Here is a 56,466-nt window from a genome sequence, read left to right as displayed (position 1 = left end):
TCGTCGTCGGCGAGTTCGTCCAGGACCGAGGCCACGTACTCCGGGTGGATCGGGACGTGCTTCTCGACCTTGCGGGTGTACGCCTTGACCACTCCTTCGAGCGCGTCGGCGTGCTTCTTCAGCATCTTGTCGAGGAACCGGCGGTCCGACTTCGCCCGCACGCGCGGGACGATGCAGCGCAGCGTCTCCCGTACGTCGCCCCAGACCGCCAGGTCGAGCGTGGAGCGCCGCCCCAGACGCTCGGGCCTGACGTCCACCTGGACGATCTTGACGTCGTCCGGCAGGAAGGCGTTGTACGGGAAGTCCGTGCCGAGCAGGATCAGCAGATCGCACTCATGGGTGGCCTCGTAGGCCGCGCCGTAGCCGAGCAGTCCGCTCATCCCGACGTCGAACGGGTTGTCGTACTGGATCCACTCCTTGCCGCGCAGCGCGTGGCCCACCGGCGCCTTGACGCGCTCGGCGAACTGCATGACCTCCGCGTGCGCCCCGGCCGTGCCGCTGCCGCAGAACAGCGTCACCCGATCGGCCTCGTCGATCATCCGCACCAGGGCGTCGATCTCCTCGTCACCCGGACGGACGGTGGGCCGGGAGGTCACGAGGGCCGTCTGCAAGGCCTTGTCGGGGGCGGGCTCCGAGGCGATGTCGCCCGGGAGCGACACGACACTGACCCCGCTCTGGCCGACGGCGTGCTGAATGGCCGTCTGGAGGAGCCGGGGCATCTGGCGCGGGTTGGAGATCAGCTCGCTGTAGTGGCTGCACTCGGCGAAGAGCCGGTCCGGGTGGGTCTCCTGGAAGTAGCCGAGGCCGATCTCGCTGGAGGGGATGTGCGAGGCGAGCGCGAGGACCGGGGCCATCGAGCGGTGCGCGTCGTACAGGCCGTTGATCAGGTGCAGGTTGCCCGGGCCGCAGGAGCCGGCGCACGCCGTGAGACGGCCGGTGATCTGCGCCTCGGCCCCGGCGGCGAAGGCCGCGACCTCCTCGTGCCGGACCTGGATCCAGTCGATGTCGGGCGTACGGCGGATGGCGTCGACGACGGGGTTCAGGCTGTCGCCCACGACTCCGTACAGGCGCCGGACGCCCGCCCGGACGAGGATGTCGACGAACTGTTCTGCGACGTTCTGCTTGGCCATGGATCCATCAACCCATGGGGCGGACCGTTACGCCTCCCAGACTGCTACCCCTGTGCGGTCGTCGGCGTACCCCTTCACCCGGAGCTGGGTGTCGGCGAGATAGGCGGCGAGCCCGGGCGGCTCGGCGGACGCCCAGCGCTCGGCCAGCTCCTTGGCGAGGGCCGGTTCGCCGCGGATCGGCTCGGCGAGACCGTTCGACGCGAGCAGGAGCGTGTCGCCGGGTCGGGCGACGGAGGCACGGAAGCGGAACGGTTCGGCGGGCGGCGGCAGAGGGTCCTCGACGAAGGGGGCGCCGGGCGGCCCGGGTACGCCGAGCCTCATGGTCAGGCGGTCGCCCTCGGCGGTCTCCGACGGCGGGGAGCCGAAGCCGACGACCGGGGCTCCGCTGAGCGCGGCGGGCTCCGGGAGCAGCGGCTCGATGTCCTGCCAGGCGCCGTCGCGGAGCCGGAAGAGGCCGCCCGCGCCGATGCCGAAGAAGACCCGGGTGCGGCAGTCGGGGTCGGCGGAGAGCAGCAGGCAGCGCAGGGTCGCGGTGTACTCCTCGGGCTCCACGCCCAGTTCGGCGGCGCGGGCGCGCAGCTTGCCGAACGTACGGTCCGTGAGCCGGTGCAGCCCGGACTTCAGGTCGCCCCGGCGGCCGGATCGGATGTCCTCGGAGAGCCGGGCGTGGCTGCGGCCGACAGCCTCGGCGATCCAGCGGCAGGCGTCGGCGGCGGCGAGGTGGCCGCCCTCGGCGGACCGGGCGCCGCTGGCCACGGCGACGAGGACGAGCGCGGCCTCCTCCTGCCCGAACCGGGCGGTGAGCAGGGCGTCTCTGCGGGGTTCGCCGCGGTAGCGGGCGGAGTCGCCGCGCTGGGAGGCGGCGCGCAGGGTGTACGAGCCGTAGCGGGCGCCGTCGAGGACGGTGTCGGCGACCAGCTCGCCGAGCTCGCCGGGCCGGGCCACGGGCAGCGCGGTCGGCTCGGCCTCGTACGTGGGCGGTCTGTTGCCGATGTGTGCGGTACGGGGGCGCGGCAGCGGCGGGAGGGGCGACTCGGGCACTTCGGGCTCGGGGAGGTCCACGACGAGCGTGGCGTCGGCGTCGGCGTCGGTGGGCGCGTCCGGGTCGGGGGGCTCCCAGGGAGCCCGGGGCGGGCGCGCCACCGGGGGCGCCTGGCGCGTCACCGGCGGCGCCGGGTCACCCGCCGTCGTACTCGGCGTCGGGGGCGTCCTCGTGCCCGTCGTCGCACGTGACGCGGAGTCGAAGCGGTCGTCGAGCGTGTCGCCCGTGGCTGTCGGTGCCGTCTCCGGCACCGACTCGTCGTAGAGCTTGTCCCACCAGTTGTCCCCCTGCTGAGTCATGCCCTTATTGTCCACCGCGCGGGCCGCCAGAAAACGGGACATGCCGAAAAAGAGGTCCGCCGGGCGACCCCACCCCCCACGGGAAGGACGCCCGGCGGACCGGCGTGATCAGCGCACGTCGTAAGCGCGGACCACGGTCTGGGTGACGGAGTTGCCGTTGGCGTCCGTCAGTTCGGTCTTGAGCGTGACCGGCTTGCCCGCCGCGCCCGCGTGGTTCACGGTCGCGGTCCAGGTGCCGGCGCGCTGCGAGACCCGCGCCTCCGTCCAGGTCGTTCCTCCGTCGTAGGAGTACGAGAGCCTGGCCGAGGTGAGCGCGGCGGGCGTGTAGCCCGCGTGACCCGTCGCGGTGAGGCCGATCTGCTGGCCGTCGGTCGCGGCGAGGGTCTTCAGTCCGTCCTCCGGCAGGTTGTACCGGGGGAAGAGAATCGGGATGCCTTGAGAGTAGACGTTCTCGTCACGCTCGGAGGTGAATTTCCATACCGAGTTGACAGATGTGGAGCGGTTCCACACCTTGCTGCCGATCTTCATGGTGTTCTGTTCGAGCGTGTACGTACCGCGCTCGGACGGGATGTCGAAGACACCGAACGGCCATCCGGTCTCGCCGAGCACCTCACCGTCCTTGCTGAGCCGGAGGTTGCCGATGTCCCCGAAGGATCCGGGCTGGGCGTAGTGGGTGTTGTCCCCCCACATGGAGTCGGCGAACCCTATGAGGTTCCCCTGACGCTCGGCGACGAGGACGGGCTTGCCGGCGGCGTCCAGCGGGGCGGTCGGGGCGATGACGCCGTCGTACCAGCGTTCGGTGCGCTTCTCCCCCGCCTTGTAGGCGTGCTTGGCCCCGATCATGAACTCGCCGAACGGGAAGCTGGAGGAGAGGACCGTCTCCCACTGGGTGTCCCCGGTCGTGTAGTACTCCGTCCTGGTGCCGGGCGCCGGGACGGCCTCGATCGCGCCGAAGTAGACGGCGGTGCCGTTCGGCCGGTAGGCCGCCGGGCTGTCGATGAAGTCGGTGGCGACGCCCATGGAGCCGTAGGTGGACTCGGTGCGGCCCAGCTGTCCGTCGCGGACCCGGTAGGTCTTGTCGTCCCGTACCTGACCGGACTCGGGGAAGGCGAGGTTGTAGAGGTACGGGCTCTTCGCGGTGGCCTTCCAGGAGAGGGTGACCTCGCCGGCGGAGAGCTTGGCCAGGAGCGCCGCGCTCTCGGCGGAGCCGACGGCGAGGACCGGGAACCCGGCGCCGGTGAAGCCGGCCGTCGGGTACCAGCGGGCGGTCGACGTGCGGTACGCGAGGACCGCGACGGCTCCGGCGGCCTTGGCGTTCCGGGCGACGGTGGCCGCGTTGGTGGAGGTGTCCGGGAAGCGGACCAGGGCGATACGGCCCTTGACGCCCGCGGCCGTCAGTTCCTCGGGGGTGCCGGTGCCCGCGTCGACGAGACCGGCGGTGCCGGTGCCGTCGAGGTTGTCGGAGCCGAGGGAGGCGGTGACCGGGTGCAGGACGGTGCCGTCGGCGGTCTTCAGCTCCGCGATCTGCGGGGCGGCGGTGCGCCAGTAGCTGCCGAACTCGAAGTCGCCCTCGTCGGCGCGGCCTTCGACCGAGGCGTAGTAGCCGCGGATCGAGCGGGTGCCCGCGGCCGTTCCGGCGTGCATCCAGGTGTCGTCCCAGGAGCGGGCGAACGCCAGGGTGGTGCCGCGCTGTTCACCGGGCTTGTCGGTGCTGACCGACAGCTTGTGGGCCTTGCGGGCGTCGAGGACGACGGTGGTGTCCTTCTTCACCTCGATCTGCGGGCGGGCCAGGTAGCTGAGCGAGTCGTTCAGTGTGGCGCCCTCGCCCGTGTCGGGGGTGGTGACGAAGGAGGAGAGGAAGTAGCTGCCGGGCCGGACCTGGAAGACCTGGTCGGTGGCGCCCTCGTTGAAGCGGCGCTCGCCGCTCGCGTCGTCGGTGCCGATGAGGTCGACGGAGGACGCGCCGTCGGCGGGCCTGCCCTGACGGTCGATCAACTTGACGCGCAGGGTGACGGTTTCGGGCTGGACGTAGAGGGAGAACGGCGTCGAGACGTGCAGCCCGTCACGGCCGGTGGCCACGACGCGTCCGGTGACGTCGCCGTACTGCGCGCGCTCCAGGTGTGCGGTCGGGTCCACGTGGAGCGGGACCTCGACGGTCGCGCCGGCCGGGACGGTGACCGTGCGCTTGCCGAGCTTGGCCACGGACGAGCGGATGCGGGAGCCGTCGTTGCCGGTGACCTTCTCGACGTCGAGCGTCAGGGTGACGGCCTTGCCGGAAGTGTTGGTGTACGGGACGGAGACCGTGGTGCGGTCGCTGCTGTCCTGGGGCCAGTTGAAGGTGCCGCCCTGGACGGCGTCGGCGCCGAGGACCGTCTGGTCGATGGCGGCCTTGACGTCGAGCCGGCCGCCGCCGACCTCGCGCACGTCGCCGGGGACGTCGCTCTCGGCGGAGGAGACGAGCACGGCCTTGATCTGCTGCCCCGTCCAGTCGGGGTGCCGCTGCTTGACGATGGCGGCGGCGCCCGCGACGTGCGGGGTGGCCATCGACGTACCGGACATGGACTGGTACGCGTACACGCCCCGGCCGCCGACGGCGGCGGCGGAGATACCGACGCCGGGCGCGGCGATCTCCGGCTTGAGGGTGTGGTTGACGATCGTCGGGCCGCGGCTGGAGAACGACGCGGTGGAGTCGTCGCGGTCGGTGGCGCCGACGGTCAGCACGTCGGGGGCGCAGCCGGGCGAGGAGACGGTGTTGAGAGTCGGGCCCGAGTTGCCGGCGGCTATGACGAACAACGTGCCCTTGTTCTGGGCGAGTTCCTGCGCCGCGACGCTCATCGGGTCGGTGCAGTCGGTGGGTACGGAGCTGCCGAGGCTCATGGAGACGACGTCGGCGCCCTGGCCGACGGCCCACTCCATGCCGGCGATGATCCAGGAGGCGGCGCCGGAACCGGAGTCGTTGAGCACCTTGCCGTTGAGGAGGGCCGCGCCGGGCGCGACGCCCTTCTTCTTGCCGCCGCTCGCCGCGCCGGAGCCGCCGACGGTGGAGATGGTGTGGGTGCCGTGGCCCGCGCGGTCCTCGGCGGTGTCGGAGTCGGTGAAGTTCTCCGAGGCGACGATCCGGCCCTTGAGGTCGGGGTGCTCGGTGTCGGCGCCGGTGTCGAGGACGGCGACCTTGGTGCCGGTGCCGTCGAAGCCGGCGGCCCAGGCCTCGGGGGCGTGCACCTGCTTGGTCGAACGCTCCAGGGTGGCCTCGACCTTGCGGTCCAGCCAGAGCTTCTTCAGGCCGGTCGCGGAGCGGGCGGCGGGGGCGTACACGTCGGCCCAGAAGGTGGCGGCCTGCTTCTTGTCGGCCTTGAGGGCGACGCCGTCGACGGCCTTGAGGACCTGGCCGCGCCGGGCTCCGCGTGGGGCGGCGGGGACGGAGCGGGCGAGGTCGGAGCCGTAGACCGCGATGAGCGGCAGCGTCTGGGTGCCCGCGTCGTCGTAGCCCTGCCGGACGAGGCCGGTGACGTTGAAGAGCTCCTCGTCGACGCGGCCCGCGGCGAGGGCGGCGGTGACGCCCTCGGGGTAGACGTACAGGTCCTGGCCCGAGCGGCGGGTCTGGACGAACGGAACGGTCCCGTCCTCGCGGGGCAGCGCGGTGGCGGCCGGGTTCCCGGCGGCGTCACGGGTGACCAGGACCCGGTCGCCGGTGACCAGCGTGACCGTGGCGGTCCGGTCGCCGGCGCGGGCGCCGTGCGCCTCGCTGCCGACCAGCGGTCGATTGCCGGTCGGGTCGTCCTGCGGCACGGCGGCCGTGGACGGCGCGACCGCGGTGACGGCCAGGACGGCGGCGGTCGCCGCTCCCAGGGCCGTACGCGAAATCGGGCGCATCGCTCTCCCCATCTGATTCCGGCGCAAGGGCGGGCAAAGGCCCCGTGCCCGGAGGCTGTTGGTGCTGCGGTGGCGCCACATTGGCAGAGGTGAGGGTGGTGCAGGGATGATGGGCGCGGCGGGAATGCGCCGTGGCCGATTCCCGCCAGGGCACCAACGGAACGAATGCGTCCGGTGAACGTCAGGGGAATGTCCGGGACGTCCCAGGACGTCCGGTGAGGGGTGGGGCAGCGATGCTGGGAGCGATAGGGCTCGACGAACGGCAGGAGTCCGCGTACCGGGCGCTCGTCGCGCTGGGCGCGGCCGAGGTGACGGATCTGGCGCACCGGCTCGCCCTGCCGGAGACGGACACCGAACGGGCGCTGCGGCGCCTGGAGTCGCAGGGGCTCGCCGCGCAGTCCTCGGCGCGGACGGGACGGTGGGTCGCGGCGCCCCCGGGGGTGGCCCTCGGCGCGCTGCTGACCCAGCAGCGGCACGAGCTGGAGCAGGCGGAGCTGGCGGCGGCGCTGCTCGCGGAGGAGTACCGCGCCGAGGCGGCCGAGCCGGCCGTGCACGACCTGGTGGAGGTGGTGACGGGCGCGAGCGCGGTCACGCACCGCTTCCTCCAGCTCCAGCTCGGCGCGACGGAGGAGGTCTGCGCGCTGGTCACGGGGAAGCCGATCGCGGTGACCGGTATGGAGAACGACGCGGAGGAGCTGGCGGCCGTGCGGGGCGTGCGCTACCGCGTGGTGGTCGAGCGGGAGGTCCTGACGCTGCCGTCGGGGATCGTCGAGCTGTCGGCGGCGCTCGGCCGGGACGAGGAGATCCGGGTGGTGGACCGGGTGCCCACGAAGCTGGTGGTCGCGGACCGGACCCTCGCGATGGTCCCGCTGACCGGCCGGGGCGCGGAGCCGGCGGCGCTCGTGGTGCACGCGAGCGGGCTCCTGGAGTCCCTGATGGGCCTCTTCGAGGCGGTCTGGCGCGACGCGCTGCCGCTGCGGCTCGGCGCGGGCGCGCAGGTCACGGAGACGGAGGCGCCGGGCCCCGACGCGACGGACCTGGAGGTCCTCTCCCTGCTCCTGGCCGGCATGACGGACGCGAGCGTGGCGAAACAGCTGGACCTGGGCCTGCGCACGGTGCAGCGCCGGGTGAAGGGCCTGATGGAGCTCTCGGGCGTGACGACCCGCCTCCAGCTGGGCTGGCACGCGTACGAGAAGGGATGGGTGGCGCGGGGGTAGGCGCGGGGCGAGGCGCGCCGGGCGGGTTGGCCCGAGGCGCGCAGGGCTCGGTCGGGTGCCCCGTCCGTACGCCGCGACCTGCGAGGAGATCATGGGTCCTGCACGCTGGGCAGATGGGTGTGTGGCAGCTGTTGCTCGTCGCGATGGTGATGCTGCTCGGCCTGTTCGGGGTACTGGCTCCCGGCGTGCCGGGGCCGTGGCTGGTGTGGGCGGCCATGCTCTGGTGGTCGCTGCACGAACAGAGCGGGCTCGCCTGGATCCTGCTCGTCGCCTCGACCGCGCTGCTCCTGCTCACCCAGGTGGTCGTATGGCTGCTGCCGCAGCGCCGGATCCGGGGCGTGGGGATCACCCGGCGCATGGTGACGTACGCCGGCGTCGGCGCCTTCCTCGGCTTCTTCCTGGTCCCCGTGCTCGGCGCGATCCCCGGTTTCATCGGCGGGATCTACCTCTCGGAGCGGCTCCGCCTGGGCGGCCACGGCCAGGCCATGGCCTCCACGCGCACGGTGATGCGGGCGGCGGGGACGAGCATCCTGGTCGAGCTCTTCGCCTGCCTGCTGATCGTCGGCGCGTGGGTGGGCGCGCTGATCTGGGGCTGAGGACCTAGGTCGTGTCCGCCGGAGCGCCGATGCGCTCGTCGCGCCCGGCGGGCGATGCTGGCCGTATGAGGGATTTCGAGGGCTTCGACGCAGCCGAACTCGCCTACCTCCGGACGCAGCGGCTCGCCCGGATGGCCACGGTCGACCCCGCGGGCCAGCCCCAGGTCAACCCGGTCGGCTTCTTCCCGCAGCCGGACGGCACCGTCCTGGTCGGCGGGCTCGCCATGGGCAGGACGAAGAAGTGGCGCAACCTCGTGGCCCACCCCAAGGTGGCCCTGGTCGTCGACGACCTGGCGAGCGTACGGCCCTGGCGGGTGCGCGGGGTGGAGATCCGGGGCGTGGCCGAGCTCCTGGTCGGGCCCCACGAGCTCGGCCCGCACTTCAGCGAGGAGGTCATCCGGATCCACGCCCGCCGGATCCACAGCTGGGGTCTCCCGCCCGAGGGGGCTACTTCGGAAGATCGATCTGGTACTTGATGAAGCCGGTGTCGCGGGCGACCTTGTCGTACAGGTGGCGCGCGGTGGTGTTGGAGGCCTGCGTGTTCCAGTAGACCCGGTCGCAGCCCTGCTCCCGCGCCCACTCCGCGACGGCGGCGATCAGCGCACGCGCGACGCCCCGGCCGCGCGCCTCGGGGTCCGTGAAGAGGTCCTGGAGGTAGCAGACGTCCGGCCCGGAGGTGCTGGGGTGGACGAGGAAGTGGGTGAAGCCGACGACCCGGCCGTCGTGCCGCGCCACGCGCGCGTGGACACGGGTGCCGTCCTGGAATGCCTTCCAGGCCCGCTCGTACAGGGCGTCGGGCTCGCTGCGCCCGTAGAAGTCGATGTACGCGCGGAAGAGGCGCTCCCAGGCGTCGCGGTCCTCGGGTCGGAGCAGGTCTGTGCTGATCATGGGCTCATCATGCCGGTACGGGTGCGAGCTCCAGGTACCGGTACGCGTACGAGCGCCAGGGCCGCCACGCCTCGGAGCCGCCCCCCGGGTCCACATCCGGGTCGCCGAGGGCCCGCATCCGGATGAGGGCGGCATGGCCGGCGGTGACGCCGGGGACGGCGCGCAGGGCCTGCTCGGCCTCGTCGCGGTCGGCGCCCGGGTCGAGGCGTACGGCCCCGGTGGTGAGCGCGGCGGCGAGCGGGCCCGCCTCCGGGTGGTCGAGGAGCGCGGCGGGCTCGGGGAAGAGGTGGGTGAGGGTGCCGCAGGCGGTCTCCAGGGGCGTGCCGTGGGCCGGGACGAGGCGGGCCGCCTCCTCGGGCCCTGTCACGGTCCGGAGCGCGAACTCCTCCGGGTCGGCCGCGCCCGGCGACCGGAGGCCGGGGCGGGCGGCGACCGCCTCGGCGAGGACGGAGTCCGGGGCGGCGCCGAGGTGCTCGGCGACGGCGTAAGGGTCGGCGTCCAGGTCGAGGAGGCGGCGCAGCCGCTGCACGGCGGTGGTCAGGTCGCGCAGGTCGGTGAGGTGGATCCGGGCCTCCAGCCAGGGCCCGGCGGAGCGCTCGTCGACGGAGACGAGGCCGGTGCCGTACGGGAGGCGGAGCGTACGGCGGTAGGTGCGGGCCCCGGGGGCGCCGAGCACCTCCTCGACGCCCGGCAGGGCCTCGGCGGCGAGCAGGTCGAAGACCTCGCGGGCGGCGTACGGTCCCCGGTGCGCGAGCCGCAGCGGCACCCCGGCGGCGAGCGCGGTACGGGGCCCGGCGCCGGTGCCGGCCTCGGAGCGCAGCTCGGTGGGGGTACGGGCGTAGATGCGGCGGATCGTGTCGTTGAACTGGCGCACGCTGGCACTGCCGGACGCGAAGGCGATCTCGGTGACCGAGAGCCCGGTGGTCTGCAGGAGCAGCCGGGCGGTGTGGGCCCGCTGGGCGCGGGCGAGGGCGACGGGGCCTGCGCCCAGCTCGGCGGTGAGCAGGCGCTGCACCTGGCGGGCGCTGTAGCCGAGCCGCCCGGCGAGGCCGGGCACGCCCTCGCGGTCGACGACCCCGTCCCCGATGAGGCGCACGGCGCGGCCGACGACGTCGGCGCGGACGTTCCACTCGGCGGAGCCGGGCACGGCGTCCGGGCGGCAGCGCCGGCAGGCGCGGAAGCCGTGGCCCTGGGCGGCGGCGGCCGTCGGGAAGAACGTGACGTTCTTCCGCTTGGGCGTGACGGCGGGGCAGCTGGGCCGGCAGTAGATGCCGGTCGTCTCGACGGCGAAGAAGAACGCGCCGTCGAAGCGGGCGTCCCGGCTGCTGACGGCCTCGTACCGCCGGTCGGATTCCTGTTCGCTCACGCTGTCCACGTGTTCCAGTGTGCGGGAGCCCAGGAGGCGCGGCTGGCGGTTTTCGGACACCGCGCTGCACCGCGCTCCCCGGGACTCCCCAGGTCCCGCTACCAGCCCGAGTGCCGGCCGCGGCCACCCGAGCCGCCCCGCTTGGCCTCCATCGCCGCACGGCCTTCCGCGCCCTTGCGCTTCCAGTCCTTGAGGATCTCGGAGCGCAGGCGGGCGTCGGTCTTGGCGACGATCCGCTGGTTCTCGCGGAGGAGCTTGCGGTAGCTCTCCAGCCGGCGGACCGACAGGGAACCGTCCTCGACCGCCGCCGTCACGGCGCAGCCGGGCTCCGCCTCGTGGGCGCAGTCGTGGAAGCGGCAGTCCTGGGCCAGGCTCTCGATCTCCGAGAAGACCTGGCCGACGCCGGTCTCGGCGTCCCAGAGCCCGACCCCGCGCAGACCGGGCGTGTCGATGAGGACACCGCCTCCGGGCAGCACGAGCAGGTTGCGCGTGGTCGTGGTGTGGCGGCCCTTGCCGTCCACGTCGCGGGCGGCCTGGACGTCCATCACGTCGTCGCCGAGGAGCGTGTTGGCGAGCGTGGACTTCCCGGCGCCGGAGACGCCGAGCAGCACGCTCGTACCGCCCGCCACGAGCGCGCGGAGGACGTCGAGCCCCTCGCCGGTCGCGGAGCTGACGGGCAGCACCTGGACGCCCGGCGCGACGGTCCGCACGTCCTCGACGAGGTACGAGAGTCCGACCGGGTCGGGCACCAGGTCGGCCTTGCTGAGCACGACCACCGGCTGGGCACCGGACTCCCACGCGAGGGCGAGGAAGCGCTCGATGCGGCCGAGGTCCAGCTCGACGGCGAGCGAGACGGTGATGATCGCGTGGTCGACGTTGGCGGCGAGGATCTGCCCCTCGGACCGCTTGGAGGACGTGGACCGCGCGAAGGCGGTACGGCGCGGGAGGAGGTGCCGTACGTACCGGGGATCGCCGTCGCGGTCGACGGTGGCCCAGTCGCCCGTGCAGACGACCTTCAGCGGGTCCCGGGGCACGACGAACTCGGTGTCGGCCCGGATGATGCCGAGCGGGGTGACCAGGTCGCACTGGCCCCGGTCGACCCGCAGGACGCGGCCGGGCATGAGGTCCCACACTTCGTACGGGGCGAAAGCGGCCTCCCAGCCCTCGTCCCAGCCGTACGGGGTGAGGTCGTGCGAGGTCGAATCCTGAAGATCCTGAAGAGAGGAGGAAGACAAGGGGTGGCCCTTCACAAGGGTGGCCCCGGCACGCGCCCCATGGGCACGCAGAAAGCAGAGGGAAGGTCAGCCGGAGACCACGGGGGTGGGAACGATGAACTCCTGAATGCGGGCACAGCCCGTCACCATGACAGTCATCAATGTCCTCACCTCCTGTTTCTTCTCAACGAACCGACTCAGCCCGCCCCCTCGGGAGCGGATGAGCGAAACCCTAGCCCCGCCCCAGGACACGGCACCACCGATTAAATTCCTCCGGATAAGGTGCAACCGGCTCCGGAGACCGGAGCCGGTACATCAGACGAGGTGGGGGAAATGCCGAAGCACCGGCTGTCCAGAAAAGGCCGTTACGTAGCGCTGGCGACGACGGCCGTCGCGGTCGTGGCGGGTGCCGGGGTCGCGGCGCAGTCCTCGATGGCGGCCACGCCGTGGCCGGCGCAGAAGACGTACACGGGCCGTGCGTTCGACGCCTGCACGGCGCCTTCGCTCACTGCGATGAAGGCGTGGAAGAAGGACGCCTACTACGGCGGCGTCGCCGTCTACATCGGTGGGAAGAACCGCGGCTGCGCCCAGCCCAACCTGACCAAGACCTGGGTGAAGTCGGTCGACACGCTCGGCTGGCGGGTCGTCCCGCTCTACGTCGGCGCCCAGCCGCCCTGTCAGAAGAGCGGGAACAAGGAGCGGTTCACCGCGGCCACCGCGACCTCGGTCGGCGCGAGCAACGCCGCCGACGCGGTCGCCAAGGCCTCGGCGCTCGGCATGAAGCCCGGCAGCCCGATCTACCTCAACATGGAGCCGTACAACACCGCCGACAAAGCGTGCAACGACGCGACCCTCGCCTACGTGCGGTCCTTCACCAAGACCCTGCGCGCCAAGACCTACCGCTCCGGCCTCTACGGCTTCAGCAGCTCCAGCGCCAAGGCGATCGCCACGGCGAAGGACCGTACGGACCTGCCGGGCAACCTCTGGTACGCCCTGTGGAACGGCCAGGAGACCACCACCAAGGACTGGCCCTGGGACCCGAAGCTGTACACCGGCCACAGCCGGGGCCACCAGTACAAGGCCAACAGCAAGGAGACCCGCGGCGGCCACACCATCACCGTCGACCGCAACGCGTGGGACGCCCCGGTCGCCATCATCGGCTGACGAGCGGCTTCCGGATCGGCGGTGTCTCGTCCCTTCGTCCAGCCACCCAGGAGGCTCGGGCTCGTGAGGGGATCGTCCATCTGCCGGAGCGCGGCGGACGGCGAGGCCATCCGGCACTCGTGCCTCGATCAGCCGGCAGCCCGGCACGACGCTCCTGGCGTCAACGTGCCTGGTTTGACGCGCTCTTGACGCTGCGTTCGCATCCGCTCGCTCCACCATGACCGTCCTGAAGAGTGTCGAACCGCGCCCACGAGGGAGTGTGCTGCCATGGATGGCGTCGCTGTCGGAGCCGTCATCACCGTCGTCTGTGTCCTGCTGGTGTTGCGCAGCGGACTGCGGGTGATCAATCAGATCGAGCGAGGCGTGGTGTTCCGCTTCGGTAAGGCGCTGCCGGGGCATCGGCAGCCCGGCATCACGCTGCTCATCCCCTTCGCCGACCGGATGCGGAAGGTGAACGTACAGGTCGCGACCCTGCCGATCCCGACGCAGGAGGGGATCACCCGGGACAACGTCTCGGTGAAGGTCGACGCCGTCGTCTACTACCGGGTCGTCGATCCCGCGCGGGCCGCGATCGAGGTGCAGGACTACGCGTTCGCGGTCGGGCAGGTCGCCCAGTCCTCCCTGCGGTCGATCATCGGCAAGAGCGATCTGGACGACCTGCTGTCCGACCGGGAACGGCTCCACGAGGGGCTCGCGCTGATGATCGACAGTCCGGCCGCCGGGTGGGGCGTCCACATCGACCGGGTCGAGATCAAGGACGTACAGCTGCCGGAGTCCCTGAAGCGGTCGATGTCGCGGCAGGCCGAGGCCGAGCGTGAGCGGCGTGCCAGGGTCATCACCGCCGACGGCGAGTTCCAGGCGGCGCAGCAGCTCGCCAACGCGTCGCGGATCATGGCGGACACGCCCGAGGCGATGCAGCTGCGGCTGCTGCAGACGGTCGTGGAGGTCGCCGCCGAGAAGAACTCCACGCTCGTCATGCCCTTCCCGGTGGAGCTGCTCCGCTACTTCGACCGGGCCGCCCGGCAGTTCGACCAGCCCCAGGAGCCTGCGGGCGGCACGCTCCCCGAGCAGCGCGCTCCCGGGGAGTAGGCGGACCGAGCGTCAGACGACCACCACCTCCACCGACGCCACCGTGTTGCAGCCGTAGCCCTGCGCGTTCCACGGGGCGCGGTCCGGCTGGGTGGCGCCGTGGGAGTCGGTCGCGCGGGCCAGCAGGCGGTAGCGGCCCGGGCGGCGCGGGGTCCACGGGTACGACCAGCCGGTCCAGGCGTACGGCCCTGTGGGCGGCTCCAGTTCGGCGTCGTGCCACCCCGTGTCCGGGTCGTCCTGCCCCGGTCCTGTGCCGTCCTCGTCCTCGGCCCGCACCTCGACGCGGCCGACGGTCCGCCCGCCGCCGGACCAGGCCCTGCCGCGTACGACGGTCTCCGTCCCGCGCCGCAGGTCCTCGTCCGGTTCCGGCGTGGTGATGAGCGACTTGACGAGGATCGCCCCGACGGGCCCGTCGGGGGTGCCGTCCGAGGCGATGTACACGTACTCCTCGGTCTGGAAGACGCCGGTGAAGGGCGTCGTGACGGCCCTCGCCCCGACCAGCCACTTCACGTCGGCGACCGCGTACCGGCCCGGCACCACGAGCCGGACCGGGGCGCCGTGCCGGGGCGGGAGCGGTTCGCCGTTCAGGTGGGTCGCGAGGAGCGTGTCGGGGTGCAGGGCCTCGGCCAGCGGCAGGGCGCGCTCGAAGGCGGTCCGCCGCCCGTGGAAGGGGCCCTCGTCCGCTCCGGTGAAGACGAACTCGACGGCCTCCGGGGCGAGCCCGGCCCGTTCGGCGACCAGGTGGAAGGGGACGCCCGCGAACCGGGCGCAGCCGACCGCCCCGCGCTCCCAGGGCAGGCCGGGCGGGCGCGGGTTCATCAGGGCGCGCCCGTTGCCCGCGCATTCCAGGACGACGTCGAGCTCACGCCGCCCGGCGCGGCCGCCGAGGGCGATGAGCTGCTCGTAGTCGATGTCGAGCGGGGCCGTCACGGCGCCGTCGACGCGCAGCCGCCAGTGGGCGATCTCCGGGCGCGGGACGCCGAAGTGGTCCCGTACGAAGAGGGCGTCGGCGGGCGTCACCGGATCGGCGAGCGCGGCCAGGGGGGTCTGGGCGTTGTACGGCTCCGTGGTCACCGTCTCGGGCGCCCAGGCGGTGGCCCCCATCCCCTGGGGAACGGCTGCTGTGCTCATGCCGACACCTCCGTCGGGCGCGGTCCTTCTCAGCGTACGTCCGGCCCCGCGCCCCCACTCGTCAGGCTCTGCGCCCCCACTCGCCGCCTTCGGCCGACCCCACGCGCCGCGTCCGATTCGTACAAGACCCGGGCCCCGACCCCTGCCTACCGTTGTCCCATGAACACACCACGACTCGACGTCATCGGCCTCGTCGTCGCCGACATGGCCGCCTCGCTCGCCTTCTACCGGCGGCTCGGTCTCGACGTGCCCGCCGAGGCCGACACGCAGCCGCACGTGGAGGCCGCCCTGCCCGGAGGGATGCGGATCGCGTGGGACACCGAAGAGGTCATCCGGTCCTTCGATGCCGACTGGTCCCGGCCCCAGGGCGGTGACCGGATCGGGCTCGCGTTCCTGTGCGACTCGCCCCGGGACGTGGACGCCACGTACGAGGCGCTCGTCGCCGCCGGCTACCAGGGGCATCTGAAGCCCTGGGACGCGGTGTGGGGGCAGCGCTACGCCGTCGTGCTCGACCCGGACGGCTGCGGGGTCTCCCTCTTCGCCCAGGCCGAGGCGTAGGCCGAGAGCGTCGTTCCGGCGAGCGCCCGGGTCTCGCGGGCCAGGTGCGCCTGGTCGGCGTACCCGGCGCGCAGGGCCGCCTCGGCGTACGGGACGCCCGCTCTGACCAGGGCCAGTGCGCGCTGGAGCCGCAGGATCCGGGCCAGCGTCTTGGGCCCGTAGCCGAACGCGTCCAGCGAGCGCCGGTGCAGCTGCCGCGCGCCCAGGCCGACCGCCTCCGCGGTCTCGGCGACGGGGCGTCCTGCGGCCAGGCGCCGGGCGACAGCGCGGATCAGCGGGTCCGGGTCCTGGGCGTCCGCCGCCCGGTCGACGGCCAGAGCTTCGAGCGCGGCGGCCGGGTCGGGCGCGGCGGAGACCCGCTCGGCGAGCCGCCGGGCCCGGGCCTCGCCCCAGAGCGCCCCGAGGTCGACCCGCCTGTCCCGCAGGACGCTCGCCGGTACGCCGAGCAGGGCGGGGGCGTCCCCGGGCGCGAAGCGCAGCCCGGCGTACGGGCCGGGGCCGGCCTCGGGGACGTACGCGAAGGTGTCGGGGCCCGCGACGTACAGCCGGCCGTCGTGCCACAGCAGGTCCATGCACCCGTCGGGCAGCACCGCCACCGGCTCCTCGCCCACGGGCGAGGGCCCGATGCTCCAGACGACCGCGCCGGCCAGGCGCGCGGGACGTTCCTCGTACACCCTTCCGAGCCTAAGCCGGTTCCCGAGCCGGGTCCTAGTCCTTCTCCCACCCCGAGTGCAGCCGCGACTTGACGTCGTCCGGGGGCAGGAAGCGCGACCAGCGTTCGGGGAACTCCGAGGGCATGTCGGGGTCGTCCTCGTCCACCTCGTCCGCCTCCGCGCGCAGCCGCGCGACGAGCTCGGCGGCCTGGGCGGCGCGGGCGCGGTCGGAGGCCTCGCGGGCGGCGGCGGTGGCGACCGAGGGCCAGACGCGGTCGATCGCCGCGTTCACCGCCGCGCCGACGAGCACGGCGAAGGCGGAGATGCCGATCCAGAGGAGGACGGCGATGGGCGCGGCGAGCGAGCCGTAGATGGTCGGGCCCTCGACCTGGCTGGTGAGGTAGATCCGCAGCAGGAAGCTGCCGAGCACCCACATCCCGAGCGCCACGAGCGCGCCCGGGATGTCCTCGATCCACGGCGATCTGACGGGCACGGAGACGTGGTACAGCGTGGTGAGGAAGGCGACGGAGAGGAGGATGACGACCGGCCAGTAGAGGACGGAGACGACCTCCGTGCCCCAGGGGATCAGCTCCACCACCCGGTCGGGTCCGACCACGGCGAGCGGCAGCACGACCGCGCCGATGAGCAGCGCCACGATGTAGAGCAGGAAGGCCAGGAGCCGGGTCTTGACGATGCCCCGGTGGCCGTCGAGGCCGTACATCACGGTGATGGTGTCGATGAAGACGTTCACGGCGCGCGAGCCGGACCACAGGGCGATGGCGAAGCCGAGGGAGACGAGTTCGGGGCGGGTGCCCTGGGTGACGTCGTCCAGGAGCGGCTTGGCGATGTCGCGTACGCCGCGGTCGGAGAGGACCGTTCCGGCGGCGTGGAGGATGTTCTCCCGCATGCTCGCGACGGTGTCGGTGTTGGTCCAGTCGTCGGCGTAGCCGAGGAGGGCGATCAGTCCGAGCAGGAGTGGGGGCAGCGACAGAAGGGTGAAGAACGCCGCCTCGGCGGCGAGGCCGAGGATGCGGTACTCGATGCACGAGTTGACGGTGTCCTTCAGGAGCAGCCAGACCATCTTCCGCTTCGATACGTTGCGGTAGAGGACTCGGGCCCGGTGGAGTCGGGTCCCGGGGCGCCGCTCGGGTGTTTCGTTTGCTGCCTGCACCTCCTTACCGTATCGGCATGGCAGCCAGCACCCACACCGTGACCAATCAGCCTCCGCCCCTGGTGGGATACGACGTCTTCTCCGCGGACCGGGCGCTCGCGGAGGCGGTGGATCGGCATCTCGACCCGCTCGGCCCGGAGGTTCTCGGCTCCGCGCGCGAGGAGCTGGCGGAGTTCGGCCGGGCCGCCGGTTCGGAGCAGGCGCGGGAGTGGGGGGACCTGGCGAACACGTTTCCGCCCCGGCTGCGGACCCACGACCGGTACGGGAACCGGATCGACGAGGTCGAGTTCCACCCGGCCTGGCACCGGCTCCTGGGCCGGGCGGTGGGCGCGGGGCTGACGAACGCGTGGGGCCGTCCGGGTGGACATGTGCGGCGCGCGGCGGGTTTCTTCCTCACGACGCAGACCGAGGCCGGGCACGGCTGCCCGCTGTCGATGACGCACGCCGCCGTGCCCGCGCTGCGGGCGGACCCGGGCCTGGCCGCCGTGTGGGAGCCGCTGCTGACCTCGCGGGTGTACGAGCAGGGGCTGCGGCCGCCGGCCGAGAAGGCCGGGGTGCTCTTCGGGATGGGGATGACGGAGAAGCAGGGCGGCAGCGACGTACGGGCGAACACGACGGAGGCCCGGCCGCTGGCCGAGGACGGGGCCTATGTACTCACCGGGCACAAGTGGTTCTGCTCGGCGCCGATGTCGGACGGGTTCCTCGTGCTCGCCCAGGCTCCCGGGGGCCTCAGCTGTTTCCTCGTCCCCCGGGTCCTGCCGGACGGGACGCGGAACGCGTTCGCGATCCAGCGGCTCAAGGACAAGCTCGGCAACCGGTCGAACGCCTCCGCCGAGGTCGAGTTCGACGGGACGACCTGGGCCCGCCGGGTCGGCGAGGAGGGGCGCGGGGTCCGCACGATCATCGGGATGGTGGCGGCGACGCGCCTCGACTGTGTGCTGGGCTCGGCCGCGCAGATGCGGCAGGCGGTGGCGCAGGCCGTGCACCATGCCGCGTACCGCAGGGCGTTCGGCGGGGTGCTGATCGAGAAGCCGCTGATGCGCAACGTACTGGCGGATCTGGCGCTGGAGTCGGAGGCGGCGACGGTCCTCGGGATGCGGCTCGCCGCGGCGTACGACACGGACTCCGAGTCCGAGCGGGCGTTCATGCGGATCGCGGTGCCGGTGGCGAAGTACTGGGTGACCAAGCGGTGCACGCCGACGGTGGCGGAGGCGCTGGAGTGCCTCGGCGGCAACGGCTACGTCGAGGAGTCGGGGATGCCCCGGCTGCTGCGCGAGTCGCCGCTCAACTCGATCTGGGAGGGGTCGGGGAACGTCCAGGCGCTGGACGTGCTGCGGGCGTTGTGGGGGTCCCCCCACGCCCCAGGGCGTAGGGGGAGGGAGCCGATGGCGCTCAACGCGTTCCTGACGGAGGTCGGGAAGGCGCGGGGCGCGGACCACCGCTTGGACGGGGCGATCCGGGGGATGCTGACCGAACTGGCCGACCTGGACGGCATCGAGGGGCGCGCGCGACGGCTCGTGGAGCGGATGGCCCTGGTGTTGCAGGGGTCGCTTCTGGTGCGCTGGGCACCGTCCGAGGTGTCGGACGCTTTCTGTGCCTCGCGGCTCGGCGGCGACTGGGGCACGGCGTTCGGGACGCTGCCGTCGACGCTCGACCTGGGAGCGGTGGTGGAGCGGGCGCGGGCCGAGGTCTGAGCGCCGATTCGGGTGGCTCGTCCGCCGCGAAAAGCGGTGGGTGGTGCTGCGCCGACACGGCACCACCCTCCGCTCGCACCACCTTCACGCACGAGAGCGGTTGCTACCAGAGTTGCAAAGGGTTGCAGGATTACCGGAATCGGGCTCTACCGGCGAGCACCGGACGGCACGATGGGCACCGGACTCCGGAGTCCGGCAGAACCGATACAGCACCGACGCGGCAGTGAGGGTGGCTGGGAGAGACCGATGAAGAACACTCAGCTGAACAATACTCGGCTCGACATGAAGCGGCTGGCCGCCATGGACGCCGCCCAGGCGACCCGGCTGCTGCACCGGGTACGGGACGAGACGCTGGCCGGCCGCACGCCGCCGATCGCTCCCCGGCCGGTCATCGACGCCTCCTGGCAGCGGATGTTCCGGCTCGGTCTCGACCCGGACCAGGGCACCAGCAGCGTGCTGCTCCAGCGCGACGAGCTGGAGCAGCGGCGCCGCACGACCGTCCTCGGCGAGGTGATGCGCACCCTGAGCACGATGCTCGCCGGGATCGCGGACGCCTCGATGCAGATCATGGTGGTCACCGACGAGCAGGGCCGGGTGCTCTGGCGCGAGGGCAACCTCTCCGTGATGCGGCAGGCCAACGGCATCTGTCTGGAGGAGGGCGCGGCCTGGACCGAGCACACCACCGGGACGAACGCGGTGGGGACGGCGCTCGCGATGGGGCGGGCCGTCCAGGTCCACTCGGCCGAGCACTACGTCCAGACCCTGCACAGCTGGACGTGCGCCGCAGCCCCGGTCCACGATCCGCGCGACCAGCGGCTGTTGGGGATCGTGGACGTCAGCGGACCGGCGTCCAGCTTCCATCCGTCGACGCTCGCGCTCGTCGGCTCGGTGGCCCAGCTCGCCGAGGCGGAGATGCGCGACCGCCATCTGCGGTCGATCGAGCGGCTCCGCTCGGTGGCCGCGCCGATCCTGTGCCGGGTGGGCGGGCGCGCGGTCGCGGTCGACGCGCACGGCTGGACGGCGGCGGTCACCGGGCTCGCCCCGGTGGACCGGATCACGCTGCCGAAGTCGTTCCGGGCCGGGCGGGTCTGGCTGCCGTCGCTCGGGATGTGCGCGGTGGAGCCGCTGCCGGGCGGCTGGCTGCTCCGGATCGAGGAGGAGAAGCGCGCGGACGCCTCGGCCCCGGGCGGCGCGGAGGCGGCCGGCCGGGTGGTGCTCGACCTGAGCCGGCCGCGCCGCTGGTCGGTGGCGGTGTCGGGGGCGGCGGGCAGCTGGTCCCAGGAGCTGAGCCCACGCCACGCCGAGGTGCTGTACGTGCTGGCCCGGCACCGGGACGGGCGGACGGCGGCGGAGCTGGCCGAGGACGTGTTCGGCGACCGGACGAGGACGGTGACGGTCCGCGCGGAGATGTCGCGGATCCGCCGGAACCTGGCGAGCGTGCTCGCCCACCGCCCGTACCGGTTCAGCGAGGAGGTCGAGGTCGAGATCGTCGCCCCGGCCGACCCGGTGGACCTGCTTCCCCACTCGACGGCCCCGGCGGTACGGGCGGGACGGCTGGGGAGGGCGTAGAGCGGGAGGCGGACTGACCCGGACCGGCCTGACCTGGACCGGCCCGGCCGACCCCGCACGGCCCCGCCCGGCCCTCTCGATCCCACCGCTGTCCACCATGCGGACAGCCGACCGACGGAGCCCCTTGGGAATCGCGCACTCCGCATGATGCGATGAACCCATGAGCATCACTCTCACCACCTGGTCCCTCGAACAGACCGCGCCGTCCGACCTGCGCGCCTCGACCCCGCCCGAGGGAGACGACGTCGCGATCCGGCGTGCCGAGGTGCCCTCCCCCGAGTACAGCCGCTTCCTCTATACGGCGGTCGGCGGCGACATCCGCTGGAACGACCGGCTGTCACTGACGTACAAGCAGTGGGAGGAGATCGTCGAGAAGCCCGGGGCGGAGATCTGGGTGGCGTACGACAAGGGGACGCCGGCCGGGTACGTGGAGCTGGACCCGCAGGACGACGGTGTCGTGGAGATCGTCTACTTCGGCCTCATCCCCGCCTTCCGGGGCCGCCGGATCGGCGGGCACCTCCTTTCGTACGGTGTCCAGCGCGCCTGGGACCTGGCGGAGCGGTGGCCGGAGCGGGAGGCGACCCGGCGGGTCTGGCTGCACACCTGCTCGCTGGACGGGCCGCACGCGATGGACAACTACCTGCGCCGGGGCTTCCGGCTCTTCGACACCAAGGTGGAGGAGGTCGAGGAGTCCGAGACGCCCGGCCCCTGGCCCGGCGCGCACGGCTGAGCCCGGCCGAGCGGGCCGCACGACGGCCCGGGTCCGCGGGAGGGCGGCCCGGGCGTGACCCTCGAACGTGACCCACACCACACCATCTCGCACAGCGAGACACTCCTGTCCACATAGCGGACGAAGCTGGACTGGGTCCAAAGTCCCGTGACACGCTTCCGTCATGTCTGGAACTGGAATTGCCTTGGTGAGTCGGCGGCACGTCGACCTCGGCCGCATGTCCAGCGCCATGTGTTCGGCGCGCTGAGAGAACCAGCACCGCCGCGAGCACCTTTCAGACCGACCCTGCTGCGCACCGTCGCGCCATCCCCTGACCCACGTACGAGTGTGCAGGTCAGAGCCGCCCTCCCGCAGTCCCGAAGGACGAAACGCCATGGCCGCCACCCCGGAAAACCCCGCACCCGCCACGCCCCGCCGCAAGGTGAGCCGTCACCGTGGCGAGGGCCAGTGGGCCGTGGGGCACTTCACCCCGTTGAACGGCAATGAGCAGTTCAAGAAGGACGACGACGGTCTCAACGTGCGGACACGCATTGAGACGATCTACTCCAAGCGTGGATTCGACTCGATCGACCCCAACGACCTTCGGGGCCGCATGCGCTGGTGGGGTCTGTACACCCAGCGCAAGGAGGGCCTCGACGGCACCAAGACCGGTGTCCTGGAGCCGGAGGAGCTGGACGCGGAGTACTTCATGCTCCGGGTCCGCATCGACGGCGGCCGGCTGACGACCGAGCAGCTGCGGGTCATCGGCGAGATCTCGCAGGAGTTCGCGCGCGGCACCGCCGACATCACCGACCGGCAGAACGTCCAGTACCACTGGATCCGGATCGAGGACGTCCCGGAGATCTGGAACCGGCTCGAGGCCGTCGGCCTGTCGACCACCGAGGCCTGCGGTGACACCCCGCGTGTCATCCTCGGCTCGCCGGTCGCCGGAATCGCCGAGGACGAGATCATCGACGGCACCCCCGCCATCGACGAGATCTACCGCCGGATCGTGGGCAACAAGGACTTCTCCAACCTGCCCCGCAAGTTCAAGTCGGCCGTCTCCGGCTCGCCGCTGCTCGACGTGGCGCACGAGATCAACGACATCGCCTTCGTCGGCGTGAACCACCCGGAGCACGGCCCCGGCTTCGACGTCTGGGTCGGCGGCGGCCTCTCCACCAACCCCAAGCTGGGCGTCCGCCTGGGCACCTGGGTCTCCCTGGAGGAGGTCCCGGACATCTACACCGGCGTCATCTCGATCTTCCGCGACTACGGCTACCGCCGGCTGCGCACCCGCGCCCGGCTGAAGTTCCTCGTCGCCGACTGGGGCCCGGAGAAGTTCCGCCAGATCCTGGAGGACGAGTACCTCAAGCGCAAGCTGACCGACGGCCCCGCGCCCGAGCAGCCGGCCGGCCAGTGGCGCGACCACGTGGGCGTCCACAAGCAGAAGGACGGCCGTTTCTACGTCGGCTTCGCCCCGCGCGTCGGCCGCGTCGACGGCACCACGCTCACCAAGATCGCGGAGATCGCCGAGGCGCACGGTTCGGGCCGGGTCCGTACCACCGCCGAGCAGAAGATGATCGTCCTGGACGTCGAGGAGACGCAGGTCGAGTCGATCGTCTCCGCCCTGGAGGCCCTGGACCTGCGGGTCAACCCCTCGCCGTTCCGGCGCGGCACGATGGCCTGCACGGGCATCGAGTTCTGCAAGCTGGCGATCGTCGAGACCAAGGCGCGCGGCGCCTCCCTCATCGACGAACTCGAGCGCCGCATCCCCGAGTTCGACGAGCCGATCACCATCAACATCAACGGCTGCCCGAACGCCTGCGCCCGTATCCAGGTCGCGGACATCGGTCTCAAGGGCCAGCTGGTCCTGGACGACGAGGGCAACCGCGTCGAGGGCTACCAGGTCCACCTGGGCGGCGCCCTCGGTCTGGAGGCCGGGTTCGGCCGCAAGGTCCGTGGCCTGAAGGTCACCTCGACCGAGCTGCCGGACTACGTCGAGCGGGTCCTCACGCGCTTCCAGGAGCAGCGCGAGGACGGCGAGCGCTTCGCCACCTGGGCGGCGCGCGCCTCCGAGGAGGCCCTGTCATGAGCGAGCGTGCCGCACCGTTCTACTGCCCGTACTGCGGCGACGAGGACCTGTTCCCGCACGAGACAGGGCACGGGGCCTGGGAATGCCGGGCATGCAGTCGAGCCTTCCAGCTGAAGTTCCTGGGGCTCCTCGCCCCGGGCACTTCGAGCAACCCAGCTGGAGGGGAAGAGATATGACGACGACTCAGGCCATCACCGAGGACACCCCGGACACCGACCTGAAGGCGCTCGCCGAGCAGGCCGGGCGTGACCTGGAGGACGCCTCCGCGCTGGAGATCCTCCAGTGGGCGGCCGACACCTTCGGCAAGCGGTTCTGCGTCACCTCCTCCATGGAGGACGCGGTGGTCGCCCACCTCGCCTCCCGGGCCATGCCCGGCGTCGACGTCGTCTTCCTCGACACCGGCTACCACTTCCCCGAGACCATCGGCACCCGCGACGCGGTCGACGCCGTGATGGACGTCCGCGTCATCACGCTGACCCCGCGTCAGACGGTCGCCGAGCAGGACGCCGAGTACGGCGCGCGGCTGCACGACCGCGACCCCGACCTCTGCTGCGCACTGCGCAAGGTCAAGCCGCTGGAGGACGGGCTCACCGCGTACCTCGCGTGGGCGACGGGCCTGCGCCGCGACGAGTCCCCGACCCGGGCCAACACCCCGGTCGTCGGCTGGGACGAGAAGCGGCGGAAGGTCAAGATCTCCCCCATCGCCCGCTGGACCCAGGACGACGTCGACGCCTACGTCGCCCAGCACGGTGTCCTCACCAACCCGCTCCTCATGGACGGTTACGCCTCCGTCGGCTGCGCGCCGTGCACGCGACGCGTCGCGGAGGGCGAGGACGCCCGGGCCGGCCGCTGGGCCGGACGCGGCAAGACCGAATGCGGGCTGCACGGCTGATGACCACCACAGAGACCTCCCAGGAGAATCACGTGACCGGTGCCACCATCTGGCTCACGGGCCTGCCCAGCGCCGGCAAGACCACCATCGCGTACGAGCTCGCCGGCACGCTGCGCGGCGAGGGCCACCGGGTCGAGGTGCTCGACGGCGACGAGATCCGCGAGTTCCTCTCCGCGGGCCTCGGCTTCAGCCGTGAGGACCGGCACACCAATGTGCAGCGGATCGGCTTCGTCGCCGAACTGCTCGCCTCGAACGGCGTGAAGGTGCTGGTCCCGGTCATCGCCCCGTACGAGGACAGCCGCGAGGCCGTCCGCAAGCGCCACCAGGCCGAGGGCACCGCGTACGTCGAGGTGCACGTCGCGACCCCGGTGGACGTGTGCTCCGTACGCGATGTGAAGGGGCTCTACGCCAAGCAGGCCGCGGGCGAGCTCAGCGGTCTGACCGGGGTCGACGACCCGTACGACGAGCCGCGCAACCCCGATCTGCGGATCGAGTCCCAGAACCAGACCGTGCAGGAGTCCGCGGCGCAGCTCCACGCGCTGCTCACCGAGAGGGGCCTGGCGTGACCACCGTTGCCCATGTTCATGAGGAGACCGACAGCCCGTTCGCGCTGTCGCACCTGGACTCGCTCGAGTCCGAGGCCGTCCACATCTTCCGTGAGGTGGCGGGGGAGTTCGAGCGGCCGGTGATCCTCTTCTCCGGCGGCAAGGACTCCATCGTCATGCTGCACCTGGCGCTGAAGGCGTTCGCGCCTGCGCCGGTGCCGTTCACGCTGCTGCACGTCGACACGGGGCACAACTTCCCCGAGGTCATCGAGTACCGCGACCGGGTCGTCGCCGAGCACGGGCTGCGCCTTCACGTGGCCTCGGTGCAGGAGTACATCGACGCGGGGAAGCTGCGCGAGCGTCCCGACGGGACGCGCAACCCGCTGCAGACGGTGCCGCTGACCGAGGCGATCCAGCAGCACCGTTTCGACGCCGTGTTCGGCGGCGGGCGGCGCGACGAGGAGAAGGCCCGCGCGAAGGAGCGGGTGTTCTCGCTGCGCGACGAGTTCTCGCAGTGGGACCCGCGCCGCCAGCGCCCGGAGCTGTGGCAGCTGTACAACGGCCGGCACGCCCCCGGTGAGCACGTCCGGGTCTTCCCGCTCTCCAACTGGACCGAGCTGGACGTCTGGCAGTACATCCAGCGGGAGAAGATCGACCTCCCCGACATCTACTTCGCCCACGAGCGCGATGTGTTCGCCCGCAACGGCATGTGGCTGACGGCCGGCGAGTGGGGCGGCCCGAAGGACACCGAGACGGTGGAGAAGCGGCTGATCCGCTACCGCACCGTCGGCGACATGTCCTGCACCGGCGCCGTCGACTCCGACGCCACCACGCTGGACGCCGTCATCGCCGAGATCGCCGCCTCCCGGCTCACCGAGCGGGGTGCGACCCGCGCCGACGACAAGCTGTCCGAGGCCGCGATGGAAGACCGCAAGCGCGAAGGGTACTTCTAATGAGCACCACCACCGAGCAGCTCTCCGACGAGCAGCTGGCCGCCACCACCCTGCTGCGTTTCGCCACCGCCGGGTCCGTCGACGACGGCAAGTCCACCCTGGTGGGCCGGCTGCTGCACGACTCCAAGTCGGTCCTCGCCGACCAGCTGGAGGCCGTGGAGCACGCCTCCCGTTCGCGCGGCCAGGAGGCGCCGGACCTGGCGCTGCTGACCGACGGCCTGCGGGCCGAGCGGGAGCAGGGCATCACGATCGACGTGGCGTACCGCTACTTCGCGACCCCGCGCCGCCGCTTCATCCTGGCCGACACCCCCGGGCACGTGCAGTACACCCGGAACATGGTCACCGGCGCCTCGACCGCCGAGCTGGCCGTGGTCCTGGTCGACGCGCGCAACGGTGTGGTCGAGCAGACCCGGCGGCACGCGGCCGTCGCGGCGCTGCTGCGGGTGCCGCACGTGGTCCTCGCGGTCAACAAGATGGACCTCGTGGAGTACGCGGAGCCCGTCTTCGCGGCGATCGCCGAGGAGTTCACGACGTACGCCTCCGAGCTGGGCGTCCCGGAGATCACCGCGATCCCGATCTCGGCGCTCGCCGGCGACAACGTGGTGGAGCCGTCGGCCAACATGGACTGGTACGGCGGCCCGACGGTCCTGGAGCACCTGGAGACCGTCCCGGTCAGCCACGACCTGACGGCCTGCCACGCGCGGTTCCCCGTGCAGTACGTGATCCGTCCGCAGACCGCCGAGCACCCGGACTACCGGGGCTACGCGGGCCAGATCGCGGCCGGTGCCTTCCGGGTCGGCGAGCAGGTCTCCGTGCTGCCCTCGGGGAAGACGTCCACGATCACCGCGATCGACGCGCTCGGCGAGTCCGTGGACATCGCCTGGGCCCCGCAGTCGGTGACGATCCGGCTCGCCGACGACATCGACATCTCGCGCGGCGACCTCCTCGCCCCGAGCGGTGACGCCCCGGCGACCAGCCAGGACGTCGAGGCGACGGTCTGCCACGTGGCGGACCAGCCGCTGAAGGTGGGCCAGCGGGTGCTGCTCAAGCACACCACCCGCACGGTCAAGGCGATCGTCAAGGAGATCCCGTCCCGGCTGACCCTGGACGACCTCTCCCAGCACCCCGAGCCGGGTCAGCTCGTCGCCAACGACATCGGCCGGGTCAAGGTCCGTACGGCCGAGCCGCTCGCGCTCGACTCGTACGCCGACTCCCGCCGTACCGGCTCGTTCCTGCTGATCGACCCGGCGGACGGCACCACGCTCGCGGCCGGCATGGCGGGCGAGTCCTTCGCCGACGCCAAGGCCGTGAAGGCCGGTTCGGACGCGGCGGACACCGCGGACGACGAGGGCTGGGACTTCTGAGATGACGTACGACGACGTCTACGGCACCTTCGCCAAGGAGGGCGGCCGCGTGGGTTCCGGCGCCCTCGGCGCGGGCAGCGGGGGTGTCGCGCGATGTGCGTGCTGATTCCGATGCGGTGCGTACGCGCCGCGCTGCCGCTCCACCCGTACCACGAACGACATAGCCGAAGAAGCCTTCGAAGACCCTGAGGGGACCACCTCCGTGCCTGCCTTCCGCACCACTCCGCGCCGCCCGATCGCCGCTCTCGCGGCGCTGCCGCTGCTGATCGGCGCGCTCGCCTCGTGCGGGTACGGATCCCAGGCGAAGGGCGACGAGCAGAAGGTGGCCGCCCAGGGCGCGAAGCTCTCCGCGGACACGGTCCGGATCGGCTACTTCCCGAACCTGACGCACGCGACGGCGCTGGTGGGCGACCAGGAGGGCATCTTCCAGAAGGAGTTGGGCGGGACGCAGCTGAAGGTCTCGACCTTCAACGCCGGTCCGTCGGAGATCGAGGCGCTGAACGCCGACTCGATCGACATCGGCTTCATCGGCCCCTCCCCCGCGATCAACGGCTACACCAAGTCGCAGGGCAAGAACCTTCGTATCGTCGGCGGTTCGGCGTCGGGCGGCGTGAAGCTGGTCGTGAACCCGGCGAAGATCAAGACCCTGGACGAGGTGAAGGGCAAGCGGATCGCCACTCCGCAGCTCGGCAACACCCAGGACGTCGCCTTCCTCAACTGGATCTCCGAGAAGGGCTGGAAGGTCGACGCCCAGAGCGGCAAGGGCGACGTCTCCGTCCTGCGCACGGACAACAAGGTGACCCCGGACGCCTACAAGTCCGGCTCCATCGACGGCGCCTGGGTCCCCGAGCCGACCGCCTCCAAGCTGGTCAGCGAGGGCGGAAAGGTGCTGCTCGACGAGGCGTCGCTGTGGCCGGACAAGAAGTTCGTGATCACGAACATCATCGTGTCCCAGAAGTTCCTCACCGAGCACCCCGACGTCGTCGAGGCCGTCCTGCGGGGATCCACCAAGACCAACGAGTGGATCAACGCCAACCCGGACAAGGCCAAGGCCTCTGCCAACGCCAAGCTCAAGGAGCTCACGGGCAAGCCGCTGGGCGCCGACGTCATCGACTCCGCCTGGCCCTCGATCCAGTTCACCGACGACCCGCTCGCCGCGACCCTGCGCGCCCAGGCGGACCACGCGGTGAAGGCCGGACTCCTCAAGCAGCCCGACCTCAACGGCATCTACGACCTGGGGCCCCTCAACAAGGTCCTGACGGCAGCGGGCAGGTCCGCCGCATCCGACGCCGGCCTCGGCGCCAAGTAACCGAACCCACAGGAGGTGACGACCATGGCAACGACCGCGACGCTCGCCAAGGCCGAGGACCGTGCGCAGGTGACGCACGCCGCCCGGCTCGACCACGTCTCGAAGTCCTTCGGCGGACCGGGCGGAGGACAGCTCGTCCTCGACGGCATCTCGCTCGACGTCGCCCCGGGTGAGTTCGTCACCCTGCTCGGCGCCTCGGGCTGCGGCAAGTCCACCCTGCTCAACCTGGTCGCCGGGCTCGACCGGCCCTCCGCCGGGTCCATCGAGACCCCCGGCGGCCGGCCGGCCCTGATGTTCCAGGAGCACGCCCTCTTCCCGTGGCTGACCGCGGGCAAGAACATCGAACTCGCCCTGCGGCTGCGCGGGGTGCCGAAGTCCGAGCGGCGCCCGGAGGCGGAGCGCCTCCTCGAACTGGTGCGGCTCTCGGGCTCGTACCGCAAGCGGGTGCACGAGCTGTCCGGCGGCATGCGCCAGCGCGTCGCGCTGGCCCGGGCGCTCGCCCAGGACAGCGACCTGCTGCTGATGGACGAGCCGTTCGCGGCACTCGACGCCATCACCCGGGACGTGCTGCACGACGAGCTGACCCGGATCTGGCGCGAGACGAACGTCTCGGTGCTTTTCGTGACCCACAACGTGCGCGAGGCCGTGCGGCTCGCCGAGCGCGTGGTACTGCTCTCGTCCCGCCCCGGGCGGATCGCCCGGGAGTGGACCATCGACATTCCGCAGCCGCGCCGCATCGAGGACGCCGCCGTGGCGGAACTGTCCATCGAGATCACCGAAGAACTGCGTGGGGAGATCCGCCGCCATGGCCAGCACTGACACGACCACCACGAAGGCCGCCAAGGCCGACGACCTGGCCGGTCTGGAAGCCGGACTCGACGCGCTGGACGCGGTGCAGCTGCGCCGTACTCCGGTACGCGAGGTCCTGGTGAAGAAGGTCCTGCCGCCGGTCCTCGCCGTGGTCCTCGTCCTCGCGGTCTGGCAGCTCCTCGTCAACCTCGAGGTCACCGACGAGTCCAAGCTGCCCGCGCCGCTCGCGGTCTGGGACAGCCTGAAGACCATGTGGCTGGAGGGCACGCTCCTCGAGGTCCTCTGGACGAGCGTGTCGCGCGCCCTGCTCGGCTTCCTGATGGCGCTCGCCATCGGTACGCCGCTGGGCCTGCTGGTCGCCCGCGTGAAGTTCGTGCGCGCCGCGATCGGTCCGGTGCTCGCGGGCCTGCAGTCGCTGCCTTCGGTCGCCTGGGTGGCCCCGGCGGTGCTGTGGATCGGCCTCAACGACTCGATGATGTACGCGGTGATCCTGCTGGGCGCCGTGCCGTCGATCGCCAACGGCCTGGTGGCCGGCGTCGACCAGGTCCCGCCGCTCTTCCTGCGGGCCGGGCGCACGCTCGGCGCGACGGGCCTGAAGGGCGCCTGGCACATCGTGATGCCGGCCGCGCTGCCCGGTTACCTCGCGGGCCTGAAGCAGGGCTGGGCGTTCTCCTGGCGGTCCCTGATGGCGGCGGAGATCATCGCGTCCTCGCCCGACCTGGGGCTCGGCCTCGGCCAGCTCCTGGAGAACGGCCGCAACAACTTCGACATGCCGGGCATCTTCCTCGCGATCATCCTGATCCTGCTTGTGGGTGTCGCCATCGACCTGCTGATCTTCAGCCCGCTGGAGCGCGCGGTGCTGCGCGGCCGCGGTCTGCTGGTGAAGTGAAGAGCTGACCATGAGCGCTCCCGTCCTTCTCGTCGTCGCCCACGGCAGCCGCGATCCGCGGCACGCCGCGACCGTGCACGCCCTGGTGCGGCGCGTCCGGTCGCTGCGGCCGGGGCTGCGGGTGGAGACGGCGTTCCTGGACTTCAACCTGCCGTCCGTCCCGGGCAGCCTGGACCGCCTCGCGGCCGAGGGCGTACGGGACGTGGTGGCCCTGCCCCTGCTCCTGACCCGCGCCTTCCACGCCAAGGCCGACATCCCGGCGGTCCTCCGCGAGGCCCCGCCGAGCCTGCAGATCCGCCAGGCGGAGGTCCTCGGCCCGTCCCCGCTGCTGCTCGCGGCGGTGGAACGACGCCTGTACGAGGCCGGCCTGACGCCCGCCGACAAGCGCTCGACCGGGGTCGTCCTGGCCTCGGCGGGCTCCACAGACCCGGAGGCGATCGCAGCGATCGCAGAAACGGCGCGGGAGCTGCGGCGCACCGGTTGGTGCTCCGTGCGGCCTGCGTTCGCCTCCGCATCTCTCCCGAGGACCGAGGACGCGGTCCGGGCGATGCGCGCCGACGGCGTGCGCCGGGTGGCCGTGGCCCCCTACGTCATCGCCCCCGGCCGCCTCCCGGACCGCATCGCGGCGGGCGCGGCCGAGGCCGACGTCCTGGCGGACGTCCTCGGCCCCTCGGAGGAACTGGCCCGACTGCTGGTCCGGCGCTACGACCAGTCCCGTACGACGGAACGCGCGGCCGTCGCCTAGGGCCTGTCGTTTGGATCAGGCCCTAGGTCGACGCTTGACGCTTCAGGGCATCAGTCGGCTTTGCGGATGGTGTCGCGGGCGGCGAGGCGGAAGTCCTTGACGGCTTCGTAGAGGGTCCGCTCTCGTTCAGCGGCAAGGGCGATGTCCTCGGTCTTGCGGGTGGTGTCGCCCGCGTGGGCGTTCTCGGCCATCCGTCGCATGACGTGGGAGAGGTCGCTGGAGGCTACGGTGACGCGTTCCGCGACGTCCGCGACGCGTGCCGGCCCTTCGAGGATGACGATTTCGCAGGCGCGGTGGACCTCGCGGGCCAGGGTGATGAAGCGGCCTGTCTTCTCGTCGATGTCGGACAGGTCGGGTCGGTCCGCACGCAGCGCGTCGAGGACGGCATCCCTCGCGATGTCGCGGTCATGGAGCGCTCCCAGGTAGCGGGCGTACGCGTCGCGGCGGTGCTGGCGGCTCCATTGGGCGTGCTGGGACCGCGCCTGAGCACGGCCGTTGACGATCGCGGCCGCGAGTGTGGCGGCGGAACCGACGGCGGCGCCCAGCAGCGCGGCGAGTCCTGAGTCCATGGGCCAAGTCTGCCGTTCTCGCGGTTCGTCCGGTGTGCCGGGGCTTCGTCCCTGGATCCGGTCCGGCTGCTGTGACCGCCCTCACACGCGCGGAGTTGTCACGTCCGCCGCCGGTCCGGTGTCTTCTCTGCAGGAGCGAGGGAAGGGATCGTGAGATGAAGGCAGTCATCGTGTGCGTCTCCGTGTCGCACGGCAATACGCGTCGAGTCGCCGACAGCATCGCCCAGGTGTTGGGCGCGAAGGTCGTCTCCCCCGAACAGGCCGACCCGGCGGAGCTGGCCGCGGCCGACCTGGTCGGGTTCGGGTCCGGCAACTTCTACGGCAGGCTCCACCCGGACCTGACCGACTTCGTGAAGGCGCTTCCCGCCGGGCGGGGGCGGGCGTTCGTGTTCGCCACCAGCGGGCTCCCGGAGCTGCCGGCGGCGCCTTTCACCCGCCCCCTGGTCCGGCTCCTCGAAGGCAAGGGCTTCGAGCCGGCGGGGAGCTTCTCGTGCCGGGCGTTCGACACCTGGGCTCCCTTCAAGCTCGTCGGCGGCATCAACAAGCAGCGGCCGAACGCCGGTGACCTGGACGCCGCGCGGGCTTTCGCCGAGCGGCTGCGGGCCGGGCGAGCCTCGCGCCCCTGAGGAGCCGGGGCATCACCCCACCGCGGTGCTCTCCGTGTCTCGGCGACGTGCCGCCCGTAGCGTGATCGTCGCCGCGAGCCCCGCCGTCAGACCGACCGTCAGGGCCGCCGGGACGCCGTTGCCGAGAGCGGCGGAGAGCTGGATCAGGCCCCAGCGCATGCCCGTCCGGTTCGTCGCCATGCCGAGCAGCTGGCTCGCGAGCAGGCCGAGGACCGTCGCGCAGACGGTGCCGATCACCATGGCCGGGAGCGTGACCCGGGTGAGGAGGCCGGGGAGGCAGCGAAGCGCCCACCACACCAGCACGAGCAGCAGCACGTCACCCGCGCGGTAGAGGAGCCAGTCACCGACCGAGCCTCCGGCCGGGGCCGACCACCCGCCGAGCAGCAGCCACTGGCGCAGCAGGTCGCCCGGTTCGGCGAACAGCCCGCCGTCCGGCGAGATCATCTGGATCTGCGCGGCGAGCCGCTCGTACGAGAGGACCACCAGGGACAGGGCCACGACGGCCGTCCCGACCGTGGCCGACAGGCGGGCGGCACGCGCCGCGACCTGCTGCCGAGGCAGCGGATCCGCGCCCTTGACCGCGACCCGCGCGACGAGCACCGTCACGGCCGCCACCACCAGCCCGGTCACCACGAGCACCTGGCGCCCCGAGGAGATCACGCTCGCCAGGTGCGGCAGGAAGCGGTAACTGCCGCGCCCGTTCGCCGCGATGGCCCACGGCGCGGAGACCGCCACCGCCAGCGTTCCGGCCACCACACCCCAGGCCCACACCCCGAGCAGCGTCGCCGGCGTCCGGCCCTGCACCGGCGGCAGCCTGCGGAGCAGCAGCAGCGCGCCGGGCACGAAGAAGGCGAAGACCGCCGCGAACCGGATCTGCATCCCGGTGGTGTAGAGCGAGAGGTAGCGGCTGTTGTCGACCGAGGCGGTGTCGCCGATCCCGCCGGACACCTCGGCACCGAGGCGGTACGAGGCCGGCGGGTCGTACGCCCACGGAACCAGCCAGTGCTCCAGCTCGGCGGCGGTCCGGCCGCCGATCGCGCTCGTGGTGCCCTGCAGATGCAGCGCCTGCGTGCTCGCCCCCGCCCACCACAGCAGCGCGAGGAGCAGAAGTCCTCCCGCCAGTGCCGGTATCGCCGCTCTCCGGTATGTCATGTCCCGCCCCGTGTTGGCCCCCGTGCACGTGGTGCACCCCTGATCACAAGGAGGCTACGGCGTGCCGATCACGTACATGTCACGCCACCCCCGTCGCCTACGCTCCGGGATCATGACGACGTACCACGAAGACGAAGCGGACACGGAACGCCCCACGCCCCGGCGCAGGTCGGTGCGGTTGGCGATCGTCGCGCTCGTGGTCGCGGTCCTCGTCGGCGGTCTCGTCTGGCTGTTCCAGGACGCGTTGTTCAGCCCGTTCGGCGACGCCCGCGCCTGCGAAGGGAGCGAAGCGGCGCTGCCCGCGACGATCGCCCCCGCCGGCGTCCCCCTGCCCGCCGACGCCTCCGAGGTCCACTACACCGTCCGCAAGGGCCGTACCCATGTCTCCTTCCTGAGCAAGGAGATTCCGGAGTACCTCGTCCGCGCGGGCCTGCTCACCCCGGGCGAACCGCTCATCGACGAGCGGGACGACCCCAAGTACGCGCTCGGTGAAGGCGAACCCGAGCTGCCCCACGGGTTGTGCGGCTCCCCCCTCTACGGCCCCGTCTGGTTCTACGGGAACGGCTCGGTCGAGGTCGAGGTCGAGCGCTCACCGGTCACTCCCGACCGCTTCCCGAACCCGGCGCGGGCCGTCGTCACGTACACCCCCTGACGCTCGGACACTCTCAGGCGCGCGGGTCGCGGCCGCTGGCGGCGAGGGCGCGCTCGAAGTCGGAGGCGTTCTCCGGTACTTCGACGGGGGCGGCGAAGCCGTCGTACTGGCGGTAGACCTCGGCGTGCTCCTCGACGACCGCGAGGACGAACGCCCCCGTCCCGTCGGGGAGCGTGAGGCGTTGACCGGTGGAGCGGGCCAGGTCCCAGCCGTGCAGGGCGAGTTCCTTGACGATCAGCGAGGCGATCACAGGGGCGGGCATGGTGGCGTAGCCGGTGTCCACGTCGCCCTCCCAGACGTCCGGCTTCTCCCAGGCGGCGAGCGCGCGGTCCAACTGGGCCGCGTACCGCTCCGCCCAGTCGGTGTCGGCGGTGAAGTCCCGCTGGACGGTGGCCTCGGGGAGCTGCTCGCGCAGCGCGCGGCGCTCCAGGCCGTGGGCGGAGTAGAGGACGAGGTGGTTGACGAGTTCGCGCACCGTCCAGTCGGTGGCGACGGACGGCTGGGCGAGCTGCTCCGTGGTGACACCGCGGGCGACCCGGGCGGCCTCGGCGGCGCAGACGGTGAGATGGGTGTGGATGGCGTTCATACGGCCGACGCTACGGAGCGCCCCGGTACCCGGTCTTGAAGAATCGCGACAGGGCGTTCGATGTAGCGTCCACCCATGATCCCGGACACCTTTTCGATCGGCGGCGACCTTCCCGTACGACGGCTCGGCTACGGCACCGCCCAACTGACCGGCCCGGGCTACTGGGGGCCCCGCGGTGAACGGGCGGACGCCGTCGCCGTCCTGCGGCGGGCCGTGGAGCGCGGGGTCACCCTGATCGACACGGCCGACAACTACGGCCCCGACCTCGCCGAGGAACTGGTCGCCGAGGCCCTCCACCCGTACCGGGACGGCCTGGTGATCGCCACGAAGGGCGGGGTCGTACGGACCGGCGACAGCGCCTGGCACATCGAGGGGCGGCCGGAGCGGTTGCGCGCGATGTGCGAGGCGAGCCTGCGGCGGCTGCGGACCGACTGCATCGACCTCTACCAGCTCCACCGCCTCGACCCTGAGGTCCCGATGGCGGAGCAGCTCGGCACGCTGGACGAGCTGCGCGCCGAGGGGAAGATCCGGTACGTCGGCCTGGACTCGGTCACCGCCACCCAGCTCACGGAGGCCCTGGCCCTGACGTCCTCGATCGTGTCCGTGCAGAACCGCTTCAACCTGCTCGACCGGCAGTCGGCGGAGGTCCTGGCGCTCTGCGCCGCGCACGACCTGGCGTTCCTGCCGTGGTTCCCGCTGGCCAACGGCGCCCTGACCGCCAGCGCGGCGGACACGCTCGACGCGGTGGCGGCGCGGCACGGGGCGGGCCGGGGCCAGGTCGCCCTGGCCTGGCTGCTCCATCACTCCCCCGTCCTGCTGCCCACCCCCGGGACCGGCTCCCTCACGCACCTGGAGGAGAACCTGGGCGCGGCGGAGCTGCGCCTCGACCCCTCCGACGTCTCCCTCCTGGACGCACTGAGTTCCTAGCTCTTCAGCACCACCAGCCGCTGCGTCGCCCGGGTCATCGCCACATAGCGGTCGACCGCGCCCTCGACGCCCTCGCCGAAGGCCTCCGGGTCGACGACCACGACCAGGTCGAACTCCAGGCCCTTCGCGAGGCCGGGCGTGAGCGACCGCACGCGGGTGGTCTCCTCGAAGGTGGGGTCGCCGATGACGCAGGCGACGCCGTCGGCGTGGTCGGCCAGCCAGCCGTCGAGGATCGCGTCCCGGTCCGCGACGGAGCCGTGGAGGACAGGGATGCCGTTGGCGCGGATGGAGGTCGGCACGTTGGCGTCCGGGATCGCGGCCAGGATGGCCGGCGCGGCCTCCGCCATGACCTCTTCCGGCGTCCGGTAGTTGATGGAGAGCGAGGCCACCTCGACCCGGTCGAGCCCGATCCGCTTGAGCCGCTCCTCCCACGACTCGGTGAACCCGTCCCGGGCCTGGGCCCGGTCGCCGACGATGGTGAAGCTCCGGGACGGGCAGCGGAGCAGCAGCATCTGCCACTCGGCGTCGGTCATCTCCTGCGCCTCGTCGACGACGACGTGCGCGAACGGGCCGTCGAGCAGCGCGCGCTCCGTGCCCGGCAGCGCGTCCTCGTCGATCAGGCTGTCCTGGAGGTCCCGTCCCCGGAGCATCGTCACCGCGCCCTCGCCGTCGGCGTCGGCCGCGATGACGTTCTCGATGACACCGGCCATGCGCTCGCGCTCGGCGGCCACGGACGCCTCGTGCCGGCGCTTGCGCTGGGACGCCTTCGGGTCGCCGAGCCGCTGCCGTGCCGCGTCCAGGAGGGGCAGGTCGGAGACCGTCCAGGCCTGCGGGGCGTGCTTGCGCTGAAGTGTCCGTACGTCGTCGGGGCCGAGCCAGGGCGCGCACATCCGCAGGTAGGCGGGGACGGACCAGAGGTCGCCGACGAGATCGGCGGCGTCGATCATCGGCCACGCGCGGTCGAGGGTCTCGACCAGCTCCTCGTCGTGGAGCAGCGACTTCCGGAACTGCTGCTCGGAGGGGACGTCGCCGCTGTGCTTGTCCAGCAGGATCGTGACCAGTTCCTCCCAGATCTCCTCGCGGGCCTCGTTGTGCGGGGTGCTCGGCCCGGGCGCCCGGAACGCCTCGACCCAGTCGTCGGCGGTCAGCCGGACCTCGGACCACGGGGTGGTGACGGTCATGCCCTGGGTGGGCGGCTCCTCGTAGAAGCGGACGGCCTTCTCGATCGCCCGCACCATGTCGGCGGAGGACTTCAGGCGCGCCACCTCGGGGTCGGTCTCGGCCGCCGCGCCGGGCCCCTCGGGAAGCAGGTCGCGCAGGGTGCAGGTCCGTACGCCCTCCTCGCCGAGGCTGGGCAGGACGTCCTCGACGTAGTTCAGGTAGGGCTGGTGCGGGCCGACGAAGAGCACGCCGCCGCGGCGGTGGCCGAGGCGCGGGTCGGAGTAGAGCAGGTACGCGGAGCGGTGCAGCGCCACGACCGTCTTGCCGGTGCCGGGGCCGCCGTCGACGACGAGGGCGCCCTTGGAGCCGGCCCGGATGATGGCGTCCTGGTCGGACTGGATGGTGGCGAGCACGTCACGCATCCGGGACGAGCGCTCGCCGCCGAGGCTGGCGATGAAGGCGGAGTGGTCGTCGAGCGCCGCGTGGCCCTCGCGGCCGTCTGCGGTGAACACCTCGTCCCAGTAGTCGGTGATCCGGCCGCGGGTCCAGCGGTACCGGCGGCGGCTGGCCAGGCCCATCGGATGGGCGTGGGTCGCCGCGAAGAACGGCTCGGCGGCCGGGGAGCGCCAGTCGAGCAGCAGCCGGCGGCCCGTGCTGTCGGTGAGGCCGAGGCGGCCGATGTACACGGGCTCGGGGCTGTCGGTGAGGACGACGTGACCGAGGCACAGGTCAAGGCCGAACCGGCGCAGGGTGCGCAGGCGGGCGGTGAGGCGGTGGATCTCCGTGTCCCGCTCCAGGGCCTCGCGGCCGGCGCCGCCGGGCGCCTTGCGCGCGGCGTCGAGCTGCTCGGACAGCTCGGCGATCGTCCGGTCGAGGCAGTCCGCGACGGCCGCGAAGTGCTGCTCGTCGCCGGCGATCAGGGCCGGGGCGGCCTTGGAGGACAGTCGGTCGGAAAGGTCGAACGCGCTGGTGGTCAGGGGATTCATCTCCTCGGTTCTGCCACGGAATCGGGCCAAGGCCTGAGATTGTGCGGCATCACCGGGGCCTTGCCGCAAGGCCCCCCATGCGCTATAAGTTAAAAGTGGCAAGGAGTGGGTACGCCTTCTTGCCCCTCTCCGAGAGACCTCTGAGAGACCCTCCGCGAGACCCGAAGCGGCTCAGTCCCGGGTCATCTCCACCAGCTTCATCACGGTGTTCCAGTTGCGTGTCGTCGCCACGATGCCCTTCACCAGGGCCGGCTTCGAGAGCGCCTCTGCCAGTTTCGAGCGGCCGAGGCCGTCGGGCGCGTAGAGGTAGAGCACGCGGTCGCCGAGCCTGAACTCCTCGGGCAGGAAGGCCTTCTGGTCGATCGAGGCGATCCGCTCGGGGCCGACCGGCTCGGAGAAGTACGTGACGTGGAGCTGCTTGCCCTCCAGCTCGGCGGCCGGGAACGGGCAGCTGTCGGCGACGGCGGCGAGATACGCGGCGTCCCGGACGAGGCAGTCGACGCGGAAGCCGAAGCGCTTCTCGATGGCGTCCTGGAGCGCGGTGGTCAGCTCGTCCGTGCTCGCGCCGTCGGCGTCGGTGGTGAAGACGGCGTTGCCGCTCTGCAGATACGTCCGGACGTCCCGGTGCCCGAGCTCTTCCAGTACGGAACGGAGTTCCGCCATGGGGACTTTGCGGTGCCCGCCCACGTTGATCCCGCGCAGCAGCGCGGCGTACGTCGTCGTCATGGGCACACCATAGGGGGTGTCTCGTCGATCAGACCTGATCGACGAGACACCCCCTATGACGGCCGCCGTGCCCCGTGGGGGAGGGCACGGCGGCCGCCGGTTCAGCGGGGTGCGACTACTCGACGATCTTGAGCAGCTTGTTGGCGGTGCCCCCGGTCGGGTTGCTGATCTTGTCCGGGGTGGCGCCGGTGACCAGCGCCTCGGCGACCTGGTCCGGCGTGGCGTCCTGGTGCGCCGCGAGGTAGACGGCGGCGGCGCCGACCACGTGCGGGGTGGCCATGGACGTACCGGAGATGGTCTTGGTGCCCTCGTCGCTGTCGTTCCACGTCGAGGTGATCTCCGAGCCCGGGGCGTAGAGGTCCACCACGGAACCGAAGTTGGAGAAGCTGGACTGCTGGTCGTCCTCGGTCGAGGAGGCGACGGTGATCGCCTCCTGGACGCGGGAGGGGGAGCCCTCGCCGGCGTCGGAGGACTCGTTGCCGGCGGCGACACCGAAGGTGACACCGGAGGCGATGGCCTTCTTGACGGCCTCGTCGAGGGCCGGGTCGGCGCCCCCGCCCAGGCTCATGTTGGCGACGGACGGGCCCTGGTGGTTCTTGGTGACCCAGTCGATGCCCGCGACGACCTGCTCGGTCGTGCCGGAGCCGCTGTCGTCGAGGACGCGGACGGCGACGATCTTCGCCTTCTTGGCGACACCGTGCGAGGCGCCGGCGATGGTGCCCGCGACGTGGGTGCCGTGGCCGTTGCCGTCCGAGGCGTCGTCGTCGTTGTCGATGGCGTCGAAGCCGGAGGCGGCGCGGCCCTCGAAGTCCTTGTGCGTGGTGCGGACTCCGGTGTCGATGACGTAGGCCGTGACGCCCTCGCCGCCGTTGTCCGGGTAGGTGTACTTCTTGTCGCCCGCGGTCTCGGCCTGGTCGACCCGGTCGAGGCCCCAGGACGGCGGGTTCTCCTGGGTCGCGTTGATGGAGAACTTCTTGTTCTGGACGACCTTGGCGACGGCCGGGTCGGCGGCGAGACGCTTGGCGTCCGTCTCCGAAAGGTCGTTCACCGAGAAGCCGTTGACCGCGGAGTCGTAGCTGCGGCGCAGGGTGCCGCCGTACTCCTTCGCCAGCTCACCCTTGTCGGCCTTCTCGTCCAGCAGAACGATGTAGCTGCCTGCGACGGCGCCTTCGACGCCGAGTCCGTGCACGGTTCCGAGGGCGGGCGGCGTGGGGGCCGCACCGGCGAACGGGCTCGTGATGACGGTGACTCCGGCCGCGGCCGCGATCGCGGTCGAGACGGCGACGATGAGCTTGGTCTTGCGGGCACGCTTGTGTATTGCCATGAAGAGGGGTCTCCTCGCCAGGATTTGTGGGGGGTTGAGCCTCCGAAAGGAAACCCTCCGGCGGCTGCTTCAAAACCCTTGCTCATTGACGAGTGCAAATCAAGACCTTCATGCAGCTGTGACTTAAGCAACAAGGCTTCGTAATAATAAAGTCACGCATCCCTCCCAACTCCGGCACAAAACATGGCCCCCGGCTTCACCCGGGGGCCATCTGCGTGCGGAATCAAGCGAGTTCGGACTCGAAGAGTTCGGCTTCGATCAGATCGGCCGCCCGGCGCGTGCCGCCCTCGCGCGCCATCCGCTCCTGGACCTCCTTGGCCCGGACGGCCACTTCGGGGTCGTCGAGGAGTGCGAACACAGAGGCGCGCAGCAGCTCGGCGGTGACGTCCGCCATCTCGAGCCGGCGGGCCACACCGAGGGACTGGAGCATGTCGGCGTTGCCGAACTGGTCGGTCGCGAGCGGGACCGCGACCATCGGGGTCGCGGTGGCGAGCCCCTCCTGGCTGCCGCCGGCGCCCGCGTGGGTGATGAAGGCGTCGGCCTGCTTCAGGATGGCCAACTGGGGTACCCAGGACCGCACTTCGACGTTGGCCGGAGTCTCGCCCAGTTCGGCGGGGTCGACGAAGGCGCCGATCTGGAGTACGACGTGCCAGCCGGGCAGGTCGCCGAAGGCGGCCACGCAGGTGCGGTAGAAGTCGGGCAGCTTGGTGAAGGCCGAGCCCATCGAGACGAGCAGCACCTTCTCGGCGCCCTCGGGACGGTGCCACTCCCCCTGGTCCGCACGCTCGCCCTGACAGGCGCCGACGAAGGTGAAGACGGAGCCGTCGACCCGGTCGGCGTGCGGCTGGAGGGCGCTCGGGATGAGCGCGAGGGCGCGCCGGGGACGGGCGACGAGGCGGTCGGGGTGGGTGTCCACGCCGTGCTCGGCGAGCCAGTTCTCGAAGCGGGTGTAGTACGCCTTGCCCCGTTCGGAGGCCTTCAGTTCCGCGAACATGGGCTCGGCGACCTCGTCCTCGTACCCCTCCCAGGGGACCAGATTCGGCCAGAGTCCCACGGCGGGGACGCCCCAGCTGTGGGCGAGGACCGGCGCCGGGTAGGAGGTGATGTCGTGCAGGACGAGGTCCGGCCGGTCGGCGTCGAAGGCCTCGGCCAGCTGGGGCAGGGCCTGGATCGCGTCGGCGAGGAACGGTTCGACGTGGTCGATCAGTTCGGTGCCCCAGGCGTCCGGGTCGTCGTCGGTGGGGAGCGTGGAGCGGTAGACGACGGGCGTGGCGCCGGTCGCGGCGACCTTCTCGGCGAAGGAGGCGGGGATGGCGTAACTGACGCGGTGGCCCCGGTCGACGAGCTCGCGGATCACTTCGAGGCTCGGGTTCACGTGTCCGTGGGCGGCGATGGAGAACATGGCGATATGAGCGGGGCGCGGCGTGGTGGTCATGCGCCCACATTAAGCGAGACGAGACGTCTCGTCCAGTCGATAGAAGATGCGGGCTCCCCGCAGGGGTCGGATACAGGTCAGTCGCGCTGGTAGCGGGCGAGGACGAGGTTGCCGTCCTCCTCCAGGCGTTTGCGCAGCTCCGCCGCGTCGATCGCCCCGCTGTAGTACTCCTGATAGGCCGGGGTGGCCACCTTGTCCTTCCACTCGGGATAGCCCCGGACGGACTGCGCGGGAGCGGAACGCAGGTGCTCGGCGACGGCGGCGCCGGTCGCCCAGCCGTCCTTCGCGGTGTGCAGGGACGGGTCGGCGAGCGCCGCCGTGCCGGTGGGCAGCATCCAGTCGCCGCGTGCGAGCCGGACCATGTTGGCCGGCTGGAGGAAGAAGTCGAGGAAGGCCGAGGCCTCCTTCTTGTACCGGCTGTCCTCGGCGATGGAGAGCGTCTGCGGGCTGACGCCCTGCGCGAGCCCGTCCTCCCCCGCGGGCGCGGGCAGCACGATCCACTCGAAGCCCTTCGGCGCCTGCTGGGTGATCTGCTGGCGGTACGAGAAGCCCAGCGGGACCATCGCGTACTTGCCGCCGAAGAATCCGGGCAGGGCGTCCGAGCCGCCGCTGCCGAGCGTGGAGCGCGAGGCGCTGTGGTCGGTGTTGACCTGGTCGTGGATGGTGCCCGGCACGACGCCGTCCTGGTCGGTGAAGCGGATCGTCACCTTCCCGTCGGGTTCCCGGTGGAAGAGCTGCCCGCCGGCCGAGAGCCCGAGGTTGAGACTGACCGAGACCGGCTCCTTCAGCGGCCAGGCGATCGCGTACTTCCCCTCGCCCATCTTCCCCGTCAGCTCCTTGGTGATCTGACGGAACTCCGCCCAGCTCCACGGCTTCTCGGGGGTCGGGAGGCGGACGCCGGAGGACTCCAGGATCCGCTTGTTGGCCATGATCACGCGCGGTTCCTGGAGGAACGGCACGCCGTAGACCCCGCCGCCGAAGGTCGTGGTCTCCCAGCTGCGCGCCGGGATGTCGGCCTTGAGCCGCTCGGGCAGGAGGCCGGTCAGATCGGCGAGGTAGCCGCCGTAGGCGAAGTCGGCCAGGTCGTCGGAGGCGTCGTGGATGATGTCGGGCGCCTCGCCACCCTCGAAGGAGGTGAGGAGCTGGTCGTGGACCGAGTCCCAGCTGCCCTGGACGTAGTCGACCTGGATGTCGGGGTGGGCCGCGTTCCACTCGGCGACCAGTTCCTTGTTGGCGTCGACGGACTCCTTCTGCCAGGCCAGGGACTGGAAGCGGAGCCGTACCGGGCCGTCGCCGGGTTCGTCCCCCGACGAGCAGCCGGTGAGGAGCAGCGCGAGCGCGGCGGCGGCCGCCGCGAACGTCCGTACCCGCATCAGGACTTCACCGCCCCGGTCAGCATGCCGCCCGTGATGCGCTTCTGGATGATCGCGAAGATGACCAGCGAGGGGATCGTGGCCAGGAACGCGGCGGCGGCCAGCGGACCGAGGTCGGCGACGCCCTCCGCGCCGAGGAAGTGGGTGAGGACGACCGGCAAGGTCTGCTTCTCCGGGGTCTTGAGCAGGACGAGCGCGAAGAAGAACTCGTTCCACGCGGTGATGAAGGCGAAGAGCGCCGTGGCGACGATGCCGGGGGCGAGCAGCGGGGCGGTGACCGAGACGAGCGTACGGAGCTTCCCGGCGCCGTCGACGGCCGCGGCCTCCTCCAGCTCGGCCGGGACGGCCCGTACGTACCCCACCAGCATCCAGAGCGCGAACGGCAGCGACCAGACGACGTAGACCAGGACGAGGCCGAAGAGGCTGTTGATCAGGTGCAGGTTCTTGAGGACGAGGAAGAGCGGGATGATCACGAGCACGAAGGGGAACGCCTGGCTGATCACGACCCAGCCGGTGGCGGCGGTGGAGAGCCGGCTGCGGTGGCGGGCCATCACATAGGCCATGGGCGTGGCGATGACGACGGCGATCAGGGCCGCCGCGAGAGCCGCGATCAGGCTGTTCCCCGCGGCCTGGAGCAGCGGCTGCTCGTCGAAGGCCTGCCGGAAGTTGGCGAGGGTCGGGTCCTGCGGGATCCAGGTCGGGTGGAGCGAGCCGAGTTCGGTCGCCGGTTTGAAGGCGGTCGAGATCAGCCAGAGGAACGGAAACGCGAGGAAGGCCAGATAGGCGAGGAGCGCGAGGTACTGCCCGATCCGTGCGGGTCTGCTTGCGCGGAGGGTGCTCACCGGTCCTGGCCCCCCTTCAGTCGTCCGACGAGATAGAGGGCGAGGAGTACGGAGATGACGGCGACCATGACACAGCCCATGGCGGCGGCGTAGCCGAACTGGCCGTAGCGGAACGCTTCCTCGTAGGCGAAGAGCATCGGCAGCCGGGTGCGGCCGCCGGGTCCGCCGTTGGTCAGGACGTAGACCAGGGCGAAGGAATTGAAGTTCCAGATGAAGTTCAGGGCCGTGATGGCGAGGGCCACCGGTCTGAGGGCGGGCCAGGTGACCGTACGGAAGCGGCGCCAGGCGCCCGCGCCGTCGAGGGCGGCGGCCTCGTGGAGTTCGTGCGGGGTGTTCTGGAGGCCGGCGAGCAGGGCGACCGTGGTCTGGGGCATGCCGGCCCAGATCCCGACGACGATCACGGCGGGCAGGGCGGTGGCGAGCCCGGTGAGCCAGTCCCGTCCGTCACCCAGGCCCAGGTCGCGGATGGTCTCGTTGAGGATGCCCGCGTCCGGGTTGTAGACGAGGCGCCACATGATGCCGACGACGACCTCGGGCATGGCCCAAGGGATGATCGCGAGCGCCCGGGCCAGCCAGCGGAAGCGGAGCTTCTCGTTCAGCAGCAGCGCGAGACCGAGGGCCAGGAGGAACTGGGGCACGGTGACGCCGACGGCCCAGAGCAGGCCGATCCGGAAGGAGTCCCAGAAGAGGGTGTCGTGCAGCAGGTCCTGGAAGTTGAGGGTGCCGACCCACTGGGTGGCCTGGGTGCGGCCGGACTGGGAGTCGGTGAAGGCGAGCGCGATGCCGTAGAGGAGGGGGCCGACGCTCAGGACCAGGATGGGGATGAGGGCGGGCAGCACCAGGAACCAGGCGCCGTGGTCCCGCACCGGACCGGGTCTCCGGCCGGCGGCCGTCGCCCCGCCGGACCGCTTCGTTGCGGTCGCCACTCCCACAGATCGACCCCTTTGGCACCTTTTGCGCATGCGACTCGGCCTCCGTCATGGTCCTGACGGGCCGTCGGTTCGTCAAGGCAACCTGCATGGATGCGAGACTTTGGCTGATTCGCACACGCATCGGGGCAGCTGGGAGAGACGGATGGACGAGGCGCGGGCACGGGAGATCCTGGCCGCCACGGGACTGTCGACAGGTCCGTCGACGCCCCTGTCGACGCCCCGGGTTGCCGAGGAGCCGGAAGCGCGGCTGCTCGCGCTCGGCGAGAACGCGGTCTTCGCCGTCGGCGAGCTCGTGGTGAAGATCGGCCGGGACCCGGAGCTGCTCCCCCGCGCCGAGCGTGAACTCGCGCTCGCCGCCTGGCTGGCGGAGACGGACATCCCGGCCGTGCGCGCGGCGGAGCCGAAGCCCCGCCTGGTCGACGGCCACCCGGTCACCCTCTGGCAGCGGCTGCCCGAGGCCGTACGCCCCGCCGAGCCCCGCGACCTGGCGCCGCTCCTTCGCCGGATCCACGCGCTGCCGGAGCCGACGGGCTTCACGTTGCCGCGCCGTGAACTCCTGGGCGGGGTCGAGCGGTGGCTGCGGCTCGCGGGCGACGCCGTCGACCCGGCCGACGCGGCCTTCCTGCGCGAGCGCCGGGACGCCTTCGCCCCGGCGGCGGCCGCGCTCACCCCGCACCTGCCCCCGGGCCCCCTCCACGGCGACGCCCTCCCCCGTAACGTCCATGTCGGCCCCGAGGGTCCTGTCCTGGTCGATCTGGAGACCTTCTCCTCCGATCTGCGCGAACACGATCTGGTGGTTCTCGCCCTCTCCCGCGACCGGTACGGACTCGACCCCGCCGCCTATGACGCCTTCACCGAGGCGTACGGCTGGGACGTCCGGGAGTGGGACGGGTGCGCGGTGCTGCGCGGGGCGCGGGAGACCGCGAGCTGCGCCTGGGTGGCCCAGCACGCGCCGACGAGCCCCAAGGCGCTGGCCGAATTCGAGCGCCGGGTGGCCTCGCTGCGGGAAGGTGATGCCACCGTGAGGTGGTACCCCTTCTGACATCAGGACGGGGTCCCTCGTGCGAATTCCCACTCATGAACGGGGTGTTGTGATGCGCGTGGAACTGTCCGAGGTGACCCTCGACGTCGAGGTGAGCGGCGAGGGACCGACCGTCCTGCTGGTGCACGGCTTCCCCGACAGCAAGGATCTCTGGCGCCACCAGGTGCCGGCCCTGACCGCGGCCGGGTACCGGTGCGTCGTTCCCACGCTGCGGGGCTTCGGCTCCTCCGACCGACCGGCGGATGTGGACGGCGGCGGCTTCGAGGGGTACCACCCGGCCAAGCACGTCGGCGACCTGATGGAACTCCTGGCCCACCTCGAGATCGACGGCCGCGTCCATCTCGTCGGGCACGACTGGGGCTCCGGCATCGTCCAGGGCTTCGCCCAGTTCGCGCCCGAGCGGGTGGCGTCCCTGAGCATCCTGTCGGTGGGGCACATGGCGGCCATCCTGGACGCGGGCTTCGAGCAGAAGCAGCGCTCCTGGTACATGATCCTGTTCCAGTTCCCGGGGCTCGCCGAGGACTGGCTCTCCCGGGACGACTTCGCCAACCTCCGCGAGATGGCGACCGAGCACCCCGACGGGGAGGCGATCATCGAGCAGCTGCGGGCGCCGGGCGCGCTGACCGCGGCGCTGAACATCTACCGGGCGGGTGTCCCCGCCGAGGTCCAGTTCGGCCCCGCCGTGCCCCTCCCGCCGCTGCCGGGCCCGGTCCTGGGCGTCTGGTCCACCGGCGACCGCTTCATGACCGAGCGGTCCATGACCGGCACCGGCAAGCACGTGGACGGCACCTGGCGCTACGAGCGCGTGGAGAACGCGGGCCACTGGCTCCAGCTGGACCAGCCCGAGCGGATCAACACGCTGCTCCTGGACTTCCTCGCGGAGAACCCGATCGGCTGACGGTGCCGCGCGGGGCGGTGCGCCCCGCGGTCCGTCAGCGCGCCACGGAAGCGAGTTCCCGCAGGGGCCACGACGGGTCGACGACCGCGTCCGGGGTGCCCTTGCGGCGCAGGAAGTCCTGGAAGTCCTCGGCCCACGTGCGGTACCAGTCGATCTGACGGCCGTGCAGCTCGGCCGGGGTCAGGGCGGCGACCGTCGGGTGCCGCTCGGCTATCGCGACGGCCACCCGCACGGCGGCCTCCGCGTCGGCGGACGCCTGGTGGGCGGCTTCGAGGACGACTCCGTACTCGGCGCAGACCGCCTCCAGGGTCCGCTTCCCCCTGCGGTACCGGTCGACGGCCCGGTCGATGGTGTACGGGTCGACGACCGGGCCTATCGGGGCGCCGCCCCGCCGCTCGCTCAACGAGGGGAGCCCGTGGCGGCGCAGCTCGGCGGAGAGCAGCGTGAGGTCGAACGAGGCGTTGTACGCCACGATCGGGACGCCCTGGTTCCAGTACCCCGTCAGGGTCTCGGCGATCTCGTCGGCCACCTCGGCCACCGGCCGCCCCTCGGCGGCCGCCCGCTCGCTGCTGATGCCGTGGATCGCGGACGCCTGCTCCGGGATACGGATGCCCGGGTCGGCGAGCCAGTCCCGGTGCCGCGTCACCCGGCCGCCCGATACGCCGACGATCGCGGCGGTCACGATGCGCGCCTCCAGCGGTTCCGTACCGGTCGTCTCCAGGTCGAATCCGACCAGCGGTTCCCCGTGCCAAGCCATCGGGCCTCCTTACGTGATCTCCCCCGTGGTGCTGAACACCCTCGCACGAGCCACTGACAACGGGCCCCGCCGGGCCGCCCCCGGCCTTCGCCGGCCCTGCGCCGACGCCTTCTCTCGGCCTTCCGCCGGCCTCAGGAGACCGGGCGCGAGTCGAGCCAGACCGACTCGAACTCCTCCCGATATGTAGAGAAAAGTCCGTATTCGCCGTCTCGCCCCTGTTGTCCGGCACGCACCAGGTTCCGGCCACCTCCGCGCAGCACGAGCACCGGCGCCTCCATGCCCCGCGCCTTCCGCAGGTACGACTGGATCACGGCGACCCCGTCCGGCCCGTCCCCGTCGACCAGGTACGCCGTGAAGCGCGGGGTCTCGTCGAAGACATGGATCTGGAAGGCGTCCGGGTCACGCAGCCGGGACCGCACCCGCCGCATGTGGAGGATGTTCATCTCCACCGAGCGGCTCAGCTCGCCCTTTTTCAGACCCAGTTCCCGCTCGCGCCGCTTCACCGCGCTGCTCGCCGGGTTCAGGAACAGCAGGCGTATCCGGCAGCCCGACTCGGCGAGCCGCACCAGGCGCCGCCCGGAGAAGTTCTGCACGAGCAGGTTCAGGCCTATGCCCGTGGCGTCGAGGCGGCGGGCGCCACCGAAGAGGTCCTCGGCCGGCAGCTGGCGCTGCAGCCGCACCCGGTCGGGGTGGACGGAGACCACGTCCGCGTACCGGTCGCCGACCAGGTCCTCGACCGCGTCGACCGGCAGCCGGTCGGCGGACGGCACGCCGGCCCCGCTGCCGAGGATCTCCAGGAGCCGGGCGGACGCCCGTTCGGACTGGGCGAGGACGGTGAGCGAGAGGGCGCGGTTGCGGGAGACGACGTTCCGCGTCACCTCCAGCTCGTCGAGGGCGAGTTCGACCTCGCGCCGGTCGTCGAAGTACGGCTCGAAGCAGGGCCAGTGCTGCACCATCAGCTCCCGCAGCTGCGGGAGCGTCAGGAAGCTGAGGACGTTGTCGTCGGCCGGGTCCAGGAGGTAGCCCTTGCGCCGCGAGACCTCGCGGACGGCGACGGCCCGCTGCACCCACTCCTGCCCGGCGGGCCCGGCCGCGGCCACCACCCACTCCTCGCCGTGCACCGGCTCGTACACCGGGCGCAGTACGGCAGCCACCACAGCGCGCAGCCGCTGCTCGACGAGATTCAGCCAGATATAGGCCCGTCCGGCGCGCTGGGCGCGGGTGCGCACCTCGCTCCAGGCCTCGGCGCCCCAGTCGAGCTCTGCCCCGATCTCCATCGGCCTGGCGACGGAAACCGCTCCGGGCGGTACCTCCACGGGGTCGGGCGAGCCCCCCTCGTGACCCGCGTCACCTGGGGGCAGCTCCAGACCTCCCGAGCTCACCCGCGCACCGCCTTCTGCTCCTGGACGCCCGATCCGACCGTCTGTCGACGATCAAGGAAGGGTACTCCGCGAGCGGGAGCCGGTGCAGCCGGATCGACAGGCTGCTCGCTCAACTCCCCTGATTCGGAGTGCCGTTCCGTCCGGCGAGATCGACCGGAGTGAGCGGATTCATAGCGGAAGCGTCCCTGGCAGCGGGCCGGAGGCCCACCCGATCGGCGGCGGGCGGCCGAGGTTCCGGTCCCGGCACGGAAGGGAACACGATGTCGAGCCGTACGACAGGGTCGGCGGGCGTCCCGCCGTTGACGCGGTCGCCCACGGCACGTCCCCGACGGCGCGCCCGGCGTGTCGGGTGGCCCGCCCCCGCCTCCCTTTCGGGCAATCTGGCCGGAGTGCACCCCAACACCCGGATCAGAATGGAAGAGTCGTATCTATGCAGGTCTGGCCGGGACAAGCGTATCCCCTGGGCGCCACGTACGACGGCGCCGGAACCAACTTCGCGGTCTTCTCGGAGGCCGCCCACAGGATCGAGCTGTGTCTGCTCCATGACGACGGCTCGGAGACAGCGGTGGAGCTGCGCGAGACGGACGCCTTCGTCCGGCACGCCTATCTGCCGGGAGTGATGCCGGGTCAGCGGTACGGATTCCGGGTCCACGGTCCGTACGCCCCGGAGCGCGGGCAGCGCTGCAACGCGGCGAAGCTGCTCCTCGACCCCTACGCGCGGGCGGTCTCGGGCTCGGTCGAGTGGGGCGAGGCGGTGTACGGCTACCACTTCGGGCGGCCGGACTCGCGCAACGACCTCGACTCGGCGCCGCACACGATGAGCTCGGTCGTGGTCAATCCGTACTTCGACTGGGGCGACGACCGGCGGCCGCGCACCGACTACCACCGCACGGTGATCTACGAAGCCCACGTGAAGGGCTTGACCATGCTCCACCCGGAGCTGCCCGAGGAGCTGCGCGGCACGTACGCGGGGCTCGCGCACCCCGCGGTGATCGGGCACCTGAAGGAACTGGGCGTCACGGCGCTGGAATTGATGCCGGTCCACCAGTTCGTGAACGACCACCGCCTGGTGGACGCGGGGCTCGCCAACTACTGGGGCTACAACACGATCGGCTTCTTCGCCCCGCACAACGCGTACGCCTCCTGGGGCGACCGGGGCCAGCAGGTCCTGGAGTTCAAGTCGGCGGTGAAGGCCCTGCACCAGGCGGGGATCGAGGTCATCCTCGACGTGGTCTACAACCACACGGCGGAGGGCAACCACCTGGGCCCCACGCTCTCCTTCCGGGGCCTGGACAACCCTTCGTACTACCGGCTCTCGAACGACCGGCGGTACTACACGGACACCACCGGCACCGGGAACTCGCTGCTCATGCGGTCCCCGCACGTGCTGCAGCTGATCATGGACAGTCTGCGGTACTGGGTGACGGAGATGCACGTCGACGGCTTCCGCTTCGACCTGGCGGCGACGCTCGCACGGCAGTTCCACGAGGTGGACCGTCTTTCGTCCTTCTTCGACCTGGTCCAGCAGGACCCGGTGGTCAGCCAGGTGAAGCTGATCGCCGAGCCGTGGGACGTCGGCGAGGGCGGCTACCAGGTGGGCAACTTCCCGCCGCTGTGGACCGAGTGGAACGGCAAGTACCGGGACTGCGTACGGGACTTGTGGCGCGGCGAGCCGCGTACCCTCGCCGAGTTCGCGTCCCGGCTCACCGGCTCGTCCGACCTGTACCAGGACGACGGCCGCCGGCCGCTCGCCTCGGTCAACTTCGTGACCTGTCACGACGGTTTCACGCTGCGCGACCTCGTGTCGTACGACGGGAAGCACAACGAGGCGAACGGGGAGGGCAACCGGGACGGCGAGAGCTACAACCGGTCGTGGAACTGCGGAGCCGAGGGCGACACCGACGACATCGGGATCCGGGAGCTGCGGGCCCGCCAGATGCGGAACTTCCTCGCGACGCTGATGCTCTCGCAGGGCGTGCCGATGCTGAGCCACGGCGACGAGTTCGGCCGGACGCAGGGCGGCAACAACAACGCGTACTGCCAGGACAACGAGGTGGCGTGGGTGCGCTGGCCGGAGCCGGGCGAGTCGGAGGAGGGCACGCTCCTGGAGTTCACCCGGGCCATGGTGCGGCTGCGCCGTGACCACCCGGTCTTCCGGCGGCGCCGCTTCTTCCACGGGCGCCCGGTGGAGGGGACGCACGACGAGCTGACGGACATCGCCTGGTTCACGCCGGAGGGCGAGGAGATGACGGCGCGGGACTGGCAGGCGGCGCACGCGCAGGCCCTGTCCGTCTTCCTCAACGGCAACGCGATCTCGGAGCCGGGACTCCAAGGGGAGCGGATCGGGGACGACTCGTTCCTGCTGATGTTCAACGCGTCCTCGCAGGAGCTGGAGTTCGAGGTCCCGATCAACCACGGGGAGAGCTGGCGGGTGGTCGTGGACACCTCCCACCCGGAGGGCATCCCTCCCCAGGAGGGCCCGAAGGTCGCGGCGGGCGAACGGGTGTCGCTGGCACCGCTGAGCCTGACGGTGCTGAAGCGGCCTGCGTAGGGGGCCCGACGTAGGGGGCCGACGGGGGCCCGCCTCGTTCGGCGGCGGCCGAACGGGTGTCGCGATACAGGCGGGCCACCGGCGGAACGTCTCGCGATGCACCCGAATGGGCGCATGCGGCGATGACAGAGAAGGCCTCGCGCCGGGTACGTACGTTCGCATGACGCCCTCGCTCCCGGCCTCGCCGGCCGCCCGGACCGTACCCACCGCCACCTATCGGCTCCAACTCCAGCCGGATTTCCCGTTCTCGGCCGCCGAGCGGGCCGTCCCGTACCTCGCCGGGCTCGGGGTGTCGCATCTGCACCTCTCCCCCGTCCTGGAGGCCGTGCCCGGGTCGACACACGGGTACGACGTGACCGACCACCGTGCGGTCCGGGCCGAGCTGGGCGGGGAGGCGGGGCTGCGGGCGCTCGCGGCGACCGCGCGGGCGCACGGCCTGGGCCTGGTCGTGGACCTGGTCCCGAACCACATGGCGGCCTCCCCCGTGCACAACCACGCGCTGCGCGCGGTGCTCCGCGAGGGGCCGGAGTCGCCGTACGCCCGCTGGTTCGACATCGACTGGGCGGCCGGGGACGGCACGATCCTGCTGCCGGTGCTGCCCGCCCGGCTGCCGGAGGTACGGGAGCGGATGCGGGTCTCCGACGGCGCGTTGCACCTCGACGACCTGTCCTTTCCGCTCCGCGCGGGCACGGAGGGGCTGCCGCTGCCGGAGCTGCTCGACGCGCAGTGGTATCGGCTCGGTTGGTGGCGACTCGCCCGCACGGAGCTCAACTACCGCCGCTTCTTCACCATTTCGGAGCTCATCGGAGTACGGGTGGAGGACCCCGAGGTCTTCGACGCGACCCACGGTGCCATCCTGGAGCTGGTACGGGACGGGGTGATCGAGGGGCTGCGGATCGACCACCCGGACGGACTCGCCGACCCCGAGGGGTACTTGGAGCGGCTGCGGGAGGCGACGGGCGGGCGGTGCTGGACGGTCGTGGAGAAGATCCTCACCGGAGCGGAGCCGCTGCCGCCGACCTGGCCGGTCGCGGGGACCACCGGCTACGACGCCCTGCGGCATGTGGACGGCCTCTTCGTGGACGACGTCGGCGCCGATGAACTGGCGGATTTGTACCGCGAGTTCGTGGGGCGGGCCGGGGACAGGGGCGGCTCCTGGGAGGCGACCGCGCGCCGCGCCGCGTACGAGGTCGTCACGCACGACCTCGCCGCGGAGACCGCCGCGCTGACCCGGCTCGCGGAGCGGATCTGCGCGGCCGACCCGGACCTGCGCGACCACGCCCCCTGGGCGTTGCGGACGGCCGTACGGGAACTCCTGGTCCGCGTACCGGTCTACCGCTTCTACCGCACCGGCGACGAGTCCGTCCTGACCCCGGAGGCGGCTCGTGGCGCGAAGGCGGCCTTCGCCGTGGAGGAGGAGGCCTCGGCGGTCGACGCCGTGCGCGACCTGGCGCTGGGGCGGAGCGGCGACGGCCCCGAACACCGGGCGTTCCGGGCCAGGTTCGCGCAGACCTCGTCCGCGCTGCGCGCCAAGTCCGTGGAGGACACCGCCTTCTACCGGTACACCCCGCTCCTCTCCGCGAACGAGGTAGGCGGCGACCCCGGGCGCCCGGGCATCGGGCCCGAGGAGTTCCACGCGTACTGCGAGCGGCTGGCCCGGGACTGGCCGGCGACCGGGACCGTGCTGTCCACGCACGACACCAAGCGCAGCGCGGACGTCCGCGCGGGGATCGCCGTGCTCTCCCAATGCCCCGAGGTGTGGCGGGAGTTGCTCGACGAGGTGGCGGGAGTCCACGCGCCGGACGCACATCTGGCGTGGACGGCCTGGCAGACGGCGTTCGGCTTCGGCACCCCGGACGCGGAGCGGATCGGCCCGGCGGTCCTGAAGTCCGTACGGGAGGCGGGGCTGCACACGAGCTGGACCGAGCCCGACCCGGCGTACGAGCGGGCGGTGACCGACTTCGTGGCCGCCGGGCCCGGCCGGATCCCGCTGCGGGCGGCCTCGGAGGCGGCGTTCGCCCTGGAGCCGCACATCCGGGCGCACATGCTGGGCGCGACCCTGGTCCAGTTGACGATGCCGGGGGTGCCGGAGCTGTACCAGGGGACGGAACGGGAGTACCGGGCCCTGGTCGACCCGGACAACCGACAGCCGTTCACGGTCGGCGAGGACGACGACAGGACGGCGCTCGTACGGGCCGCCCTCACCCTGCGACGGACCCGGCCCGACGTGTTCGCCGCACCGGACTCGTACGTCCCGCTGACGGTGACCGGGACCGCCGCACAGCACTGCCTGGCCTTCGCGCGCGGACGCGCGGGCGCCGCGCCCGAGGTGGTCACGGCGGTCACGCGGCTGCCGCTGCGCCTGGTGGAGGCGGGCGGCTGGCAGGACACCGAGCTGGTGCTTCCGCCCGGCCGCTGGGTCGACCTCCTGGACGGGGAGAGGGAGTTCGCGGGCGGCGCGGTGAAGCCGGTCGATCTGTTCGACGCGCGTCCGGTGGCGCTGCTCAGCCTCCGGGCCTGACCAGCAGGCTCTTCGGGGCGCGGGTGATCAGGCCGGTCGGCTCGGGCCGGAAGCCGTCGGCGAGCCGGAGGCGGGGCATGGCGTCGAGGAGCGCCCGCACGGCGTACTCGGCTTCGAGCCCGGCGAGGAGGACGGCCGGGCAGGCGCCGCTGCCGTAGGTGAGCTGGCTGGGGTCGTCGCGGAGCGGGTCGTACCGGTCGGGTTCGCGGAAGCGCTCCGGGTCCCGGCAGGCGGCGCCGATCAGCAGGGCGACGGGCTCCCCCGCCGGGATCGTGCCGCCGCTGACCCGCACCTCGGCGGCGGTGCGGCGGACGGCGATCTGGACGGGCGGGTCGCGGCGCAGCGACTCGGTCCAGGCGCGGGCGAGCTGTCCGGAGGGCGCGGCGTGGAGTTCCCGCGCGTGGTCCGGGTCGGCGAGCACATTGGCGAGGAAGGAGGCAAGAGCCTTCTCCCGTACGGCGATCTGGCCGGTGCACTGGCCGGCGAGCGCGGCGGCGGCGCGGCCACGGACCAGGCGCATCATGTCCCGGTACGGCACGCCGACGGCGGCGGCGACGGTGCCGGCGGGGAGCCAGTGGCAGAAGTCGGCGACCAGGTCGGCGTGCGGCCGGTCGGCGATCCGGCGGGCGAGGACGTGCGCGGTGCGCGCGGCGACGCTGCGCAGCTCGGCCTCGTCGACGTCGACATGGCTGCGGGCGCAGGGCGGGTCGCCGGGGCGGTGGCCGTGGGTGAACCGGGCGTCGGTGAGGGCGGTGGCCACGTCGGCGTACCGGCTCAGGACCCAGGCGCGCAGCAGCGGGTCGTAGGTGAGCGGGAACTCCTCGCGCAGGACGCGGTGGACGCGGTGCGGATACCACGTACCGCCGGGGTCCAGGGGGCTGGGTGCCACGGTCCGGCTGGTCGGCGGCCGCCTTTCGGTCGCCGCGGAGCCGTCGGTCGCCGCGGGCCATGCGGCGGCGGAGGGCGTGGCGGTCCGGAACCGCTCTGCGGCCGCTGCGAGCGTCGCGCGGGCGGGGGTGGGGGTCGGGGCGGCCGGGGACGGACCGCGGTCCATGGGCGGCAGATCGGCCCAGCGGTCGGGGGGCGTCCCCGGCTTCGACTCGTCGCTCATCGCGCCCCCTGTCGGTCCGGCATACGGGTGTCCCCCCACCTGACCACCGCCGGAGGCGGGACGCAGCCGGCGTACCGCCGAACGGGTGAACCGGCCCACCGCCGGAACACGGCTTGACCTCAAGCAAAGTTGAGGTTCTACGGTGTGAGTACCGGCACAGGGACCGGTCTTCACAGCGGCACTCACAGGGGGTTTCCGATGACGACCCAGCACCTCACCGACACCGAACTCGCCGCCCAGCCGGCCGCTTACTGGACGGGAATGGCCTACGAGGCCCTCATCGCCTTCACGCGGGCCCGGCAGGCTGAGCTCGGCTTCACCCAGCCCCAGTACTGGCTGCTGCGCAACCTCTCGAAGCACGACATCTCGGCCGACGGCGAGGGCATGACCATCCCGGATCTCCAGCGGGCGATGGCCTCCTACCTCAGGCCCGAGGACGATCTCGTGACGGAGTCACGCACCCTCCTGGAGCGCGGCTGGCTGACCCGCGACGGCGACGACCGCCTGTGGATCACGCCCGAGGGCGACGAGGCGCGCGCCGCCTTCAAGCGGCACGCTCCGTCGATCCGCGCCCGGATCCACGAGGGGATCACGGATGCCGAGTACGTGACGACGCTCAAGGTCCTCCAGCAGATGATCCGGAACGTGGGCGGACCGGCCACCGCCTGACGCCTCGGGGAGGCTCGGACTCAGACCAGGAGCTTCCGGTCGGCGGGCGAAGGCGCTTGAGCCTGAGGGGTCGTCGGCCCGTTGGCCTCCGACGGGCGGTGCGGCCACCAGGCGCGGTCGCCGAGGAGGGCGAGGGCCGAGGGGAGGATCACCGCGCGCAGCACGATCGCGTCGAAGAGGACCGCGACCGTCAGGCCCACCGCCAGCTGCTTCATCTCGATGCGGTCGATGAAGAGGAAGCTCACGAAGACCGATACCATGATCACCGCCGCGCTCGTCACCACGCTCGCCGAACCCGCGATCCCGTCGACCACCGCCGCCCGGGTCGGCACCCCACGCCGTACGGCCTCGCGGATCCGGCTGACCACGAAGATCTGGTAGTCGGTGGAGAGCCCCACCAGGATCGCGAAGACCATCAGCGGCATACGGGAGCCGACGAAGCCCAGGGACTCGAAGCCCAGCAGGCCCTCCGCCCACGTCCCCTGGAAGACCAGGGTGAGCACGCCCCAGGCCACCATGACCGCGGCCAGGTTGAGGACCGTGCCGAGCGCCGCGAGGACCACCGAGCGGAACGCCGCGTACATGACCGCCAGGCTCGCCAGCGAGACGAAGAGGACCACCCACGGCAGCCGCCGCTCCTGGTGCGCCGCGTAGTCCGCGCCGTACGCGATCTCGCCCGAGACCGCCCGGTCCAGGCCCCGCGTGCCCTCGACGGCCGCGGGCAGCAGCACCGAGCGGACCCGGTCGAGGGAGCGCGCGGCCTCCGGCGAGTTCGCCGCGTACGGGACGGGCAGCGTGAGCAGGGCCGTACGCCCGTCCTCGGCGACCCGCACCACCGGCGCGGTGTCCTGCGCGAACAGCGCGTCGCCCCGGGTCGCCGCCGCCAGCTTCCGCAGCGGAGCGGCCGGGTTCTCGCCGCGTACGAGCACGAGATGCGCGGGCCCCTCCGACGGGAAGGCCGCCACGAGCCGGTCGTACGCCGCCACGGCCGGGATGCTGTCGGGGAACGTCTCCTTGCCCTCGGTACCGAGCCGCATCCCGAGCGCGGGCGCGGCCAGCGCGACCGTCGCCGCGGCCCCGGCGAGCAGCGCCACGAGCGGCCGGCGCACGACCGGCCCCAGCAGCGCCGCCCACACGCGCCCCTCGCCACCCCGGCCGGCGCGCGCGGCGCGGGGGCGCGCGAGCCGGCCCCCCGCCAGTGGGGGGCCCCAACGCGCCCGCCGGGCGGGGCGGCCGGTGAGCGCGCCGCCCCCCCCGGCCAGCGTGTCCAGGATAGCGCCCG

51 protein-coding genes (1 of these 51 only partly in view) are annotated in these 56,466 nt (G+C 72.0%); 28 read left to right on the top strand and 23 right to left on the bottom strand.

What is annotated here, in order from left to right; all coding sequences use genetic code 11:
• From AB0F56_RS34645 to AB0F56_RS34635, 3 genes are all read right to left on the bottom strand, one after another.
• Positions 1-1,130, bottom strand: partial view of a pyruvate dehydrogenase gene (locus AB0F56_RS34645; protein ID WP_362017092.1) — the 5' portion only. The gene continues 613 nt to the left of window position 1, outside the view; the window shows 1,130 of its 1,743 coding nt (coding positions 1-1,130); it begins with the start codon at positions 1,128-1,130; the stop codon falls past the left edge of the window.
• 27 nt (positions 1,131-1,157) lie between these two features.
• A complete protein-coding gene (locus tag AB0F56_RS34640) occupies positions 1,158-2,471 on the bottom strand; it encodes a protein phosphatase 2C domain-containing protein (RefSeq protein WP_362017090.1) in 1,314 nt (437 codons plus the stop codon).
• 108 nt (positions 2,472-2,579) lie between these two features.
• Complete coding sequence (locus tag AB0F56_RS34635; RefSeq protein WP_362017088.1) at positions 2,580-6,344, bottom strand: S8 family serine peptidase; 3,765 nt, start codon at positions 6,342-6,344, stop codon at positions 2,580-2,582.
• Positions 6,345-6,577: 233 nt separating this feature from the next.
• Between AB0F56_RS34635 and AB0F56_RS34630 the strand changes: the two genes are divergently transcribed.
• The 3 genes from AB0F56_RS34630 to AB0F56_RS34620 all read left to right on the top strand — a co-directional run bounded on the left by AB0F56_RS34630 (position 6,578) and on the right by AB0F56_RS34620 (position 8,633).
• Entirely contained in the window at positions 6,578-7,561 is a 984-nt protein-coding gene (locus AB0F56_RS34630) for a helix-turn-helix domain-containing protein (protein ID WP_362017086.1), read from the top strand.
• Positions 7,562-7,674: 113 nt separating this feature from the next.
• Positions 7,675-8,157, top strand: a complete 483-nt coding sequence (locus AB0F56_RS34625) for a DUF456 domain-containing protein (RefSeq protein WP_362017084.1) — start codon at positions 7,675-7,677, stop codon at positions 8,155-8,157.
• A 65-nt stretch (positions 8,158-8,222) separates the two neighbouring features.
• Positions 8,223-8,633 carry a PPOX class F420-dependent oxidoreductase gene (locus AB0F56_RS34620; RefSeq protein WP_362017082.1) on the top strand — a complete coding sequence of 137 codons (411 nt, stop codon included), beginning with the start codon at positions 8,223-8,225 and terminating at the stop codon, positions 8,631-8,633.
• Here the strand turns inward: AB0F56_RS34620 and AB0F56_RS34615 are convergent.
• From AB0F56_RS34615 to rsgA, 3 genes are all read right to left on the bottom strand, one after another.
• On the bottom strand, positions 8,605-9,045 hold the full coding sequence (locus AB0F56_RS34615; RefSeq protein WP_362017080.1) for a GNAT family N-acetyltransferase: 441 nt from the start codon (positions 9,043-9,045) through the stop codon (positions 8,605-8,607). The two genes, AB0F56_RS34620 and AB0F56_RS34615, sit on opposite strands and share 29 nt — an antisense overlap.
• A 7-nt stretch (positions 9,046-9,052) precedes the next feature.
• On the bottom strand, positions 9,053-10,420 hold the full coding sequence (locus tag AB0F56_RS34610; RefSeq protein WP_362017078.1) for an AlkA N-terminal domain-containing protein: 1,368 nt from the start codon (positions 10,418-10,420) through the stop codon (positions 9,053-9,055).
• Between the two features lie 89 nt (positions 10,421-10,509).
• The gene (rsgA, locus tag AB0F56_RS34605) at positions 10,510-11,646 is read right to left on the bottom strand and encodes a ribosome small subunit-dependent GTPase A (RefSeq protein ID WP_362017076.1); all 1,137 of its coding nucleotides are present in this window, start codon (positions 11,644-11,646) and stop codon (positions 10,510-10,512) included.
• A 312-nt stretch (positions 11,647-11,958) separates the two neighbouring features.
• On the opposite strand from rsgA, the gene AB0F56_RS34600 reads away from it, so the two are divergent.
• Positions 11,959-12,789 carry a glycoside hydrolase domain-containing protein gene (locus AB0F56_RS34600; RefSeq protein WP_362017074.1) on the top strand — a complete coding sequence of 277 codons (831 nt, stop codon included), beginning with the start codon at positions 11,959-11,961 and terminating at the stop codon, positions 12,787-12,789.
• Between the two features lie 267 nt (positions 12,790-13,056).
• Positions 13,057-13,878, top strand: coding sequence for a slipin family protein (locus tag AB0F56_RS34595; RefSeq protein ID WP_362017072.1), 822 nt, complete (start codon positions 13,057-13,059; stop codon positions 13,876-13,878).
• A 12-nt stretch (positions 13,879-13,890) separates the two neighbouring features.
• Here the strand turns inward: AB0F56_RS34595 and AB0F56_RS34590 are convergent, their stop codons facing one another.
• Positions 13,891-15,009 (bottom strand): molybdopterin-dependent oxidoreductase, encoded by a 1,119-nt coding sequence (locus AB0F56_RS34590; RefSeq protein ID WP_362017071.1) that lies wholly within the window; start codon positions 15,007-15,009, stop codon positions 13,891-13,893.
• Positions 15,010-15,168: 159 nt separating this feature from the next.
• Here AB0F56_RS34590 and AB0F56_RS34585 point away from each other — a divergent pair, with 159 nt between their 5' ends.
• Positions 15,169-15,567, top strand: a complete 399-nt coding sequence (locus AB0F56_RS34585) for a VOC family protein (RefSeq protein ID WP_362017069.1) — start codon at positions 15,169-15,171, stop codon at positions 15,565-15,567.
• Here the strand turns inward: AB0F56_RS34585 and AB0F56_RS34580 are convergent.
• Both AB0F56_RS34580 and AB0F56_RS34575 read right to left on the bottom strand, forming a co-directional pair.
• A complete protein-coding gene (locus AB0F56_RS34580; RefSeq protein WP_362017067.1) occupies positions 15,504-16,241 on the bottom strand; it encodes a helix-turn-helix domain-containing protein in 738 nt (245 codons plus the stop codon). The genes AB0F56_RS34585 and AB0F56_RS34580 overlap by 64 nt on opposite strands.
• 34 nt (positions 16,242-16,275) lie before the next feature.
• Positions 16,276-17,391, bottom strand: coding sequence for a YihY/virulence factor BrkB family protein (locus tag AB0F56_RS34575; protein WP_362017065.1), 1,116 nt, complete (start codon positions 17,389-17,391; stop codon positions 16,276-16,278).
• Positions 17,392-17,408: 17 nt separating this feature from the next.
• On the opposite strand from AB0F56_RS34575, the gene AB0F56_RS34570 reads away from it, so the two are divergent.
• The 14 genes from AB0F56_RS34570 (at position 17,409) to AB0F56_RS34505 (ending at position 30,962) form a co-directional block, all read left to right on the top strand.
• Positions 17,409-19,085, top strand: a complete 1,677-nt coding sequence (locus tag AB0F56_RS34570; RefSeq protein ID WP_362017063.1) for an acyl-CoA dehydrogenase family protein — start codon at positions 17,409-17,411, stop codon at positions 19,083-19,085.
• A 246-nt stretch (positions 19,086-19,331) separates the two neighbouring features.
• On the top strand, positions 19,332-20,654 hold the full coding sequence (locus AB0F56_RS34565) for a GAF domain-containing protein (RefSeq protein ID WP_362017061.1): 1,323 nt from the start codon (positions 19,332-19,334) through the stop codon (positions 20,652-20,654).
• A gap of 160 nt (positions 20,655-20,814) precedes the next feature.
• Positions 20,815-21,384: a GNAT family N-acetyltransferase gene (locus AB0F56_RS34560; RefSeq protein ID WP_362017059.1), complete on the top strand. Its 570-nt coding sequence runs from the start codon at positions 20,815-20,817 to the stop codon at positions 21,382-21,384.
• Positions 21,385-21,547: 163 nt separating this feature from the next.
• Positions 21,548-21,631 (top strand): putative leader peptide, encoded by an 84-nt coding sequence (locus tag AB0F56_RS34555; protein ID WP_352077884.1) that lies wholly within the window; start codon positions 21,548-21,550, stop codon positions 21,629-21,631.
• A gap of 126 nt (positions 21,632-21,757) precedes the next feature.
• Positions 21,758-23,455 carry a nitrite/sulfite reductase gene (locus AB0F56_RS34550; protein WP_362017057.1) on the top strand — a complete coding sequence of 566 codons (1,698 nt, stop codon included), beginning with the start codon at positions 21,758-21,760 and terminating at the stop codon, positions 23,453-23,455.
• Positions 23,452-23,631 (top strand): hypothetical protein, encoded by a 180-nt coding sequence (locus tag AB0F56_RS34545; RefSeq protein ID WP_362017055.1) that lies wholly within the window; start codon positions 23,452-23,454, stop codon positions 23,629-23,631. The genes AB0F56_RS34550 and AB0F56_RS34545 overlap by 4 nt, the downstream gene beginning before the upstream one ends.
• Positions 23,628-24,347 (top strand): phosphoadenylyl-sulfate reductase, encoded by a 720-nt coding sequence (locus AB0F56_RS34540; protein ID WP_362017053.1) that lies wholly within the window; start codon positions 23,628-23,630, stop codon positions 24,345-24,347. Before AB0F56_RS34545 ends, AB0F56_RS34540 begins: the two co-directional genes overlap by 4 nt.
• Positions 24,347-24,913, top strand: a complete 567-nt coding sequence (gene cysC, locus AB0F56_RS34535) for an adenylyl-sulfate kinase (protein WP_362017051.1) — start codon at positions 24,347-24,349, stop codon at positions 24,911-24,913. Before AB0F56_RS34540 ends, cysC begins: the two co-directional genes overlap by 1 nt.
• Entirely contained in the window at positions 24,910-25,845 is a 936-nt protein-coding gene (gene cysD / locus AB0F56_RS34530) for a sulfate adenylyltransferase subunit CysD (protein ID WP_362017049.1), read from the top strand. The genes cysC and cysD overlap by 4 nt, the downstream gene beginning before the upstream one ends.
• The gene (locus AB0F56_RS34525) at positions 25,845-27,209 is read left to right on the top strand and encodes a GTP-binding protein (RefSeq protein ID WP_362017047.1); all 1,365 of its coding nucleotides are present in this window, start codon (positions 25,845-25,847) and stop codon (positions 27,207-27,209) included. The genes cysD and AB0F56_RS34525 overlap by 1 nt, the downstream gene beginning before the upstream one ends.
• A 202-nt stretch (positions 27,210-27,411) precedes the next feature.
• Positions 27,412-28,518, top strand: a complete 1,107-nt coding sequence (locus tag AB0F56_RS34520) for an aliphatic sulfonate ABC transporter substrate-binding protein (protein WP_362017045.1) — start codon at positions 27,412-27,414, stop codon at positions 28,516-28,518.
• 24 nt (positions 28,519-28,542) lie between these two features.
• Positions 28,543-29,337: an ABC transporter ATP-binding protein gene (locus tag AB0F56_RS34515; protein WP_362017043.1), complete on the top strand. Its 795-nt coding sequence runs from the start codon at positions 28,543-28,545 to the stop codon at positions 29,335-29,337.
• Entirely contained in the window at positions 29,324-30,217 is an 894-nt protein-coding gene (locus AB0F56_RS34510) for an ABC transporter permease subunit (protein ID WP_362017041.1), read from the top strand. Before AB0F56_RS34515 ends, AB0F56_RS34510 begins: the two co-directional genes overlap by 14 nt.
• Before the next feature lie 10 nt (positions 30,218-30,227).
• Positions 30,228-30,962 carry a sirohydrochlorin chelatase gene (locus AB0F56_RS34505; RefSeq protein WP_362017039.1) on the top strand — a complete coding sequence of 245 codons (735 nt, stop codon included), beginning with the start codon at positions 30,228-30,230 and terminating at the stop codon, positions 30,960-30,962.
• 50 nt (positions 30,963-31,012) lie between these two features.
• On the opposite strand, the gene AB0F56_RS34500 is transcribed toward AB0F56_RS34505, so the two are convergent.
• Positions 31,013-31,531 (bottom strand): proline dehydrogenase, encoded by a 519-nt coding sequence (locus tag AB0F56_RS34500; protein WP_362017037.1) that lies wholly within the window; start codon positions 31,529-31,531, stop codon positions 31,013-31,015.
• A gap of 155 nt (positions 31,532-31,686) precedes the next feature.
• Between AB0F56_RS34500 and AB0F56_RS34495 the strand changes: the two genes are divergently transcribed.
• Positions 31,687-32,157, top strand: coding sequence for a flavodoxin family protein (locus AB0F56_RS34495; protein ID WP_362017036.1), 471 nt, complete (start codon positions 31,687-31,689; stop codon positions 32,155-32,157).
• A gap of 12 nt (positions 32,158-32,169) precedes the next feature.
• Here AB0F56_RS34495 and AB0F56_RS34490 read toward each other — a convergent pair whose 3' ends face one another.
• Entirely contained in the window at positions 32,170-33,309 is a 1,140-nt protein-coding gene (locus tag AB0F56_RS34490) for a hypothetical protein (protein ID WP_362017034.1), read from the bottom strand.
• 112 nt (positions 33,310-33,421) lie between these two features.
• On the opposite strand from AB0F56_RS34490, the gene AB0F56_RS34485 reads away from it, so the two are divergent.
• Positions 33,422-33,961 carry a hypothetical protein gene (locus AB0F56_RS34485; RefSeq protein ID WP_362017033.1) on the top strand — a complete coding sequence of 180 codons (540 nt, stop codon included), beginning with the start codon at positions 33,422-33,424 and terminating at the stop codon, positions 33,959-33,961.
• A 13-nt stretch (positions 33,962-33,974) separates the two neighbouring features.
• Here the strand turns inward: AB0F56_RS34485 and AB0F56_RS34480 are convergent, their stop codons facing one another.
• Entirely contained in the window at positions 33,975-34,547 is a 573-nt protein-coding gene (locus AB0F56_RS34480) for a TIGR03086 family metal-binding protein (protein WP_362017031.1), read from the bottom strand.
• A 75-nt stretch (positions 34,548-34,622) separates the two neighbouring features.
• Between AB0F56_RS34480 and AB0F56_RS34475 the strand changes: the two genes are divergently transcribed.
• The gene (locus AB0F56_RS34475; protein WP_362017029.1) at positions 34,623-35,474 is read left to right on the top strand and encodes an aldo/keto reductase; all 852 of its coding nucleotides are present in this window, start codon (positions 34,623-34,625) and stop codon (positions 35,472-35,474) included.
• Here the strand turns inward: AB0F56_RS34475 and helR are convergent.
• The 7 genes from helR to AB0F56_RS34440 form a co-directional block, all read right to left on the bottom strand.
• Positions 35,471-37,621, bottom strand: coding sequence for an RNA polymerase recycling motor ATPase HelR (helR, locus tag AB0F56_RS34470; protein ID WP_362017027.1), 2,151 nt, complete (start codon positions 37,619-37,621; stop codon positions 35,471-35,473). The genes AB0F56_RS34475 and helR overlap by 4 nt on opposite strands.
• A gap of 171 nt (positions 37,622-37,792) precedes the next feature.
• The gene (locus tag AB0F56_RS34465) at positions 37,793-38,347 is read right to left on the bottom strand and encodes a DUF1697 domain-containing protein (RefSeq protein ID WP_362017025.1); all 555 of its coding nucleotides are present in this window, start codon (positions 38,345-38,347) and stop codon (positions 37,793-37,795) included.
• Between the two features lie 115 nt (positions 38,348-38,462).
• Positions 38,463-39,671, bottom strand: a complete 1,209-nt coding sequence (locus AB0F56_RS34460; protein ID WP_362017023.1) for a S8 family serine peptidase — start codon at positions 39,669-39,671, stop codon at positions 38,463-38,465.
• A 223-nt stretch (positions 39,672-39,894) separates the two neighbouring features.
• A complete protein-coding gene (gene mgt / locus AB0F56_RS34455) occupies positions 39,895-41,106 on the bottom strand; it encodes a macrolide-inactivating glycosyltransferase (protein WP_362017022.1) in 1,212 nt (403 codons plus the stop codon).
• A 77-nt stretch (positions 41,107-41,183) separates the two neighbouring features.
• Positions 41,184-42,479 carry a sugar ABC transporter substrate-binding protein gene (locus AB0F56_RS34450; protein ID WP_362017020.1) on the bottom strand — a complete coding sequence of 432 codons (1,296 nt, stop codon included), beginning with the start codon at positions 42,477-42,479 and terminating at the stop codon, positions 41,184-41,186.
• Positions 42,479-43,321, bottom strand: coding sequence for a carbohydrate ABC transporter permease (locus AB0F56_RS34445; protein WP_362017018.1), 843 nt, complete (start codon positions 43,319-43,321; stop codon positions 42,479-42,481). The genes AB0F56_RS34450 and AB0F56_RS34445 overlap by 1 nt, the downstream gene beginning before the upstream one ends.
• Positions 43,318-44,253, bottom strand: coding sequence for a sugar ABC transporter permease (locus AB0F56_RS34440; protein ID WP_362017016.1), 936 nt, complete (start codon positions 44,251-44,253; stop codon positions 43,318-43,320). Before AB0F56_RS34440 ends, AB0F56_RS34445 begins: the two co-directional genes overlap by 4 nt.
• Positions 44,254-44,395: 142 nt before the next feature.
• Between AB0F56_RS34440 and AB0F56_RS34435 the strand changes: the two genes are divergently transcribed.
• A complete protein-coding gene (locus tag AB0F56_RS34435) occupies positions 44,396-45,295 on the top strand; it encodes an aminoglycoside phosphotransferase family protein (protein ID WP_362017014.1) in 900 nt (299 codons plus the stop codon).
• A gap of 52 nt (positions 45,296-45,347) precedes the next feature.
• Complete coding sequence (locus AB0F56_RS34430; protein ID WP_362017012.1) at positions 45,348-46,193, top strand: alpha/beta fold hydrolase; 846 nt, start codon at positions 45,348-45,350, stop codon at positions 46,191-46,193.
• 34 nt (positions 46,194-46,227) lie between these two features.
• Here AB0F56_RS34430 and AB0F56_RS34425 read toward each other — a convergent pair whose 3' ends face one another.
• Both AB0F56_RS34425 and AB0F56_RS34420 read right to left on the bottom strand, forming a co-directional pair.
• Complete coding sequence (locus AB0F56_RS34425; RefSeq protein ID WP_362017010.1) at positions 46,228-46,950, bottom strand: 3'-5' exonuclease; 723 nt, start codon at positions 46,948-46,950, stop codon at positions 46,228-46,230.
• A gap of 131 nt (positions 46,951-47,081) precedes the next feature.
• Positions 47,082-48,332 (bottom strand): SAV2148 family HEPN domain-containing protein, encoded by a 1,251-nt coding sequence (locus tag AB0F56_RS34420; RefSeq protein WP_362017008.1) that lies wholly within the window; start codon positions 48,330-48,332, stop codon positions 47,082-47,084.
• Positions 48,333-48,762: 430 nt separating this feature from the next.
• On the opposite strand from AB0F56_RS34420, the gene glgX reads away from it, so the two are divergent.
• Both glgX and treY read left to right on the top strand, forming a co-directional pair.
• The gene (gene glgX, locus AB0F56_RS34415) at positions 48,763-50,883 is read left to right on the top strand and encodes a glycogen debranching protein GlgX (protein ID WP_362017006.1); all 2,121 of its coding nucleotides are present in this window, start codon (positions 48,763-48,765) and stop codon (positions 50,881-50,883) included.
• 160 nt (positions 50,884-51,043) lie between these two features.
• Positions 51,044-53,404: a malto-oligosyltrehalose synthase gene (gene treY, locus AB0F56_RS34410; protein ID WP_362017004.1), complete on the top strand. Its 2,361-nt coding sequence runs from the start codon at positions 51,044-51,046 to the stop codon at positions 53,402-53,404.
• On the opposite strand, the gene AB0F56_RS34405 is transcribed toward treY, so the two are convergent.
• A complete protein-coding gene (locus tag AB0F56_RS34405; RefSeq protein ID WP_362017002.1) occupies positions 53,388-54,515 on the bottom strand; it encodes a cytochrome P450 in 1,128 nt (375 codons plus the stop codon). The two genes, treY and AB0F56_RS34405, sit on opposite strands and share 17 nt — an antisense overlap.
• Before the next feature lie 198 nt (positions 54,516-54,713).
• Between AB0F56_RS34405 and AB0F56_RS34400 the strand changes: the two genes are divergently transcribed.
• Positions 54,714-55,184 (top strand): MarR family winged helix-turn-helix transcriptional regulator, encoded by a 471-nt coding sequence (locus tag AB0F56_RS34400; RefSeq protein ID WP_362017000.1) that lies wholly within the window; start codon positions 54,714-54,716, stop codon positions 55,182-55,184.
• 20 nt (positions 55,185-55,204) lie between these two features.
• Here AB0F56_RS34400 and AB0F56_RS34395 read toward each other — a convergent pair.
• On the bottom strand, positions 55,205-56,466 hold a 1,262-nt coding region (locus AB0F56_RS34395; protein WP_362016998.1), incomplete at its 5' end, for an MMPL family transporter.

This window comes from Streptomyces sp. NPDC026092 (assembly GCF_040638605.1).
Taxonomy (GTDB): Bacteria; Actinomycetota; Actinomycetes; order Streptomycetales; family Streptomycetaceae; genus Streptomyces.
The sequence above is the reverse complement of the archived record's forward strand: the minus strand, read 5'-3'. Positions and strand labels throughout refer to the sequence as shown.

Bases quoted from the DNA above. Each gene is read 5' to 3' on its own strand.
- AB0F56_RS34640 (WP_362017090.1), bottom strand. From the start codon at position 2,471: ATGACTCAGCAGGGGGACAACTGGTGGGACAAGCTCTACGACGAGTCG.
- AB0F56_RS34635 (WP_362017088.1), bottom strand. From the start codon at position 6,344: ATGCGCCCGATTTCGCGTACGGCCCTGGGAGCGGCGACCGCCGCCGTC.
- AB0F56_RS34630 (WP_362017086.1), top strand. From the start codon at position 6,578: ATGCTGGGAGCGATAGGGCTCGACGAACGGCAGGAGTCCGCGTACCGG.
- AB0F56_RS34625 (WP_362017084.1), top strand. From the start codon at position 7,675: ATGGGTGTGTGGCAGCTGTTGCTCGTCGCGATGGTGATGCTGCTCGGC.
- AB0F56_RS34620 (WP_362017082.1), top strand. From the start codon at position 8,223: ATGAGGGATTTCGAGGGCTTCGACGCAGCCGAACTCGCCTACCTCCGG.
- AB0F56_RS34615 (WP_362017080.1), bottom strand. From the start codon at position 9,045: ATGATCAGCACAGACCTGCTCCGACCCGAGGACCGCGACGCCTGGGAG.
- AB0F56_RS34600 (WP_362017074.1), top strand. From the start codon at position 11,959: ATGCCGAAGCACCGGCTGTCCAGAAAAGGCCGTTACGTAGCGCTGGCG.
- AB0F56_RS34595 (WP_362017072.1), top strand. From the start codon at position 13,057: ATGGATGGCGTCGCTGTCGGAGCCGTCATCACCGTCGTCTGTGTCCTG.
- AB0F56_RS34590 (WP_362017071.1), bottom strand. From the start codon at position 15,009: ATGAGCACAGCAGCCGTTCCCCAGGGGATGGGGGCCACCGCCTGGGCG.
- AB0F56_RS34585 (WP_362017069.1), top strand. From the start codon at position 15,169: ATGAACACACCACGACTCGACGTCATCGGCCTCGTCGTCGCCGACATG.
- AB0F56_RS34570 (WP_362017063.1), top strand. From the start codon at position 17,409: ATGGCAGCCAGCACCCACACCGTGACCAATCAGCCTCCGCCCCTGGTG.
- AB0F56_RS34565 (WP_362017061.1), top strand. From the start codon at position 19,332: ATGAAGAACACTCAGCTGAACAATACTCGGCTCGACATGAAGCGGCTG.
- AB0F56_RS34560 (WP_362017059.1), top strand. From the start codon at position 20,815: ATGAGCATCACTCTCACCACCTGGTCCCTCGAACAGACCGCGCCGTCC.
- AB0F56_RS34555 (WP_352077884.1), top strand. From the start codon at position 21,548: ATGTCTGGAACTGGAATTGCCTTGGTGAGTCGGCGGCACGTCGACCTC.
- AB0F56_RS34550 (WP_362017057.1), top strand. From the start codon at position 21,758: ATGGCCGCCACCCCGGAAAACCCCGCACCCGCCACGCCCCGCCGCAAG.
- AB0F56_RS34545 (WP_362017055.1), top strand. From the start codon at position 23,452: ATGAGCGAGCGTGCCGCACCGTTCTACTGCCCGTACTGCGGCGACGAG.
- AB0F56_RS34540 (WP_362017053.1), top strand. From the start codon at position 23,628: ATGACGACGACTCAGGCCATCACCGAGGACACCCCGGACACCGACCTG.
- cysC (WP_362017051.1), top strand. From the start codon at position 24,347: ATGACCACCACAGAGACCTCCCAGGAGAATCACGTGACCGGTGCCACC.
- AB0F56_RS34525 (WP_362017047.1), top strand. From the start codon at position 25,845: ATGAGCACCACCACCGAGCAGCTCTCCGACGAGCAGCTGGCCGCCACC.
- AB0F56_RS34515 (WP_362017043.1), top strand. From the start codon at position 28,543: ATGGCAACGACCGCGACGCTCGCCAAGGCCGAGGACCGTGCGCAGGTG.
- AB0F56_RS34510 (WP_362017041.1), top strand. From the start codon at position 29,324: ATGGCCAGCACTGACACGACCACCACGAAGGCCGCCAAGGCCGACGAC.
- AB0F56_RS34505 (WP_362017039.1), top strand. From the start codon at position 30,228: ATGAGCGCTCCCGTCCTTCTCGTCGTCGCCCACGGCAGCCGCGATCCG.
- AB0F56_RS34500 (WP_362017037.1), bottom strand. From the start codon at position 31,531: ATGGACTCAGGACTCGCCGCGCTGCTGGGCGCCGCCGTCGGTTCCGCC.
- AB0F56_RS34495 (WP_362017036.1), top strand. From the start codon at position 31,687: ATGAAGGCAGTCATCGTGTGCGTCTCCGTGTCGCACGGCAATACGCGT.
- AB0F56_RS34490 (WP_362017034.1), bottom strand. From the start codon at position 33,309: ATGACATACCGGAGAGCGGCGATACCGGCACTGGCGGGAGGACTTCTG.
- AB0F56_RS34485 (WP_362017033.1), top strand. From the start codon at position 33,422: ATGACGACGTACCACGAAGACGAAGCGGACACGGAACGCCCCACGCCC.
- AB0F56_RS34480 (WP_362017031.1), bottom strand. From the start codon at position 34,547: ATGAACGCCATCCACACCCATCTCACCGTCTGCGCCGCCGAGGCCGCC.
- AB0F56_RS34475 (WP_362017029.1), top strand. From the start codon at position 34,623: ATGATCCCGGACACCTTTTCGATCGGCGGCGACCTTCCCGTACGACGG.
- helR (WP_362017027.1), bottom strand. From the start codon at position 37,621: ATGAATCCCCTGACCACCAGCGCGTTCGACCTTTCCGACCGACTGTCC.
- AB0F56_RS34465 (WP_362017025.1), bottom strand. From the start codon at position 38,347: ATGACGACGACGTACGCCGCGCTGCTGCGCGGGATCAACGTGGGCGGG.
- AB0F56_RS34460 (WP_362017023.1), bottom strand. From the start codon at position 39,671: ATGGCAATACACAAGCGTGCCCGCAAGACCAAGCTCATCGTCGCCGTC.
- mgt (WP_362017022.1), bottom strand. From the start codon at position 41,106: ATGACCACCACGCCGCGCCCCGCTCATATCGCCATGTTCTCCATCGCC.
- AB0F56_RS34450 (WP_362017020.1), bottom strand. From the start codon at position 42,479: ATGCGGGTACGGACGTTCGCGGCGGCCGCCGCCGCGCTCGCGCTGCTC.
- AB0F56_RS34435 (WP_362017014.1), top strand. From the start codon at position 44,396: ATGGACGAGGCGCGGGCACGGGAGATCCTGGCCGCCACGGGACTGTCG.
- AB0F56_RS34430 (WP_362017012.1), top strand. From the start codon at position 45,348: ATGCGCGTGGAACTGTCCGAGGTGACCCTCGACGTCGAGGTGAGCGGC.
- AB0F56_RS34425 (WP_362017010.1), bottom strand. From the start codon at position 46,950: ATGGCTTGGCACGGGGAACCGCTGGTCGGATTCGACCTGGAGACGACC.
- glgX (WP_362017006.1), top strand. From the start codon at position 48,763: ATGCAGGTCTGGCCGGGACAAGCGTATCCCCTGGGCGCCACGTACGAC.
- treY (WP_362017004.1), top strand. From the start codon at position 51,044: ATGACGCCCTCGCTCCCGGCCTCGCCGGCCGCCCGGACCGTACCCACC.
- AB0F56_RS34405 (WP_362017002.1), bottom strand. From the start codon at position 54,515: ATGAGCGACGAGTCGAAGCCGGGGACGCCCCCCGACCGCTGGGCCGAT.
- AB0F56_RS34400 (WP_362017000.1), top strand. From the start codon at position 54,714: ATGACGACCCAGCACCTCACCGACACCGAACTCGCCGCCCAGCCGGCC.